The sequence below is a fragment of the Acinetobacter sp. 809848 genome, assembly GCF_000581275.1.
Lineage (GTDB): Bacteria > Pseudomonadota > Gammaproteobacteria > Pseudomonadales > Moraxellaceae > Acinetobacter > Acinetobacter pittii.
Window position 1 is genome coordinate 1 of record NZ_JEXG01000012.1, and the last position, 57,671, is coordinate 57,671.

General features: G+C 38.8%; 56 protein-coding genes and 1 pseudogene (1 of these 57 running past the window's edge). 30 read left to right on the forward strand and 27 right to left on the reverse strand.

Annotation, left to right across the window (positions count from 1 at the left end):
• The first annotated feature begins 128 nt into the window (after nt 1-128).
• A complete protein-coding gene (locus tag J536_RS12580; RefSeq protein ID WP_228130714.1) occupies nt 129-767 on the forward strand; it encodes a TetR/AcrR family transcriptional regulator in 639 nt (212 codons plus the stop codon).
• A 45-nt stretch (nt 768-812) separates the two neighbouring features.
• Here J536_RS12580 and J536_RS12585 read toward each other — a convergent pair whose 3' ends face one another.
• Nucleotides 813-1,283: a hypothetical protein gene (locus J536_RS12585; protein WP_032063064.1), complete on the reverse strand. Its 471-nt coding sequence runs from the start codon at nt 1,281-1,283 to the stop codon at nt 813-815.
• 299 nt (nt 1,284-1,582) lie between these two features.
• Here J536_RS12585 and J536_RS12590 point away from each other — a divergent pair, with 299 nt between their 5' ends.
• From J536_RS12590 to J536_RS12600, 3 genes are read left to right on the forward strand one after another with little or no spacing between them, the layout of a single operon-like run.
• On the forward strand, nt 1,583-2,254 hold the full coding sequence (locus tag J536_RS12590) for a CsgG/HfaB family protein (RefSeq protein ID WP_032056792.1): 672 nt from the start codon (nt 1,583-1,585) through the stop codon (nt 2,252-2,254).
• Nucleotides 2,255-2,271: 17 nt separating this feature from the next.
• On the forward strand, nt 2,272-2,640 hold the full coding sequence (locus J536_RS12595; protein ID WP_032063065.1) for a DUF4810 domain-containing protein: 369 nt from the start codon (nt 2,272-2,274) through the stop codon (nt 2,638-2,640).
• Nucleotides 2,637-3,317: a DUF799 domain-containing protein gene (locus tag J536_RS12600; protein ID WP_002120567.1), complete on the forward strand. Its 681-nt coding sequence runs from the start codon at nt 2,637-2,639 to the stop codon at nt 3,315-3,317. Before J536_RS12595 ends, J536_RS12600 begins: the two co-directional genes overlap by 4 nt.
• A gap of 157 nt (nt 3,318-3,474) precedes the next feature.
• Here J536_RS12600 and J536_RS12605 read toward each other — a convergent pair whose 3' ends face one another.
• The 9 genes from J536_RS12605 to J536_RS12645 form a co-directional block, all read right to left on the reverse strand.
• Nucleotides 3,475-3,834: a hypothetical protein gene (locus tag J536_RS12605; RefSeq protein WP_002120526.1), complete on the reverse strand. Its 360-nt coding sequence runs from the start codon at nt 3,832-3,834 to the stop codon at nt 3,475-3,477.
• A 365-nt stretch (nt 3,835-4,199) separates the two neighbouring features.
• Nucleotides 4,200-5,558: an amino acid permease gene (locus J536_RS12610; RefSeq protein ID WP_081404139.1), complete on the reverse strand. Its 1,359-nt coding sequence runs from the start codon at nt 5,556-5,558 to the stop codon at nt 4,200-4,202.
• A 145-nt stretch (nt 5,559-5,703) separates the two neighbouring features.
• On the reverse strand, nt 5,704-7,149 hold the full coding sequence (locus J536_RS12615) for an NAD(P)/FAD-dependent oxidoreductase (protein ID WP_032063067.1): 1,446 nt from the start codon (nt 7,147-7,149) through the stop codon (nt 5,704-5,706).
• Between the two features lie 18 nt (nt 7,150-7,167).
• Complete coding sequence (locus J536_RS12620) at nt 7,168-8,499, reverse strand: APC family permease (protein ID WP_032037926.1); 1,332 nt, start codon at nt 8,497-8,499, stop codon at nt 7,168-7,170.
• A 186-nt stretch (nt 8,500-8,685) separates the two neighbouring features.
• Nucleotides 8,686-9,393, reverse strand: coding sequence for a cache domain-containing protein (locus tag J536_RS12625; RefSeq protein WP_005075618.1), 708 nt, complete (start codon nt 9,391-9,393; stop codon nt 8,686-8,688).
• Nucleotides 9,394-9,458: 65 nt separating this feature from the next.
• Nucleotides 9,459-10,178: a FadR/GntR family transcriptional regulator gene (locus J536_RS12630; RefSeq protein ID WP_032063068.1), complete on the reverse strand. Its 720-nt coding sequence runs from the start codon at nt 10,176-10,178 to the stop codon at nt 9,459-9,461.
• Nucleotides 10,179-10,233: 55 nt separating this feature from the next.
• A complete protein-coding gene (locus J536_RS12635) occupies nt 10,234-11,004 on the reverse strand; it encodes a nuclear transport factor 2 family protein (RefSeq protein WP_032063069.1) in 771 nt (256 codons plus the stop codon).
• 28 nt (nt 11,005-11,032) lie between these two features.
• A complete protein-coding gene (locus tag J536_RS12640) occupies nt 11,033-12,463 on the reverse strand; it encodes a gamma-aminobutyraldehyde dehydrogenase (protein WP_032063070.1) in 1,431 nt (476 codons plus the stop codon).
• Nucleotides 12,464-12,792: 329 nt separating this feature from the next.
• Nucleotides 12,793-13,215, reverse strand: coding sequence for an Lrp/AsnC family transcriptional regulator (locus J536_RS12645; protein ID WP_002120489.1), 423 nt, complete (start codon nt 13,213-13,215; stop codon nt 12,793-12,795).
• A 135-nt stretch (nt 13,216-13,350) separates the two neighbouring features.
• Between J536_RS12645 and J536_RS12650 the strand changes: the two genes are divergently transcribed.
• From J536_RS12650 to astE, 5 genes are read left to right on the forward strand one after another with little or no spacing between them, the layout of a single operon-like run.
• A complete protein-coding gene (locus J536_RS12650; RefSeq protein ID WP_032063071.1) occupies nt 13,351-14,562 on the forward strand; it encodes an aspartate aminotransferase family protein in 1,212 nt (403 codons plus the stop codon).
• An 18-nt stretch (nt 14,563-14,580) separates the two neighbouring features.
• Nucleotides 14,581-15,612 (forward strand): arginine N-succinyltransferase, encoded by a 1,032-nt coding sequence (gene astA / locus J536_RS12655; RefSeq protein ID WP_032063072.1) that lies wholly within the window; start codon nt 14,581-14,583, stop codon nt 15,610-15,612.
• Nucleotides 15,612-17,081, forward strand: coding sequence for a succinylglutamate-semialdehyde dehydrogenase (astD, locus tag J536_RS12660; RefSeq protein WP_032063073.1), 1,470 nt, complete (start codon nt 15,612-15,614; stop codon nt 17,079-17,081). The genes astA and astD overlap by 1 nt, the downstream gene beginning before the upstream one ends.
• 17 nt (nt 17,082-17,098) lie before the next feature.
• Complete coding sequence (gene astB / locus J536_RS12665) at nt 17,099-18,442, forward strand: N-succinylarginine dihydrolase (protein ID WP_032063074.1); 1,344 nt, start codon at nt 17,099-17,101, stop codon at nt 18,440-18,442.
• Nucleotides 18,443-18,454: 12 nt separating this feature from the next.
• Complete coding sequence (gene astE / locus J536_RS12670; protein WP_032063075.1) at nt 18,455-19,429, forward strand: succinylglutamate desuccinylase; 975 nt, start codon at nt 18,455-18,457, stop codon at nt 19,427-19,429.
• Nucleotides 19,430-19,489: 60 nt separating this feature from the next.
• Here the strand turns inward: astE and J536_RS12675 are convergent, their stop codons facing one another.
• Nucleotides 19,490-20,251: a hypothetical protein gene (locus tag J536_RS12675; RefSeq protein WP_032063076.1), complete on the reverse strand. Its 762-nt coding sequence runs from the start codon at nt 20,249-20,251 to the stop codon at nt 19,490-19,492.
• A gap of 587 nt (nt 20,252-20,838) precedes the next feature.
• Here J536_RS12675 and J536_RS12680 point away from each other — a divergent pair.
• Nucleotides 20,839-21,147 (forward strand): hypothetical protein, encoded by a 309-nt coding sequence (locus J536_RS12680; RefSeq protein ID WP_032063077.1) that lies wholly within the window; start codon nt 20,839-20,841, stop codon nt 21,145-21,147.
• Between the two features lie 35 nt (nt 21,148-21,182).
• Nucleotides 21,183-22,538 (forward strand): S8 family peptidase, encoded by a 1,356-nt coding sequence (locus J536_RS12685; RefSeq protein ID WP_032063078.1) that lies wholly within the window; start codon nt 21,183-21,185, stop codon nt 22,536-22,538.
• A gap of 102 nt (nt 22,539-22,640) precedes the next feature.
• Here J536_RS12685 and J536_RS12690 read toward each other — a convergent pair whose 3' ends face one another.
• The 3 genes from J536_RS12690 to J536_RS12700 all read right to left on the reverse strand — a co-directional run bounded on the left by J536_RS12690 (nt 22,641) and on the right by J536_RS12700 (nt 24,604).
• Complete coding sequence (locus J536_RS12690; RefSeq protein ID WP_032063079.1) at nt 22,641-23,075, reverse strand: hypothetical protein; 435 nt, start codon at nt 23,073-23,075, stop codon at nt 22,641-22,643.
• Nucleotides 23,076-23,170: 95 nt separating this feature from the next.
• On the reverse strand, nt 23,171-23,590 hold the full coding sequence (locus tag J536_RS12695; RefSeq protein ID WP_032063080.1) for a hypothetical protein: 420 nt from the start codon (nt 23,588-23,590) through the stop codon (nt 23,171-23,173).
• 147 nt (nt 23,591-23,737) lie between these two features.
• On the reverse strand, nt 23,738-24,604 hold the full coding sequence (locus J536_RS12700) for a LysR family transcriptional regulator (RefSeq protein WP_032063081.1): 867 nt from the start codon (nt 24,602-24,604) through the stop codon (nt 23,738-23,740).
• Nucleotides 24,605-24,712: 108 nt separating this feature from the next.
• Between J536_RS12700 and J536_RS12705 the strand changes: the two genes are divergently transcribed.
• The gene (locus tag J536_RS12705) at nt 24,713-25,600 is read left to right on the forward strand and encodes a DMT family transporter (RefSeq protein ID WP_032063082.1); all 888 of its coding nucleotides are present in this window, start codon (nt 24,713-24,715) and stop codon (nt 25,598-25,600) included.
• Nucleotides 25,601-25,772: 172 nt separating this feature from the next.
• On the opposite strand, the gene J536_RS0104460 is transcribed toward J536_RS12705, so the two are convergent.
• Nucleotides 25,773-26,222, reverse strand: a complete 450-nt coding sequence (locus J536_RS0104460; protein ID WP_032004836.1) for a hypothetical protein — start codon at nt 26,220-26,222, stop codon at nt 25,773-25,775.
• 185 nt (nt 26,223-26,407) lie between these two features.
• On the opposite strand from J536_RS0104460, the pseudogene J536_RS12710 reads away from it, so the two are divergent.
• Nucleotides 26,408-26,693 (forward strand): annotated as a pseudogene (locus tag J536_RS12710) (YciI family protein).
• Between the two features lie 57 nt (nt 26,694-26,750).
• On the opposite strand, the gene J536_RS12715 reads toward J536_RS12710, so the two are convergent.
• The 4 genes from J536_RS12715 to J536_RS12730 form a co-directional block, all read right to left on the reverse strand.
• Complete coding sequence (locus J536_RS12715; protein WP_032036677.1) at nt 26,751-27,581, reverse strand: hypothetical protein; 831 nt, start codon at nt 27,579-27,581, stop codon at nt 26,751-26,753.
• Between the two features lie 223 nt (nt 27,582-27,804).
• Complete coding sequence (glyS, locus tag J536_RS12720; protein WP_032057349.1) at nt 27,805-29,874, reverse strand: glycine--tRNA ligase subunit beta; 2,070 nt, start codon at nt 29,872-29,874, stop codon at nt 27,805-27,807.
• Complete coding sequence (gene glyQ, locus J536_RS12725; protein WP_002044989.1) at nt 29,874-30,851, reverse strand: glycine--tRNA ligase subunit alpha; 978 nt, start codon at nt 30,849-30,851, stop codon at nt 29,874-29,876. Before glyQ ends, glyS begins: the two co-directional genes overlap by 1 nt.
• 700 nt (nt 30,852-31,551) lie before the next feature.
• Nucleotides 31,552-31,977: a hypothetical protein gene (locus J536_RS12730; protein ID WP_032063084.1), complete on the reverse strand. Its 426-nt coding sequence runs from the start codon at nt 31,975-31,977 to the stop codon at nt 31,552-31,554.
• A gap of 29 nt (nt 31,978-32,006) precedes the next feature.
• On the opposite strand from J536_RS12730, the gene J536_RS12735 reads away from it, so the two are divergent.
• From J536_RS12735 to J536_RS12750, 4 genes are all read left to right on the forward strand, one after another.
• Nucleotides 32,007-32,423: a lysozyme inhibitor LprI family protein gene (locus J536_RS12735; protein WP_032063085.1), complete on the forward strand. Its 417-nt coding sequence runs from the start codon at nt 32,007-32,009 to the stop codon at nt 32,421-32,423.
• Between the two features lie 109 nt (nt 32,424-32,532).
• Nucleotides 32,533-33,795 (forward strand): putative DNA modification/repair radical SAM protein, encoded by a 1,263-nt coding sequence (locus J536_RS12740; RefSeq protein ID WP_032063086.1) that lies wholly within the window; start codon nt 32,533-32,535, stop codon nt 33,793-33,795.
• Nucleotides 33,796-33,797: 2 nt separating this feature from the next.
• On the forward strand, nt 33,798-34,595 hold the full coding sequence (locus J536_RS12745) for a TIGR03915 family putative DNA repair protein (protein WP_032063087.1): 798 nt from the start codon (nt 33,798-33,800) through the stop codon (nt 34,593-34,595).
• A 132-nt stretch (nt 34,596-34,727) separates the two neighbouring features.
• A complete protein-coding gene (locus J536_RS12750; RefSeq protein ID WP_032057354.1) occupies nt 34,728-35,828 on the forward strand; it encodes an HPP family protein in 1,101 nt (366 codons plus the stop codon).
• A gap of 63 nt (nt 35,829-35,891) precedes the next feature.
• On the opposite strand, the gene J536_RS12755 is transcribed toward J536_RS12750, so the two are convergent.
• A complete protein-coding gene (locus J536_RS12755; protein ID WP_002116779.1) occupies nt 35,892-36,146 on the reverse strand; it encodes a PspC domain-containing protein in 255 nt (84 codons plus the stop codon).
• Between the two features lie 248 nt (nt 36,147-36,394).
• On the opposite strand from J536_RS12755, the gene J536_RS12760 reads away from it, so the two are divergent.
• The gene (locus tag J536_RS12760; protein WP_078224980.1) at nt 36,395-37,042 is read left to right on the forward strand and encodes a hypothetical protein; all 648 of its coding nucleotides are present in this window, start codon (nt 36,395-36,397) and stop codon (nt 37,040-37,042) included.
• Nucleotides 37,043-37,111: 69 nt separating this feature from the next.
• On the opposite strand, the gene J536_RS12765 is transcribed toward J536_RS12760, so the two are convergent.
• Nucleotides 37,112-38,935, reverse strand: coding sequence for an acyl-CoA dehydrogenase C-terminal domain-containing protein (locus J536_RS12765; RefSeq protein WP_002116803.1), 1,824 nt, complete (start codon nt 38,933-38,935; stop codon nt 37,112-37,114).
• A 257-nt stretch (nt 38,936-39,192) separates the two neighbouring features.
• Here J536_RS12765 and J536_RS12770 point away from each other — a divergent pair, with 257 nt between their 5' ends.
• On the forward strand, nt 39,193-41,535 hold the full coding sequence (locus J536_RS12770) for a hypothetical protein (RefSeq protein WP_032063088.1): 2,343 nt from the start codon (nt 39,193-39,195) through the stop codon (nt 41,533-41,535).
• A 47-nt stretch (nt 41,536-41,582) separates the two neighbouring features.
• Here J536_RS12770 and aroE read toward each other — a convergent pair whose 3' ends face one another.
• From aroE to ribA, 3 genes are all read right to left on the reverse strand, one after another.
• Complete coding sequence (gene aroE, locus J536_RS12775) at nt 41,583-42,371, reverse strand: shikimate dehydrogenase (RefSeq protein WP_005067230.1); 789 nt, start codon at nt 42,369-42,371, stop codon at nt 41,583-41,585.
• Between the two features lie 179 nt (nt 42,372-42,550).
• Entirely contained in the window at nt 42,551-43,501 is a 951-nt protein-coding gene (gene hemF, locus J536_RS12780; protein ID WP_005078368.1) for an oxygen-dependent coproporphyrinogen oxidase, read from the reverse strand.
• 128 nt (nt 43,502-43,629) lie between these two features.
• Complete coding sequence (ribA, locus tag J536_RS12785; protein WP_002116908.1) at nt 43,630-44,232, reverse strand: GTP cyclohydrolase II; 603 nt, start codon at nt 44,230-44,232, stop codon at nt 43,630-43,632.
• 303 nt (nt 44,233-44,535) lie between these two features.
• Between ribA and dxs the strand changes: the two genes are divergently transcribed.
• The 9 genes from dxs to J536_RS12830 all read left to right on the forward strand — a co-directional run bounded on the left by dxs (nt 44,536) and on the right by J536_RS12830 (nt 53,305).
• Nucleotides 44,536-46,440: a 1-deoxy-D-xylulose-5-phosphate synthase gene (dxs, locus tag J536_RS12790; RefSeq protein WP_002117085.1), complete on the forward strand. Its 1,905-nt coding sequence runs from the start codon at nt 44,536-44,538 to the stop codon at nt 46,438-46,440.
• A 121-nt stretch (nt 46,441-46,561) separates the two neighbouring features.
• Nucleotides 46,562-47,392, forward strand: coding sequence for an inositol monophosphatase family protein (locus tag J536_RS12795; RefSeq protein WP_002117045.1), 831 nt, complete (start codon nt 46,562-46,564; stop codon nt 47,390-47,392).
• Nucleotides 47,393-47,797: 405 nt separating this feature from the next.
• On the forward strand, nt 47,798-49,660 hold the full coding sequence (locus J536_RS12800) for a DEAD/DEAH box helicase (RefSeq protein WP_016143582.1): 1,863 nt from the start codon (nt 47,798-47,800) through the stop codon (nt 49,658-49,660).
• A 106-nt stretch (nt 49,661-49,766) separates the two neighbouring features.
• Nucleotides 49,767-49,976, forward strand: coding sequence for a hypothetical protein (locus J536_RS12805; RefSeq protein ID WP_025465417.1), 210 nt, complete (start codon nt 49,767-49,769; stop codon nt 49,974-49,976).
• Nucleotides 49,977-50,066: 90 nt separating this feature from the next.
• Nucleotides 50,067-50,885 (forward strand): ABC transporter ATP-binding protein, encoded by an 819-nt coding sequence (locus tag J536_RS12810; RefSeq protein ID WP_002116999.1) that lies wholly within the window; start codon nt 50,067-50,069, stop codon nt 50,883-50,885.
• Nucleotides 50,882-51,658, forward strand: coding sequence for a lipid asymmetry maintenance ABC transporter permease subunit MlaE (gene mlaE, locus J536_RS12815; protein ID WP_002117010.1), 777 nt, complete (start codon nt 50,882-50,884; stop codon nt 51,656-51,658). Before J536_RS12810 ends, mlaE begins: the two co-directional genes overlap by 4 nt.
• The gene (locus J536_RS12820; protein ID WP_005067241.1) at nt 51,658-52,338 is read left to right on the forward strand and encodes an outer membrane lipid asymmetry maintenance protein MlaD; all 681 of its coding nucleotides are present in this window, start codon (nt 51,658-51,660) and stop codon (nt 52,336-52,338) included. Before mlaE ends, J536_RS12820 begins: the two co-directional genes overlap by 1 nt.
• A gap of 26 nt (nt 52,339-52,364) precedes the next feature.
• The gene (locus J536_RS12825) at nt 52,365-53,006 is read left to right on the forward strand and encodes an MlaC/ttg2D family ABC transporter substrate-binding protein (RefSeq protein ID WP_002116826.1); all 642 of its coding nucleotides are present in this window, start codon (nt 52,365-52,367) and stop codon (nt 53,004-53,006) included.
• Between the two features lie 11 nt (nt 53,007-53,017).
• Nucleotides 53,018-53,305, forward strand: coding sequence for an STAS domain-containing protein (locus J536_RS12830; protein ID WP_005078357.1), 288 nt, complete (start codon nt 53,018-53,020; stop codon nt 53,303-53,305).
• A 72-nt stretch (nt 53,306-53,377) separates the two neighbouring features.
• Here J536_RS12830 and J536_RS12835 read toward each other — a convergent pair whose 3' ends face one another.
• The gene (locus J536_RS12835; RefSeq protein WP_002116978.1) at nt 53,378-54,391 is read right to left on the reverse strand and encodes a magnesium and cobalt transport protein CorA; all 1,014 of its coding nucleotides are present in this window, start codon (nt 54,389-54,391) and stop codon (nt 53,378-53,380) included.
• Between the two features lie 158 nt (nt 54,392-54,549).
• Between J536_RS12835 and J536_RS12840 the strand changes: the two genes are divergently transcribed.
• Nucleotides 54,550-55,131, forward strand: a complete 582-nt coding sequence (locus J536_RS12840) for a TIGR00730 family Rossman fold protein (RefSeq protein ID WP_005067248.1) — start codon at nt 54,550-54,552, stop codon at nt 55,129-55,131.
• 14 nt (nt 55,132-55,145) lie between these two features.
• Nucleotides 55,146-55,547, forward strand: a complete 402-nt coding sequence (locus tag J536_RS12845) for an NUDIX hydrolase (protein WP_005078355.1) — start codon at nt 55,146-55,148, stop codon at nt 55,545-55,547.
• Nucleotide 55,548: 1 nt separating this feature from the next.
• On the opposite strand, the gene J536_RS12850 is transcribed toward J536_RS12845, so the two are convergent.
• Together J536_RS12850 and recG are read right to left on the reverse strand one after the other, a co-directional pair.
• Nucleotides 55,549-56,178 carry a ComF family protein gene (locus J536_RS12850; protein ID WP_016806074.1) on the reverse strand — a complete coding sequence of 210 codons (630 nt, stop codon included), beginning with the start codon at nt 56,176-56,178 and terminating at the stop codon, nt 55,549-55,551.
• Nucleotides 56,171-57,671, reverse strand: the 3' portion of a protein-coding gene (recG, locus tag J536_RS12855; RefSeq protein ID WP_032063089.1) for an ATP-dependent DNA helicase RecG. 545 nt of this gene lie beyond the right edge of the window; the window shows 1,501 of its 2,046 coding nt (coding positions 546-2,046); its start codon lies beyond the right edge, outside the window — the gene reads right to left on this strand; its stop codon occupies nt 56,171-56,173. The genes J536_RS12850 and recG overlap by 8 nt, the downstream gene beginning before the upstream one ends.

Genomic DNA, 57,671 nt, shown 5'->3' on the forward strand with positions numbered 1-57,671 from the left:
CTTAGCAAAACAAAACTTGAGATGTGCCAAGCACCGTCTTACGGCTTTGCTGTGCCTTTTTTTCTCCCAGAAAGGGCACAGGCTTTTTATCTCATTTAGAAACAACAAGAATTTATAACGGTAAAACTATGCCAACTTTAGAAATATCTTCCAAAAAATTACAGGTTGTTCAAACTGCCATCCAACTCTTTACGACGTATGGATTTCACAATGCAGGCGTAGACCTGATTATTAAAAAATCTAAAATTCAAAAAGCCACGTTTTATAACTACTTCCACTCGAAAGAACGCCTTGTTGAAATGTGCTTAATCTTTCAAAAAAGCCGACTCAAAGAAGAAGTACTGGCAATTGTCTACTCACACCGCTACCCAACCGCAGCCGATAAACTCAAAGAAATTGTCCGCTTACATGTTGATGTAAATAGCCATTACCATCTTTTGTTTAAAGCCATTTTTGAATTAAAACCGCTTTATCCTCGAGCTTACCGCATGGCGATTGAATATAGAAAATGGGTACTTAAAGAGCTTTTTGATTTGATATTTAGTCTAGAAAGTCGTGGCTTAAAACCTGATGCCGATATGGTTTTAAATCTAATAGATGGTTTGATGTTTGGGTTTTTAAGTACCAATAGTTTGAGTGAGAGGGATGAGGTGTTGGAGCGGTTTTTTTTAAATAACTTGAGGAATAGTGCTTTGGAACAAGATGCTTTTGAAAAGGTAGTTCAAAAGCATCTTGCTCACTTAGTTTATATGGGGCTGATATTTTAAGCTAAACAGGAATATTGGCTCTTATTTTCAGAGTTTAATTTTGACTTATTGAGACTCATCTAAATCACGTTCGCGGCAGGATAATTCATAGTAATTACCTTTTGGTAGAGAACTAATTTTAAACCCATAGTAAGTGCTATCGGTTTCTATCGGAGCGATATTACATTGATTCTTTTTTGCAAATTTTTCAATTAATATTAAATTGGTGGTTTGCTTAAATACAGCTCCCCAACCTTCACTCACACAACAGCCCACATATTCAGACATATATTCATCTGAAATAAGCACAACGTTTTGTCCCATAAATTCATAAGGTTTTTTGAGTTTGTATATATCGTTATAGTCTGCTCTTGAAATATTAGGTTTTTTGGCTAGGAAACCTTTTTGTTTAAGAATTTGAAACTTTAAAAAATCTTCAGGACCAGTACCAAGTCCCCGATAAATCGAGCTATTGTCCTCTGCAAAACTATATGAGCTGAAAATGCTAACTAAGCTTAAAAGTAATAATTTTTTCATTTGTAATTTCAGAAGTTGTATTAGGGCATAATTGTTTCATATCTTCTTTAAAGCGTAAAGTAAGTGGCTGATTTTTATATCATAGATAGATTTTTCTATACCACGGAAAACCATGATTAATTTACTAATAATAGGTTTCATATAATTAACTATCTATAGAATAAATTTTTTGCTTCTTTAAAAATTATTTAAACGAATTAAATAAATTTTTTATTAGAGTCCTAATTTATTCGCTTATTTGATAGTCTTTTTGTATATAATATGTATTCTTTATATTTTGTAATCATTATAGAGTAAACATGAAAAAAATATTAATCATTACTATGGCGAGTTCTTTCGGTTTAATTGCTTGTTCAACTACTGAAACTTCAAGAACGATACAAAGTCCACAAGTCACTGCTGCTACTGCTACAACAAAATATACCGGAGTAAAAACTCCTATTTCTATTGGTAAGTTTGATAATCGCTCTAGTTATATGAGAGGTGTTTTCTCTGATAATGTAGACCGTCTAGGCGGGCAGGCGAAAACTATTCTTGAAACACATTTACAGCAAACTGGCTATTTTTCAGTTTTAAACCGTGATAATCTATCAGAAATTAAACAAGAAGTAGGTTATAGCAATACTGCTCAATCTATTAAAGGTGCTCGCTACGTTATTACTGGTGATGTCTCTGAATTTGGTCGTAAAGAAGTAGGCGATCAACAGTTATTTGGTATTTTAGGTCGCGGTAAACAGCAAGTTGCTTATGCAAAAGTTAATCTAAATGTCGTTGATGTAAAAACATCAGAAGTTGTGCATTCCGTACAAGGTGCGGGTGAATATGCATTAGGCGCACGTGAAGTTTTAGGTTTTGGCTCTACAGCTTCTTATGATTCGACTTTAAATGGCAAAGTACTTGATTTAGCTGTTCGTGAAGCAGTTAATAATCTTGTAACAGATATTCAAAATAACCGTTGGTCAATTCAATAATTTTGGATATGTGTTAAATGAAAAAAATTCTTTTAAGCAGTTTTCTTGCTATGGGATTGGTTGGGTGTGCCGCTGGTCCTCAACCTTTATATAATTGGGGAACTTATACTCATCAAACCTATTTGATGTATAACTCACCTGAGAAAGCGACACCAAGTACGCAAATCACGAAATTAGAAGCTGAAATTGAGAAAACTAAAGGCAAGGGCTTAGCCGTTCCGCCAGGTTTATATGCGCATTTAGGATTATTGTATTTACAAGAGAATAATTCTCAAAAAGCAATTGAGTATTTCCAGCTTGAACGACAAGTATATCCAGAATCTACAGTTTTAATGGATCGCTTATTGCAAAAAATGAATGCGAATGGTGCGAATGCAAAATCATGATGAAGAAATTTCTAATTGCTGGTTTGGTTATCTCTAGCCTTGCATTTACTGGATGTGCCGTTACTCCACAACCTAATAAAGATATTACAGCTTATAAAGCTCATATGCCAAAATCGATTTTGGTATTGCCTCCAGTCAATGATTCGCCTGATGTAAAAGCGACTTATAGTTATTGGCCTACTGTGGTGGCACCTGTGGCAGAAGCTGGTTATTACGTTTTCCCAATCTCTGTCGTAGACAATATGTTTAAAGAGAATGGGGTTACTAATGGCAGTGATGCTCAGTCTATTGCACCTCAGAAATTACAAGAGATTTTTGGTGCAGACGCAGCTTTATATATTCGAATTAAAGAATATGGTTCTAAATACCAAGTGATTCAGAGTGTCGCGACAGTAAGTGCTGATGCAAAGCTTGTTGATTTAAAAACTGGAGATGTGATTTGGACAGGTGAGAAAAAACTTGTTCAAGCAAGTAATGATGGTAATGCGGGTTTAATTGGAATGGTCGTCGGTGCTTTAGTTGAACAGATTGCTGGCAGCTTTACTGATCGGGCTTATCCATTAGCGAGTATGGTAAATACTCAACTTTTTACCCCGACGACTTATAATCCGGGTATGGGGTTGTTATATGGTCCACGTTCACCAAAATATCAACAAGATGGAGTAGTAGCTAAGTAAATTAAAGTCTTAACTAAAGTTTTACTTTATTAAAAATAGGCTGCAATCTAGTTTAATTATATGAAATGCTAGATAAAAATTTATTATTCCAGATAGTTTATAAATTTTTTGATTAGGTAGGAGAGCTAGAGTAACTAGTTCTCCTATTTAATTTAAATTACTTCTTTTGCTTAAAACGGTATTTACATTTTAAACAGCGATAATCTTGAAAAATATTCTTGTCGATTATTACGCCAGCTTTCTTACCAAAAATATTACCAACTACACCGCCAGTAATTCCTGCACTAATGGCACCAACAAAAGTCCCTACAGTTCCGCCAACAATTACACCTAAAGGACCAGCAACAGTACCAATAGCTGCTCCAACAGTAGCACCAGTTGCAGCACCACCTACAGTGCCTGCCGTTGTACCAGCAGCTGTGAGTAAAACACCGCCAGTTGTTCTAAGTAATTTGTCATGGTCACGTGCTTCAATTTCTGTAGAACCACACTTAGGACATTGCAGAGCTTTTTCCATAAAATTTCCTGTCTTTCATCATTGAGTGACACAGTTGACGGCTAAATCAGTGCAGTGGGTAAAGAACCTGTCTTGCGATGCAGTATCTTTTGCCTATTGAGTGATCGTAACGATAAACTGGTCTGCTTTGATTTTAGCTGAACATTGACACAAATATTTATAGATCATGTAAACACTTGTACTTTAATAATTATCCCACTAAATACTAATGTTTAGAATGACTAAGGCTTACATATCCATGTGTTTAGTAGAGAACAATTTAATAATGATGAATAGAATGTGAATGGTTTTTCTGAAGTTACTTAGAGTAACAAGCTGTTAAATGATAAAAGGCCTATTCTGTTTGAATAAGCCTTCTTTAAAGATTAGATTGATTTTTTCCAACTCAAAAATTTATATAATCCAAACATGAATGTAATCCAAATTGGAATTAAAATCACAGATTTTTCAAACCCTTTTGTCCACATGATATATAAAATCATGCCAATAAAAATCAAAACGATATAGTTACTTAAAGGTGAAAATAGTGCAGGGAACTTGGCAACTTTGTCTTCAAGTTTCATGGCACGTTTAAACTTTAAATGAGTAAAGCTAATAATTGCCCAGTTTAAAACCAATGCAGCCACGGCCATGTACATGAGATAGCTTAAAGCTTCTTCTGGGATAAAGTAGTTCAGTAATACACAACCAAAAATTAGAATAGAAGAAAAGATAACAGCAGATGTTGGAACCCCTTGTTTACTGACTTTTGTAAAAATTTTGGATGCGTGACCTTGTACAGCGAGGCCATATAACATACGGCTGTTTGCGTACATGCCGCTGTTATAAACAGACAGTGCGGCTGTTAAAATAATAAAGTTAAGCAAATGCGCTGCCCAGCCAATCCCAAGTTGGCTAAAAATCATCACAAATGGACTTTTATCTAAACCACCGAGGTCAAGCTGATTCCACGGAATGAGTGACATGATGATAGCAAGCGAAGCCACATAGAAAACCAAGATTCGAAAGATGACTTGGTTAATGGCTTGTGGAATGCTTTTTTCTGGATTTTCAGCTTCAGCGGCAGTCATCCCAATCAGTTCAATACCGCCAAATGCAAACATTAAAAAGGCGAGCATATAAAATAGGCCCGAGAACCCATGCGGGAAAAATCCGCCATGCTGCCATAAGTTTGCAAAGCTAGCGATAGAATCATTACCTGCGGTGAGCAACAAATATAAGCCAAACACGATCATGGCAATGACCGCCGCAACTTTAATAATGGCTAACCAAAACTCAGATTCACCATAAAATTTAACGTTGCCTAAGTTCAAACATGTGACCAAAACAAAGAAAAATAAGGCTGATATCCAAGCAGGAATGTGGGGCCACCAGTAATGTACATATTTAGCAACTGCTGTTAATTCGGTCATCGCGACCAGAATATAAACCACCCAATAGTTCCAGCCCGATAAAAAACCAGGGAATTTCCCCCAATATTTTTGTGCAAAGTAACTAAAGGAACCAACCACAGGTTCTTCTACGATCATTTCACCCATTTGGCGCATAATTAAAAATGCGACCAAACCGACAATGGCATAACCTAAAATAATAGAAGGACCAGCAGACTGGATGACTTGTGCAGAGCCTAAAAATAAACCTGTCCCGACAGCACCACCCATAGCGATCAACTGGATATGGCGATTTTTAAGTCCGCGTTTTAATTGGGAAGATGAATTGCTCAAAATATATGCGCTGAATAAAAAAGCTGGCGCTATTGTAATAGATTGGTTAGGGATAACCTAGTTTGAAAAGGATTTTACTCAGCTAAATAAAAAGGATCCGTACAAAGCTATACGGATCCCTTTTTGAAATCGGTTATTTTATAAATTAGAAAGATACCATTTTGCCCGGATTAATCATTGCACCGATGCCATACATACTTTTTGCGAGTGGAATAACCACGGGTGCTAGGGTACGACCAAAAATAATATTTTGATGATCAATTTTAGATAACATTTCGAAGTCGTTAGATTGCCCAACAAAGTCATTTGCAATGGCTTTACCAATACGTACCGTCTGAGCAACGCCGTGACCACTCCAACCATGAACAGCATAAATTGGGAATTTATGACCAAACTTACGGCTATCTACTGCACCATTTACGGTTAAATCGGTCGTGCCACTCCAGACAAAATCCATCTCTAGATTTTTAATTTGCGGGAAAACTGTATGAATTCGATGCTCTAAATAATTTAAAGTTTTCTCTGGACCCCAGCAGGTTCCTGTACCTTGGCCACCAAACAATAAGCGGTTGTTAAACACGGGACGGTAGTAATCAATTTGGAACTGAGTGTCATAGACCGGATGCCCAAATGGTAAAAGCTCTTTTGTATCAAGCTCTAGCGGGGCAGTCGTCGCAACATAAGTATAGAACGGAATTGTGGTATTGTTTTGCTCTGATAAAAGTTTAAATGAAGCATGGTGTACTGCTAAAACTACAGACTTTTTAGCTTTTACGACCGCATTTGCTGTTTGAACATAAATACCATCTGCTTTTTCTTCTATTGAAATGACTTCTGTTTGTTCATAGACAGAACCGCCATTTTGGCAAAAGCCATAAATTAAACCACGGTTTAAAGCTAAAGGATGGATTTGTCCCCCCAACTCATCAATTAAACCCCCTGTATAGTAGTCAGATTTAATATAGTCCATGAGTTCGTGTTTACCCACAATGCGGGTATGGTCTTCACCTAAGTATTTTCGTGCATCGGCGCCTTGTGTTAAACCAACTAAATGCCCTTCATGAACGGCGGCGGTAATGTGGCCGTATTTGCGGTCAAAGTTGAGTTGGTATTTTTCCGAAATGTCATCAATCAGTTGCATCGCTTCTGTAGAGGTAAAATGCCAGAGTTTTTTGGCATCTTCATAACTCAAGCGATCGGCCATTTCTTGAGCTTCCCAGCGAGCTAAACCAGGGGTGAGTTGTCCGCCATTGCGTCCAGAAGCTGCGCTACCTACACGGTTTTTTTCTAATAAAACAGTCTCTACGCCTTGTTCAGCTAAATGTAAGGCCGTAGATGAACCCAATAAACCACCGCCAATAACCACCACATCACATTCAATATCAGCTTTTAAACTGTCAAATGTATGCCAATCAGAAAGTGAGCTTTCATAATAGTTTGCAGGGTTATCTACCGAAGTGTCATTAACCGTGGATGTATCAAATTTTTTATGTTTTGGATTTAACCAGCTCCACTCTTTACCCACTTGTAGAGATTTACTTGGTTTATATTCCACGTCTTTTAAAAGTTGAGGTTTAGAAATAATTTTCATAATAAAGTTCCTTAAAAATTAATAAGCATTACTAATAGCAATACTTTGTTTTTTAATCGTTTTATAGATAAATAGGAGAACACCCAAAGCTAACCAGAAACAACCAAACATGAGTGAAGATGAATCGAGATTAAGCCAGAGGCAAATAATGCTAAAGACTGATATAAGCGGTAAAAATAGGTTTAGAAATTTATTTTTAAACCCTGAACGCTGTTTATCTTTAATATAAAACTTCATAAAAACAGAGAAATTCACGGCTGTAAAAGCGACTAGGGCACCAAAGCTAATTAGGCTGACGACTTGCGCTAAGTCTAGAAAAACCGCTGACATTGAAATAAGACCAACAAACAAAACCGAAAAAAACGGTGTACCTAATGAAATATGAATTGTCCCAAAATACTTTTTAGGGAAAATATTATCGGTACCCATTATATACAGTAAACGCGAAGCGCTGGCATGTGAAGCAAGGCCAGAGGCGACTGTGTTCATAATTTGTCCGCATAAAAATACGGATTGAAAAAAAGCACCACCAACGTAAAGTACAATTTCAGGCAACGCTTCTGAAGGATGTTGAAAACGAAGATTGTTTGGAAAATAAAGCTGAATAAACCAAGCGGCCGTGAAGAAAATCAGCCCACCAGCGAGAGTCGTTAACATGACTGCACGAGGAATATTTTTGGTAGGTTGTTTGGTTTCATTAGAAAGCGTGGTAACCGCATCAAAGCCCAAAAATGAAAAGCACAAAACTGAGGCACCCGCAACGAGAGGGAGTAAAGATTGGTGCTCATGCCAGAGTGGCGCCAATGTAAGCACATGCTCATAACCTTGAGTTGAGCCAATACCCTTAATCACTAAATAAACAAAAATGACCATGAGTATGATCGGTGCAAACACAAACAACAGGCTTAAATTGGCGAGTAACCGAATGCGGAAACAGTTTACTAAAGTGACTAGGCTTGCCGACACAATTACCCAGAACCAGTAAGGCAGACTTGGAATAAGGGCTGTGAGATAAATTGCGGCTAGCAAAACATTAATGAGAGGTAATAACAAATAGTCGAGCAGAGAGCACCAACCGACAAAAAAGCCACTTTTAGGCCCTAAACTTTCAGCTGTATAACTATATGCCGAGCCTGATTTTTCAGAATTTTTACTGAATCTTGCATAGCTCCAAGCGGTGAGTAGCATGGCGCCAAGTGCGAGTAAATAGGCCAGTGGTACATGTCCATTGGTAATGCCAGAGACAATACCGAAAGTATCAAACACTGTCATGGGAGTCATGTAGGCAATACCAATAATCGTGACTTGCCAAAGAGACAGTTTTTTTAAGGAAGACGTTTTATTTTCCATGTCATTTCAACCTCAAATTCGTTGTTTTGCTTTTCATCCGGAAAAGCGATGCTATTTTTGAGCCAAAACTTCCCCTAGACTTGAATAAACACGTCTATTTGGAGAAAGTTTGTACAAAAGTGGGGGGCCGTTTCGCCTTGGTGATGCCCTAAAGCAAGATCAAATACTTATATCTTTGATATAACTCTAGATCACGACCAATTGAAAAGATTGACACGGTCGTGCCAGAAACTGCTCGGGGCTTTGGCCTTTAAATAATGTGCCTGTTCTGATGGTGATATCATTTGAAGTAATCACTCGAGAAGAGTCGTTAATCACAATTGCTTTTTGTTTTATGTTTTTAAGTTTCGGCATAAGAATTTTTTCGAGTGCGGAAACTAAAATATCGGTAGCAATTACACCGATAAATTGATCACGAATCATGACTGGATGGGCAAGGGTGATGGTGTATGCACCATTGCAAATATAGTCGACATAGGGCCCATGGATGCACGGACTTTTGTTTTGAGCAGGTTTATGGAACCATTCAAAAGAGCGGAAATCTAAAAATCGCTGAGCATTTTGATAGTTTTCAAGTTTAGCTTGTTGTAACTGATCTTCTTTTTTATACCACCATTCGAGTGTCCAATAATCTTGCTCTTCTTGCGTTGCAGGGCTATAACTTGCAAAACCAATACCCTGACTGTAATGGCTTTCCTGTAAGGCCTTTTTAATTTCTTTTTGCAAAGCCGTGCGTTCTGAACCTGAAAGCTTAACGTCTTTTGTTTTTTCAGGTTCATGTTTTGAAAGAATTTTGCTCGCTTTAGTTGCCAGCTTTTCTGTAATGGCTGTCGTTTCCTCAACCACCGTCTTTAACAAATTTTGAAGCTCTTCTATATCTAAATGTTGGGTCATTCCTATAACTCCTAAAATTCCGTATTTCTCACTCGATATTTTATAAGTGCTCTACTTTATTGTTTTTATTCGATAGATAACTTATATCGAAGCATTTGGTCTGTTAGCATCGAAATGATTTTTCGCGCTTGAATAACAGCATCATCTTCATTGCCTTGAACAAAAGATGCTAAAAGTTGGTGGTATTGAGCGACGACCAGTTGATGAAATTGATCATCTTGGTAAAGCACAGCAATGAGCGGTGCCCATTCAGCTTGTATCGTTAACTCTTGATTTGCCAGTCGAGCTGATTGAGCAAAAGAGGTAAGTGTTAACAAACAACGTAAATCAAGTTGGGCACGTGTGTCTGGTTCAACGGCCTGTTCAAATTGATCAATAAGCTCTTTGATTTTACCCAGTTCATATTCAGTAGTTCTTTGTGCTGCCAAATATGCACCATGACTTAAAATTGCACTATGAAACTCGCCTAAATCAGCTAGATATTCATTGGAAGCTTGACGCAGAGGGTGCTTGTTTAAGAGTAAATCGGAAGGTAACTCGCAAACAAAGCTTCCGCCGTTTCGCCCGCGTCGTGTATCAATTAAACCTTTTACGCGTAAAGTATTTAAAGCTTCACGGACAGTAATGGGTGACACTCCCATTAAGCGAGCTAGATCCGCCTCGTTAGGAAGCTGTTCATTGCTTTTGAGCAATCCAGAGATAATTGCATTTTCCAAGCGTTCTACAACTTGTTCCGATCGAGTTGCCTGAGCGATAGGTGCAAAAATTATCGTATATGCTGACATGGCGAATTCTCTAAAAGCTAAGTCAGAGACTTAGCTTAATGAAACGGATAAATGATTAAAACACGCCATACTGATGGACGGCCTGTTCATCTTCAGGCACAGCTGGTATTGCATCCCAAAGTTCAACAATTTTGCCATTATCTACACGCCATAATTCAAAATAGGCATGTCGATTTCCGGCAATACTTCCTTCGGAATGTGTCAAGACAAATTGACCATCAGCAATGGAGCGATGCGTTTTGGAGTATACCAAACCTTGTCCTTCATTACGGATATTGTTCAAAAAATCAATCACTGACTTAACACCATCGCCAATGTCTGGACTATGTTGAATGAACTGATCGTTGTGAGTGTATTCTTTAAATGCTTCGTAATTGCCATCAATTAATGACTTCTTAAAGAAAGAGGTCACAATCTCACGATTTTCCTCTGGGTCATGGTGAGTGACGATTTCAGTCGGACCATCTAATTGAGTTCTACCACTCACATTTGGCGCAGCTTCTGCCACAAGACCATCCCAATGTTCCACAATTTTGCCATCTTTCACTCTGTAAATATCAAAACCAACTAAAGGGTTTTCATCAAGACCCTGAAAGCGGCCATGAATTGCAACCAAGTCACCATCTGCCAATACACGCACAGCTTCGTGTTGCATGTCAGGACAGTCTTCTACCAATTGGCGAAGGCCTGAAATACCATTTGCAACAAGTGGCGAGTGCTCTATAAAGTCTTCAGAAAAATAACGGTCCAAAGCAGTGGTGTCGTGCAAATTAAATAGCTCGTGATGGGCTTTAGTCACCAAGTCTTTCATTTCTTGCTTATTCATTTTGATCTCCTTTCAAAACTCATTGTTATTATTCGTTTGAACTCATCACATGTTTAACGCGAGTATATTCTTCAAAACCATAGCCAGATAAATCTTTACCATAACCTGATTTTTTGAAACCGCCGTGTGGCATTTCTGCGGTTAAAGGAATATGGGTGTTAATCCAAACTGTACCGAAATCAAGTTCACGAGACAGACGAGTGGCGCGGGCATGGTCTTTAGTCCAAACACTTGAAGCTAGGCCATATTCAACATCGTTGGCTTTTTCAATCGCATCATTTTCATCTGTAAATTTTTGAACAGTAATCACTGGTCCAAAAATTTCATTTTGAATGGCTTCATCGTGTTGTTTTAAGCCACTAATAACGGTTGGTTCAAAATAAAAGCCTGGACGGTCTGCTTGTTTTCCACCTGTTTCAACTTTGGCGTGAGCAGGTAAGTTGTCGATAAACGCTTTAACGTTTTTCAATTGGTTGGCATTGTTAAGTGGACCATAAAGCGCGTCTTGATCATCGGGTTCACCAAAACGGGTATTTTTTGCAGCTTCAACTAATTTGCTTAAAAATTCATCATGAACTGCTTCAGCCACAATTACACGTGTTGCCGCAGTACAGTCTTGACCTGCGTTGAAATAGCCTGTTAAAGCAATCATTTCAACTGCTTTGTCGAGGTCAGCATCTTCAAAAACCACTACAGGTGCTTTACCACCAAGCTCAAGATGTGCCTTGGCTAGATTTGCTGCGGCAGAAGCTGCAACTTGTAATCCCGCACGAACTGAACCTGTAATCGAAACGAGAGCAGGGGTTTTATGTGATACCACTTTTGAACCCACCTGAGCTTGGCCTAACACCACGTTAAATGCACCTTTAGGGAAAAATGGTGCAGCAATTTCTGCCAGTAAAAGCGTACTTTCTGGTGTTGTGTCACTTGGTTTAAGTACCACTGTATTACCAGCGGCCAAAGCTGGAGCAATTTTCCAAACAGCCATCATGAGTGGATAGTTCCAAGGTGTGACTTGACCAACTACACCGACAGGTTCGCGGCGAATAGAAGAGGTTAAACCTTCTAAATATTCACCTGAAGCAGTGCCATTGAGTAGGCGAGCAGCACCTGCAAAGAAACGAACCTGATCTGCTGATGCACCTACTTCCTCAGATGCAATTAAGTGTTTTAACTGACCCGTATTACGACTTTGTGCCTCAATCAAACGATCAGCATTTGCTTCAATAGCATCTGCCAAATTCAGTAATGCTTTTTGACGAGTTGAAGGTGTACTGCGTCCCCAAATTTTAAATGCTTCTTTTGCAGCAGCATAAGCTGCATCAACTTCTGCCTCGGTTGCATTCGGTGATTGTGCATAAACTTCACCAGTCACTGGGCTTACCAAGTCGAAATAATCATTTCCTTTGCTAGCAACATATTCGCCGTTAATGAAGTGTTGTAGTTGAGTTTTAACCATTTTTTATACCTTGTCCTTAGGTTTTAACATATAACATATAATACTATATGTATTATGTTTTAAATTTTCTGTCAAATGCTTTGATGAGAGGAGTGAGTGAAAAAAGTGAAAATTTAAATCAAATTAGATTTTAAGTTTTTGATTTTGATTATTTAAAAAGAATAAAAATTTATTGAAGATTTTTAGATAAGGTTGATTGTCTTAATAGTTCAGTAGATTTGATGAAAGACAATTGAAGAATTTTTCTAATCGAGAGCAGCTTGATGAACCAAGGTTTATACCTAGCTCACCAATTTTTTGATCTTATGATTTGAAATTAAAGTGAATGATTAGGTCTTATGACTCGCAAGCAGAATGCTGGTTTCACTGTTATAAATACCTGAAATATTTCTAATTCTTTCTAAAACCTTGTCGAAGTTTTCTAAAGTATCAGAACGTAGCTCGACCAAAATGTCCCATTTGCCATTCGTTTTATGTAGACATTCCACGGCACTTTCTAAGCGTAATTCTTTAATCACGGATTGTGCTTTGGTCCCTTCAACCATAATGCTCATCCATGCACGGATGACGTTTCGTTCAGCATTGGGTTTAAAACGAACTGTATATCCGGTAATAATGCCCGAAGACTCTAAATATTCGATTCTCTTTTTGACCGTTGCCCGTGAAACGTGAACTTTTTCGGCTAATTCGGTAACAGACATCCGTGCGTTATCTTTAAGCAAACCTAAAATAATTTGATCAATGTTATCCATATTGTAATTGTCAATTATCAAATTGGTAAAAAATAATTCATTTTTTACTGAATTACAAATTTTGTGAATCAATTTGATTTTGAATAATAGGGTCATCAATTAAGCCTAATAATTTAATTTAATGGAATAGATAAGATGAATAATTTTGCAGTTTCTCGTAATGACTTTAACGAGTGGATGGTTCCAGTTTTTGCACCAGCAAATTTCATTCCGGTACGTGGCGAAGGTTCACGTATTTGGGATCAAGAAAATAAAGAATATATCGATTTTGCGGGCGGGATTGCAGTAAATGCATTAGGTCATGCGCATCCAGTGGCAGTAAATGCTTTAACAGAACAAGCAACAAAACTTTGGCATGTAGGCAATGGTTATACAAATGAACCCGTTCTACGCCTTGCAAAACAACTCACGGAAAATACATTTGCAGATAAGGTTTTCTTCTGTAACTCAGGTGCAGAAGCGAACGAAGCAGCATTAAAACTAGCTCGTAAAGTTGGACTAGACAGCGGTGTTGCTGGCAAAAGTGGCATTGTGGCATTTAACAATGCGTTTCATGGCCGTACCTTATTTACCGTTTCAGCGGGTGGTCAACCTAAATATTCACAAGACTTTGCACCTCTTCCAAACGGTATCAACCATGTTGCCTTTAATGATTTAGAAGCTGCAAAAGCGGTGATTAATGAACAAACATGTGCTGTGATTGTTGAGCCGATCCAAGGTGAAGGCGGTGTTATTCCTGCTGACATCGAATTTTTAAAAGGTTTGCGTGCACTGTGTGATGAGTTCGGTGCCTTACTGATTTTTGATGAAGTACAAACCGGTGTTGGCCGTACAGGTGCACTGTATGCCTACATGAACTCTGGTGTTATTCCAGATGTATTAACGACTGCAAAAGCACTAGGTGGTGGTTTTCCAGTCGGTGCAATGCTAACAACTGATAAATTTGCACCGCATTTTTCAGTCGGTACACATGGTACGACTTATGGTGGTAACCCGTTAGCAAGTGCGGTTGCTGGTGCAGTCTTTGAGTTTATTAATACGCCTGAAGTACTTGAAGGTGTAAAACATCGTCATCAATATTTCCTAGACGCATTAAATAAATTAAATGCTGAATACCCGATTTTTGAAGAAATTCGTGGTCAAGGCTTACTCATTGGTTGTGTATTAAAAGCTGAGTATGCAGGCAAAGCGAAAGACATTACGACTTGGGCGGGCGAAGAAGGTTTGCTTGCTTTAATCGCGGGACCAAACGTGGTTCGTTTTACACCGTCTCTAATTATTCCTGAACAAGATATTGATGAAGGAATTGCTCGTTTAAAACGCGCATTGGCAAAGTTGGCTAAATAAAAAAAAGGAAAGCTAGCCATGATGATCGTCCGTCATGCCGAGTTTCGAGACCTTGAAGATATTTATAAATTAGCAGGTAAGTCGGGTGTAGGCCTGACTTCCTTGCCGCAAAATATGGATACACTTTCGGCTCGAATTTCACGTACTCGCAATACTTTAAATGGCAATGTCCATAAAAGTGAACAAGGTTATTTATTTGTTCTTGAAGATACAGAAGCTCAACGTGTTATTGGATTAAGTGCAATTGAAGTTGCTGTAGGGCTCATTGAACCTTGGTACAACTTTCATGTTGGTACTCAAGTACACGCTTCAAAAGCATTAAATGTCTATAAGTCATTACCTACTTTATTTTTAAGTAATGACAGAACAGGTAGTAGTGAACTCTGTACACTATTTTTAGATCCAGAGCGTCGTGAAAACCAAAACGGTAAATTCTTATCGAAAATCCGTTTTATGTTTATCGCTGCCTTTAAGCAATATTTCGAGAAAAAGTTAATTGCTGAAATGCGTGGTTTCTCAGACGAAAATGGATGTTCTCCATTTTGGGATGCGATTGGTCACCATTTCTTTAATATGGATTTTTCAACAGCAGACTATTTGAGTGGAATTGGGCAAAAAGTGTTTATTGCAGAGCTTATGCCACGTTTCCCAGTCTATGTAGATCTCTTGCCAAAAGATGCGCAAGAGGTAATTGGAAAAATGCATCCACAAACTTTGCCTGCTTATCATGTGCTTGAGTCGGAAGGCTTACGCTATCAAGGATATGTAGATATTTTTGATGCTGGTCCAACCATTGAAGCCAATATTGATGAATTGCGAGCAGTAAAAGAAAGTCAGTTACTAAACGTCAAAATTACAAGTGAAGCTGCGGTCGGTAAGACCCAATATCTCATTGCCAATGATAATTATCATGACTATAAGGCAATGCTGTTAAAGCTTGATCTTGTTGATAACACAATAAATTTAACACATGAACAAGCTGAAAAACTCGGTGTACAAAAAGGTCACGTTGTTCGTGTGTTATCACTAAATCCAATGGAAGTATCCTGATGTCAAACTCTTTATTTATAAACGGTGTCTGGTTACAAGGCAGCGGCGCAACATTTGAGAAAACAAATCCGGTTGATAACCAAACTGTATGGTCAGGTGCCGAGGCTACTGCTACTGATGTAAAGCAAGCTTGTCAGGCAGCGCGTACTGCGTTTCCAGCTTGGGCGCGTTTACCACTTGCAGAGCGTGTAGCGATCGTTGAAAAATTTGCCGCTTTGCTTGAAGAAAATAAAAAGCATTTAGCAGAAGTCATTAGCCAAGAAACCAGTAAGCCATTTTGGGAAACATTAACTGAAGTTCAATCAATGATTGGCAAAGTTGCGATTTCGATTCGTGCTTACCACCAGCGAACAGGCGAAAGCTCAACTGAAATGGCCGATGGTGTAGCATCTTTACGTCATCGTCCGCATGGTGTGCTTGCAGTTTTCGGTCCATATAACTTCCCAGGCCATCTACCAAATGGGCATATTGTTCCTGCATTGCTTGCTGGCAACACAGTTGTATTTAAACCAAGTGAATTAACGCCTTGGACTGCTGAAGAAACTGTAAAACTTTGGCAACAAGCTGGTCTGCCAAATGGTGTGATGAATTTGGTTCAAGGTGGACGCACCACGGGTGAAGCTTTGGCTGCTTCACATGAAATTGATGGTTTATTGTTTACCGGAAGTGCGAACACAGGTTATCACCTACACAAACAAATGGCGGGTGCACCTGAAAAAATTCTTGCGCTTGAAATGGGTGGCAATAATGCATTGATTATTGATGAAATTGTTGATGTCGATGCAGTAGTTAATCTTGCTATTCAATCTGCATTTGTTTCAGCAGGGCAGCGTTGTACATGTGCTCGCCGTATCTTGGTAAAAAATGGTGCTGAAGGTGATGCATTTATTCAACGTTTTGTTGAAGTTGCTAAAAACCTAAAAGTTGGCCGTTGGAACGACGAACAACAACCATTTATGGGTGGGGTAATCTCGTCAGTTGCTGCAACAAACATGATGAATGCTCAGCAAAAGTTACTTGAGCTGGGTGCAAAAAGTTTATTAGCCATGACACGTCCTCAAGAAGATAGCTCTCTACTTACTCCGGGTATTGTTGATGTCACAGGCGTGAAAGATATTCCAGATGAAGAATATTTTGGCCCGCTTACCACCATTCAACGTTATGACAACTTTGATGAAGCATTAAAAATTGCTAACGCAACTCGTTTTGGCTTGTCAGTTGGTTTGGTTTCACCAAAACGTGAACTGTTTGATGACTTACTCATTGAAGCACGTGCCGGTATTGTGAATTGGAATAAGCCATTAACTGGGGCTTCAAGTGCCGCACCGTTTGGTGGTGTAGGGGCGTCAGGTAATCACCGCGCGAGTGCTTTTTACGCTGCCGACTATTGTGCTTGGCCAATGGCTTCACTTGAAAGTGACAGCTTAACCTTACCAGAAAAATTATCTCCAGGGATTGTGTTGCCTTAAACACTAGGGAAAGAAAAATGAAAGGATATGAAGTAAATTTCGATGGCTTGGTGGGACCAACACATCATTACGCGGGCTTGTCGTTTGGTAATGAAGCATCGACAAAAAACCGTAATAATACCTCGAATCCAAAATTAGCAGCGAAACAAGGTCTGCTAAAGATGAAAGCCTTGGCTGACATGGGAATGAAACAAGGTGTACTTGCTCCGCATGAGCGTCCACATGTTCCAATGTTACGCCGTTTAGGTTTTACAGGTGATGACATTAGCGTTGTTGCTCAAGCAATGCGTCATTCACCTGAACTATTATCATCTTTAAGTTCAGCTTCTCCAATGTGGACTGCCAATGCGGCTACTGTTTCACCTTCGGCAGATAGCCAAGATGAGCGTGTGCATTTCACAGCAGCGAACTTGAACAATAAGTTTCACCGTTCAATTGAAGCTGAAACTACAAGCCAAGTTTTACAAGCAATCTTTAAAAATGAACGCCACTTTGTACACCATGAAGCTTTACCACAAGTGGCTTTGTTTGGTGACGAAGGTGCAGCCAATCACAATCGTTTAGGGGGTGATTATGCTAAGCGCGGTGTTCAGGTGTTTGTTTATGGTCAACAACATTTAAATAATGGCTTGCCAGGACCAAAACGTTATCCGGCTCGTCAAACGCGTGAGGCAAGTGAAGCAATTGCACGTTTGCACCGTTTAGATGATGCACATACTGTTTTTGTTCAGCAAAATCCGGATGTAATTGATCAGGGCGTTTTCCATAACGATGTGATCGCGGTAAGTAACCAACAGGTTTTATTCCATCATCAACATGCCTTTTTAAATCAAGATCAGGCTTTTGCTGAAATTCGTCAAAAGATGGCAAATATTGGTGAAGACTTTATCTCAATTGAAGTTCCTGAAAACTGTGTTACCGTTGACGATGCTGTAGCAACCTATTTATTTAATAGCCAAATTTTGACTCGTCCAGATGGTGGAATGACTATTGTTGTACCAGAAGAGTCTCGTCAAAATACAGCAGTGTGGGGCTATTTAAATGACATGATTCAAATGGGCACACCAATTGATGCTATTCAGGTATATGACTTACGTGAAAGTATGCGTAACGGTGGTGGTCCAGCTTGTCTACGTTTACGTGTAGCTTTAAACGAAACTGAGTTAAATGCCGTAAATCCAAAAGTACTGATGAATGATCAGTTGTTTGGCACACTCAATCAATGGGTTGATAAACATTATCGTGATCGTTTAGCACAAGAAGATTTGGCTGATCCGCATTTGTTAATGGAAAGCCGTATGGCACTTGACGAACTGACCAAAATTTTAGGTTTAGGTTCGGTTTATCCTTTCCAAAAATAATGAGGAGGTGACATGCAAGATTTTCTAGCATTAACCTTACAAGGTGAGCAGCCTACAACTCGCGAAGGAAAACAAAATAATTTTTCTTGGCGTTGGTTGGGTGAAGGACTTCTTGAATGTACGCCAAACGCACAGTACGACAAAGCTGTCGTACTGTCAGCTGGAGTGCATGGTAATGAAACAGCACCAATTGAATTGTTATCTCATCTTTGCACGGATTTATTTGCAGGGCGTTTAAACCTTGCTGTGAGGTTGCTGCTTGTATTGGGTAACCCTTATGCAATGCGTCAAGGCAAACGCTATGTGCATGACGATGTAAATCGAATGTTTTGTGGTGGATATAAAACTCTAGGTGTGACTGAAGAGTCAAAGCGTGCTGAAGTTTTAGAGCAAGTTGTCACAAACTTCTTTCAAGAAAGTGCAAGTGACGCTAAACGCTATCACTATGATTTACACACAGCAATTCGTGCTTCATTGTTACCAACGTTTGCTTTATTTCCCTATCAAACGCATGGCTATGATGCTGATTTAACAGCAAGTCTTGAAGCAGCCGATTTAGATGCTTTGGTTTATCACAATGCAGTAGGTAAAACGTTTACACATTTTACGAGTGAGAATTTTAAAGCGGCGAGCGCAACTTTAGAGTTAGGCAAAGCCTTACCATTTGGGCAAAATGACTTGAGCCAATTTGCTGCAATTGATGAAGTTATTCGTAATGTAGTTTCTGAGCAAGCCTTACCGCTACGCAATAAAACAAAAATTCGAGTCTTTAAAGTGTCTGATTCTTTAATTAAAAAAGATGAAGACTTCCAGATGAATTTATCTGCTGAAGCTCCGAATTTTTCGACTTTTACCAAAGGTGAAATCATTGCAACTCAACCTTCTGGTAATTATGTGGTTGAGCAAGATCAGGTCTGGATTTTATTTCCAAATCCAAATGTGAAGCTTGGTTTGCGTGCGGGCTTAGTTTTAACTGAAGCGAATTGAATACTTGTTTTTTGAGAAATAAAAAAGGGCAATTAATTGCCCTTTTTTATTTATAACGGATTAGTTATTACCGAAAAGACCTTTAATAAAAGATTTCTTTTCTGCTTTTTGTGTAGTCGCTTGAGCGCCTGCATTTACGTTTGCATTTGCATTAATACCAGCAACATTAACACCAACGTTTACACCTGTTTGAGCGTTAACTCCATGAGCTGGTTGAGCTGCATTTAATTTTGCTTGAGCATCAGCTTTAGTGTCAGCTACAAACTCTTTTTGCTCAGCTTGGTTTTGAGCTACACGAGTTTTTACAGCATCTACATGTGCTTGAGCATTAGCTTGTTTTTCAGCAGTAAATTCTTTTTGGTCTGCTTGTTTTTCTGCAACTTTAGCTTTTACAGCATCAACACCTGCTTTTGTATCAGCTTTCGCTTCAACTGCTAAGTTTTTAGTACCTGTTACTGCTTCGGTAGCAAAATGTTTAGTACCAGTTGCGGCTTTAGTTGCTACATTTTTAGTACCTATCGCAGCTTCAGTAGCAAAATGTTTTGTACCATTTGCAGCTTTAGAAGAAAGTTCAGTCACTTTTCCTGTTGTTTTTTTTGTTGCTTTAACTGTAGTGTCAGCCGCTACATGACCAGCATGCTTCGCTGAGCTACCTACATTATGAGCAGTATTTTTGACTGTATTGGCTACGCCACTAACAAGACCACCCGGTTGTACATTTACTTGAGCAGAAGCACCTGCATTAACGCCCGCACTTTGTGCAAAAATAGAGGCAGAAGCAAGAACACTTGCAGTAACGATAGCTGTTTTCATCATTTTCATTGCGATATCCTTCAAAGAATATACCCTTTTAGTGAGGTATTTCATAAACGCAAACGAATCATAGCCAAGGGAATATAGTCTTGTGAACTGTCTTCATCAAAATGTTACAACAGTGTTACGTTGAGTAAACAGACTAGGGATAAATTGTGAAGATTAATAAAAATTAATAATAAAGTGAAAAAGAACATTTATTTGTTAGATATTCTAATTAGACTCTCTTGTCTTTCCTTTTTTAAAAAATATCTTTTAATTTTTTTCTCTTTCGGTTTTTCTCGACTTGTCCTTTATATCTTTAAATGTGATGTGAATCTAATTATTTATTAGAGGAAACGGCATAATTATTGCTTATTATGAGAATGGAGTGCTTTTTTAGCACTTTTTTGAACCATATTCTGCCAGAAATATAAATGTACAGGGCAGAACTGTATTTTTGCTTATTCGGGAAAAAGTACTTTAGTTTTTCTCAGGTTTGTATATTTCATGAAATAGAAATTTCACATGAAATATATTTAAAGAAATAGCGCTTTATTTCGAATAATCAAAAATAAAAATAGATATCTATAAACAAAAAAACAGAGATATGACAGATGAAAATTATTGCTTCCCTTCTTGTATTGGTCGGCTTAGTCGCCGTTGTTCTCTATCTTAAGCCGACAAGTGGTGCATCTGATGTGTTCAATTCTGCTTTACATGAGTCGAATTCGCTACAACCAGACACATCGTCCTTTCTTTCTAAACTTAAGGAGCCTACTCAACCTAAAAATCTATCTCAACATTCAACTCATCCTCAATCGGTATCAGCTGATACCGTTCCTTTTTATGACACAAAAAGTGATCTTTCTATTCAACCGATTGATCCAGAAAAAGATCCAGCAAATGAGATAAAAGCGAAATAAGCAAATTGTTAGTTGAAAAACTACGGAGAAAAATAATGCAAAGTAAAACGTTATTTCTATTAGGTCTATGTACGATATTAAGTACAACTGCATCCGCTCTTCCTTTGGATTCTCAAGGGGCTAAACAGCGGTTAAATCAAGCAGCAAAACAAAAAGTATTTCAGGGCAAAATTGATTTGGATGCCTTGGTCAATAATGATTCGAATGATTTAATTGTCGAATACAATATTCCTTCGGTGAGTGTGCCTGCTGGTTTAGAACGGCGGAGTTATATTGCAACAAATAAAAAGAATATACAGGCAAGGTTTAACCGTGCTGGTGGTGTCCAAGTACTTCGGGACTACAATAATTTGCCTTTAGCTTTCTATCGAATTAGTAACCGCGAAGCTTTGGTGACTTTATTAAATGATCCAAATGTTAAAGCGGTTTATCCGAACCGTATTAACCAGACTACGACCAATGAAAGTTTACCTTTAATTAATCAACCACAAGCCAATACCAATGGTTTTACGGGTGAAGGCTCTAGTGTGGCAGTAATTGATACAGGTGTGAATTATCTTAATTCTGATTTTGGCTGTACGGCAGTAAATACACCATCAAGCACATGTCGAGTGGTTTATTCATTTGATAGTGCACCAGATGATGGCGCTTTAGATGATGATGGGCATGGGAGTAATGTTTCAGGCATCGTATCTAAGGTTGCTACCAAAACCAAAATTATAGGTATTGATGTCTTTAGAAAAGTGAGATCCCAAGGTAAGTGGGTAAGCACAGCTTATGATAGTGATATCCTCGCAGGGATTAATTGGGCTGTAAATAACGCACAAACCTATAATATTAAAGCGGTGAATTTGAGCCTTGGCGTACCAGGTGTTAAATATACCTCTGAGTGTAGTGATAGCAGTTATGGAACTGCATTTGCCAATGCACGAGCTGCTGGTGTGGTGCCTGTAGTCGCTTCAGGCAATGATGCATTTTCAGATGGAATTTCATCTCCTGCCTGTGTTGCTGGTGCAGTAAGAGTGGGTGCTGTTTATGATAGTAATATTGGTGGTGTGTCATGGGGGAACCCAGTGAAATGTTCGGACCCAACCACAGCGGCAGATAAGGTAGCGTGCTTTAGTAATGGTGGTAGTCTTGTGACCTTATTAGCACCGGGAGCAATGATCACGGCGGGTGGTTATACCATGGGTGGTACATCTCAAGCGACACCACATGTGGCAGGTGCAATTGCTTTGTTACGAGCGAATAGCGTGAGTCCAACAGAAAGTATTGATCAAACCATCAGCCGTTTAAAAACGACAGGTAAACCAATTACTGATTCAAGAACGGGCTTGGTTTTCCCACGTATTGATTTACTGGCAGCAACAAATGGTTTAACCATTAATTAATAGCTTATTTATAATTTTTTAAATTAGGTCCAAGAAATTTTTAAATAGCTATAACCCGTTGCAAAGGGTAACTTCTGCAACGGGCTTTTTATGTAAAAAGTATTAATTACACTTTGCTAGATTCGCTGGATTAAAGTTGTTTTGGAGTTTCTTGAAATTATTCTGAATTTCTGGATCTTGAATATTAAATGTAGTTGAGCTTTTGGTTGTGGAGTTGGTTGCCTGATTTAATATGCCTGATTCATCAGGATACTGCATAGTCGATGAGGTCGCTGAAATCAGACCATTATTATTAAAAGTCCAGTGCTCAGTTACATGTCCACCCCCTAAATAGCCAGTAAATTCAATCATACAAGCCTGTTTATCTTGTTTAATGAGTTTGGCTACATTACCTGTGGTAGAGGGATAAGCCTCGATATTCGTATCTTGTTCTAAAACTTGTGCCTGAGAATAAGATGAAGAAGGAGGTGTAGAGGTCGCACACGCAGTTAATGCTAAGCAGCATAGTGTTGAAAAGAGGAGTTTTTGACTATTCATAAGGCAGATTCCTAGCTTTCTTATACTTAATGACATTATTTCTAGATGAATATCTGGGTTTATAAGCGCGCGAAGTTATCGCGCTATCCAAAAAATTAGTTAGCTGTTGTGCTCGATTTACTTAATTCACCTTGCTCGATCGGGATATTTTCACCATTTCGACTACTGGTAATATTTTGTTTGGCTTGCTCTATTTTCTGTTCAGTAAATACTTTGGCGGTATCTGCTTTTTGTTGAACAACTTCTGCTTTTTCAGCAGTAAATTCTTTGGTGTTTTGCCATTTCTCACTAATTTTATTCGATGTTTTTTCAGAAGCACCTTGAATAGAGTTTCCTAAATTTTGTATGCCTTTGCCTGTTTTATACAACAGTACGCGCCCTAAGCTAGGATTGTCACCATAAGGTTGTGTTTTGGGTGTTGTTTCAACAACTTGTTGTGGCTGTGTTGTTTCTGCAAATAAGGTTGATGAAGCCAATATAGAACTTGTAACGCATAACACTTGTAAGGTTTTCATATGGATCAATCTCCCCAACCAGAATCAAAAGATGAAGTAGTGATCTTACTGTTAAAAATAAAGCTTGTACTGCAATGAGATAAAACCCATACGATTTGATTACGATAAATCATCATTTAATGGCGCTAAACCAATCATTGCAATAATTCATAAACTAAATTCAGTCTTAATCAATTCTATAAACATGTCTCTAGCTTTATGGTTACTCACATTTTTGTGCCAGAAAAAGTGATTTTGCATAAAGGCAAGATATTCAAATTTATAACTTTGGATATTGGCCAAATTTTTATATTGCTCATAAATACTTTTAGGCACTAACGCCACCCCTGAGCCTGCACTGACACAGCCAATAATCGTGGCATAGCTAGTAATGCTGGTAATAGGAAGAGAGATATTCTTAAGTTTAAGCCATTCTTCAAGGGCTGCACGGTAAGGACAGCCTTCAGTCCACATAAAAATTTCTTTACCAATCAGGTCTTCTTGGTTGTGGATCTCTCCCAAAGAATGAGATGCGATTAAGACCATATCTTCTTGGTAAATACCGAGCTTATTGAGCATCGGAAACTCAATATTACCCGCGACAATTGCACCATCAAGTTTATGCTGAGAAATATCGACTAATAACTGTTTCCATGTGCCTGTAATAATTTGAATGGAAACCTCTGGAAAACGTTGATGATATTTCGCAAGTAAATTGGGGAGGCGAGTTGTGGCAGAAGATTCAATCGCTCCAATTCTGAGTGGGCCAGAGGGCGGTGCATCTGGGTGAATGCTTCGTTTTGCCTCATCGCATAGCGCTAAAATTTTATGACAATAATCGAGAAAGATTTCTCCTGATGGGGTGAGTTTTAAAGCCTTACCTTCACGATAAAACAAAGGTGCTCCAAGCTCTTCTTCGAGTTGTTTAATCCGTGTCGTAATGTTGGAGGGTACACAATGCAGTTGCATTGATGCCTTAGCCATTGTTCCGCATTCAACCACAGTTTGGAACATTTTTAACTGAGCGATATCCATGTTTTATCATTCACTTTTAATGAATATTAAACTCAATATAAGTTAATTTTATTCAACTATCCATGCGCATATGATGAAAGAGTTCCATTTCATTAGTGCAGATTTAACATGGCAATTTCTCTTGCTGCCGAAACCCAGCCTCCAGCTTTTAAGCTCTATTTATGTATTGCTATGACCGTCTTTTGTTGGGGTTATTCACCTATTGGTGTGCATAGTGCTTTGCATTCATATACCCCACAGCACATTGCCTTACTTCGCTTTTTGATTGCATCGTTTTTTTTACTGCTTTTGGTCATAAAAAAAGGCATTCAGCCTTTAAATTGGAAAGATGCTCCTGCGCTTGCTGTATTAGGTTTTTTCTCTGTAACGCTACATCACTTACTTATAAATACAGGGCAGCAATATGTAACTGCAGTCGCATCTAGTATTTTGAGTCAATCCATTCCGCTATTTACCTTTATTATTTCAGCTTTGCTTTTTAAAGAAAAAATCAGTTTTAAACAGTGGTTGTGTATTTTGCTGGGACTTTGCGGCGCCGTGTTGGTGGTTAGTGGAGATCATGGTTTTGGTGTACCGAGCCCTTATAGTTTATTGATTGTGTTAGCAGCAATTGCGTGGGGTCTGTACTTTAATTTATATAAGAAATTTGCTTTAAATTATGATGCTTTGAGCATGATGTGCTACATCATCTGGTTCGGAACCATTCCTTTACTATTTTATAGTGCTCATTTACCCCATGAAATTTTACATGCTACTTGGCAAGCCAATATGTCGGTTGTCTTGCTAGGTATTTTCCCAAGTGCGATGGCTTATGTGCTTTGGGGTTATGTACTTAAAAATATGTCGTTAACGATTGCATCGAATTTTTTATATTGTTCGCCCATTGTCGCAATGAGTTTGGCAGTTGTTTTCTTAAATGAAAAACCGTCAATGATGGTGCTGCTTGGTGGAGTGATTATTGTAGGGAGTTTGGTGTGGATGAATTGGAAAAAATAATTCTTTTACCAAGCTGAGTAAATAATAATGTGGTAGTTATTGAGTGCTGATTTAAAAATGAAAATATTAATTTTATTAAAAAATTCATTTAAATCAGCATACTGAAATAGTTTTTAGAATTTACTTTTATTGATTTTACTTTAAAAAAGTTTGGTTATAGCCAAAAATTAAATTATTCGACTCTTTCGACTTTTTCAATATGACTAGAAGAATCATATGTAATCTCAATTACTATTTTCTCTTTGTTAAGTGCTGAGTCTGAGATTGATACCGTTTCGTCCACAGAATCCAGCGATAATTCACTCGGCATTACATTATGTAATGTCGACACGATTGTATTCGCTATTAAGCCATTATATAAAGCCATTCCATATGCTTTTGGTTTATTGTTAATTTTATAATAAGTGATCGTATCTATCCTTTTCTCACCAATGAGTCTACTTACTACGGGTGGATGGAATTTATTTAGAAATTCATTTCGAGACATTCCAACTAAATTAATCTTTTCTATAGCAGGCGGATTGGTAGTGTCTGGTAAATTGATCCGATGAGGGTTTATAGAACAGGCCATTTGTCCAATGGATAAGATAGAAATAACAAGTAATAAAATATTCTTCTTCATTTATATAATCTTAATTAATAAAAGCTGCTAATTTATAACGATATTTTTTGAAAATATCAAATTATTATAAAAAGTTTTAATGTAGATGAATTGGGGGAATAGGCGTACTATCGAATAATCTATAGATCATTAAACTATCTATAGACTAATGCTATGTCATACGCTACTTGCTTTAAGAGAATAAGATGATTGTTGTTACCTTGACCTATAAAAAAACCATTAGCCGAAGTTGATGCTGTATTGAAAGAACATATTGCATTTTTAGATCATTACTATGAGCAAAAGAAATTTCTGGCATCGGGGCGCCGAGAAAATAGAGTAGGTGGGGTAATTTTAGTTCTAAGCTCTTTGATTCAAGAAGCTGAGGAGATTATGAAAAATGATCCATTCTATATTCATGATGTGGCCGATTATGATTTCATGTGGTTTGAGCCATCGAAAAGTTTAGAAGAAATTAAAGAATTTGTTTGATTACATTAGAGAACTACTTAAATTTAAGTAGTTCTCTAACCTTTTGGTTAATATTTATTATTGCTCAACAATATAAATACTATTTTCGAATACATCTCCTTTACTCGTTTTAACTACACCAACACATAAATTGTCAGGAGTTTGGATAAAAGAAACTAAGGATGTATCTGCATTAGTTTTACAGTTTTTTTGCTTGTTCTCATCAAATGCTTTTAAGTTTAATTGATGTTGCAAATCTAAAGTGAATACTTGGCTAAGAGCGCTAAATGCTTGATCTGCTTTTTTCATAAATAATAAATTATTTTGAGCTTCCCATTCAGCTAAAGAAATACGTTCTTTGCTTACATAGTGATATAAGCGTTTTGTATCTGCATTATTGTCTGCCGCATTTTTAAATTGGGTCTTTAAACCAAAATTTACTTTTACAATTGGCTTTTCACGGAAAGAAAGGCGTGAATAAGGCACAATTTTAATTTCAGATGCCTGATTTAAACTTAGAAGTTTTAGAGTAGGATCTGCTTTATTTTTGGCGAGAGAATCGTTAATTTTTTGATTTATTAACTGGTCAAATTTAATAGGTTGATTGAGAGAGCTTTTTTCAATGGCTGAACTATTTGCATTTTTATCAATTGCCATTGCAACACCTACTCCGATAAGGCCAAACATTCCAGAAACTGGACTGGCTGAAGCACTACTTGCATCACCAACTAATATTTGGCTTTCCTTTACAAAGTAATCACCTGCCCCTGATTCAGTCATTGAAGAAAGTTGTTCTGAAGAAACAGAAAGAGAGGTTTGTTTACCCGCTGCTGGATATTGAATCGATTTGGTCGTTGCACATCCAGTGAATAGTAATGTTGATATGAGTAATAAATTTAAGTTTTTCATTGCAATGATACTTTGTTAAGTTTGGTAATTATTTGTTTTAGTTTATTGAATTGTGGATAAAAAGTGAAGGAAGTAAATAATTCTTATTTATTAATTGAACGTAAAATAATCATTTATAATTATATTGAATGAAATTCTTCAATAAAAAACCATGTTTCCAACTAGAGTGAAAACATGGTTTTTATTAAAGCTTAATTATACAAAAATTAATTTTTATATAATTTTAACCCTGCAACACACTCACATCAGCTACAGCAGTAAACAAGTTACGTAACTGAGCCAATAAACGTAAACGGTTTGCTTTTAGGTCAGCATCATCTGCCATTACCATTACGCCATCAAAGAATGCATCAATCGGCGCGCGAAGTGCTGCAAGCTTAGAAAGGGCAGCAGTGTAGTCTTTTGCTGCAAGTAATGGCTCAACCACAGGTGTCACTGCTTGAAGCTCAGCAAATAATGCTTTTTCAGCGTCTTCAACTAAGTTCGCTTCAACTACAGAACCTTCAGGTGTTGCTTCTTTGGCAAGAATATTAGCAACACGTTTGTTCGCAGCAGCAAGTGCAGCAGCTTCAGGTAGTGTACGGAAGTGGTTAACAGCATTTACACGCTTGTCAAAATCAAGTGGAGATTTTGGTGCAAGAGCTTGAACGGCTTGAAGTACGTCAACAGCAACACCTTGGTCTTCGTACTTAGCACGGTAACGACCTTCCAAGAATGCAACAGCATCAGCACGAGTTTTATCGTGGTCTTTAACGATATCGCCATAACCTTGAAGTGCAAGATTCACTAATTCTTCAATCGTTACATCTAATTCATTTTCAATGATTAAACGTAAGATACCAATTGCTGAACGACGAAGAGCAAACGGGTCTTTAGAACCTGTAGGCGCTTGTCCAATACCGAAAATACCAACCAGCGTATCTAAACGGTCAGCAAGAGCAATGGTTGTACCTGTTTTGGTTTTTGGTAAAACATCGCCAGCAAATTTTGGTAAATATTGCTCACCTAAAGCTTCAGAAACTTCAGTGTTTTCACCTTCAATACGCGCGTAGTAAGTACCTGCAATACCTTGAAGTTCTGGGAATTCACCAACAAGCTCAGAGGTTAAGTCGCATTTAGCAAGTAATGCAGCTTTTTCAGCATCGGCTGGGTTTGCACCAGTGATTGAAGATAATGCAACAGCAAGTTTTGCAATACGTGTTGATTTGTCCCAAAGCGTACCGAGTTGTGCTTGGAATACCATGTTTGCTAATTTTTCTTTACGAGATGCAAGCGGTTGCTTTTGATCTTGTAAGAAGAAGAACTCAGCATCAGACAAACGAGGGCGAACAACTTTTTCGTTACCTTCAATAATTTGAGTCGGATCTTTAGACTCAATGTTTGAAACAGTAATGAAATAAGGCTGTAATTTACCTTCGCTATTGATCAAGCAGAAATATTTCTGGTTGTCTTGCATCGTCGTAATGAGTGCTTCTTGAGGAACAGCAAGGAAGCGCTCTTCAAAGTTTGCACGAAGAGCAACTGGCCATTCAACGAGGCTTGTTACTTCATCAAGTAAGTCAGCTGGAACAATTGCAGTTGCGTTCACTTCATCAGCTAGCTTTTTCACTTGTTCTTGAATAGTTGCTTTACGCTTTTCAAAGTTCGCAACAACGTAAGCTTTTTCTAAAGCAGCTAAGTAATCATTTGCATGAGCTAAAGTCACAGCTTCAGGTGCATGGAAACGGTGACCATAAGTCACATTGCCAGCTTTATGATCTTGAATAGTCGCGTCAACAATTTGGTCATCTTTGAGTAAAAGAACCCATTTAACCGGACGTACAAATTCGGTACGGCTTGCAGCAGAACGCATACGTTTAGCAATTGGTAAATTGTCTAATGCAGTTTGTAAAATCTGTGGAAGTAAAGCATCAAGGCTTTGACCTTTTACATCTTTTAAATAGCAAACTTTTTCAACTTTACCTGCTTGGAATGTAGAAAGCTGGTCTACAGTAATACCTTGACCACGCATAAAGCCTTCAAGTGCTTTAGTTGGTTTGCCTTCCGCATCGTAAGCTGCTTGAACTGCAGGACCATCAAAACGTTTTTGTGTATCAGCTTGAGCAGCATCGATATCAACAATTTTAAGCGCTAAACGACGTGGGGCTGCATAAGCTTCAATTGATACGAAGTTTAAGCCCGCATCTTTTAAACCTTTTACCGTTTCTGCCTGTAATGCATCACGTAAAGTTTTTAAGCTTTTTGGTGGAAGCTCTTCACAGCCAAGTTCGAATAAAACAGTATGTTTGCTCATTAGTTTTTCTCCGCCTTTGCTGCTTCACTTTCAGCTTGTGCTTTTAGCTGTGCCAATACTTCATCACGCAAGTGTGGTTCTGCCATTGGGAAGCCAAGCTCTGCACGTGCTTGTACATAACTTTGTGCAATAGCACGCGCTAAAGTACGTACACGTAAAATGTAACGTTGACGCTCAGTCACAGAAATTGCGCCACGTGCATCAAGTAAGTTAAAGGTATGAGACGCTTTAACCACTTGCTCATAAGCAGGAAGAGAAAGTTTTGCTTCAATTAAACGGTTTGCTTCTGATTCGTAAAAATCAAACAGTTCAAATAGTTTTTCAACTGGAGCGTATTCAAAGTTATAAGTCGATTGCTCAACTTCATTTTGATGGAAGACGTCGCCGTAAGTTACCGTGCCGAATTGGCCTTTAGTCCAAACAAGGTCATAAACCGAGTCAACACCTTGTAGGTACATCGCAAGACGTTCTAAACCGTAAGTGATTTCACCTGTTACTGGGTAACATTCAACACCACCGACTTGTTGGAAGTAAGTGAACTGAGTTACTTCCATACCGTTAAGCCAAACTTCCCAACCTAAGCCCCAAGCACCTAGCGTTGGAGACTCCCAGTTGTCTTCTACGAAACGAATGTCGTGAGTAAGCGTATCAATCCCGATTGCTTTTAAAGAATCGAGATAAAGCTGTTGGATATTGTCTGGATTTGGCTTAAGTACCACTTGGAACTGATAGTAGTGTTGCAAACGGTTCGGGTTTTCACCATAGCGGCCATCTTTTGGACGACGTGAAGGTTGAACGTATGCAGCATTCCAAGTTTCAGGCCCTAAAGCGCGTAAGAATGTTGCGGTGTGGAATGTTCCAGCGCCCATTTCCATGTCGTACGGTTGTAGTACGACGCAGCCTTGTTCGGCCCAATAGTTTTGTAGGGCAAGAATTAAGCCCTGAAATGTATCAATGTGCGAGATGGCGCGACTCATGTAGCATCCACGAATTTATGAGAAAAATTGCCACTAAGTATAAGGATTTTGTGGGGGAGTGGCAAAGGCTAGTTTGGGAATTTCAGATTTGATGGTTTAGCTGCTTTTTTTAAAGTTTTGAGTAGTAAAATCCAATAAGTGATAGCGAAAGTTAGAGAAAATAAACTGACCATACATATGATTTCTATTGGAAGGATTTGCCATGGGTCCATAAATAAAATTGCTAAAATATTTGGAATTAAAAAAGTAAGAAAAATTGCGCTAACAAGAATAGAAACGAAATTAAGGAAATTGAATTTCAATAAAAATAGTTGTAAAAAATAAGCAGGTATAAAAACCAATATGTAATAAATGGCTGCAATAAAGAGTAGTCCGACAGGAGTGTTTAGTAAGATCTCAAAAGAAAAATCTTTATGGATGATTAAAGAGCTTAAAAATATGAATAAAGTAACTATGTATAAATAGATGGGTGTCATGATTAGACAATGCCAAATTTGATCTTTATCTGGATCTAAATTTTGAGTGAAGATTTTAAAACTATTAAAGATAGATATTTTCATTTAAATCAATGTAACTTTGAATCTTGTAATTATGTATATAGTATAAGCAAGGGTAATACATTTGAAAAATATAATCTAATAAAAATGATTAATTACTATCACTATCCTTACAAAAAATGCCAGATAAAAGTACTACGGGATTAGCCTATTTGTTTTTGGCTTAGCCACTTCAAGCCTAGCCAGTAGCAAAAGCTGGTAAATAAAATCATAAGATAAAAACTATAGATCTTATAAATATGCCACCAAGGAGAAGGGAATGAACCGACAAAAATTAAGCGTGTAATAGGGCTAATCAAAATCCAGATGACAGTTGCGCAGATAAAAATACTCATCAGATTTAAACGATTTTTACGCGCGAGAAAATATGAAGTGATATATGCGAAAGGAATAACCAGAAGACCATAAAAAAGTAAATAAAATAAGAAATGGGCTAGAAAAATAACTGCAACCGAATAAAGACTAAATTCCGCATTGAAGATGATTATTCCTAAGGCAGATATACTCAATAAAGGGATGGGAGCTAGCGCAAGTGCGCGAATGATCATTTTTTTGCTATATTGAAGCATATTAAAAATTATAGAATCGAGAATTAGTTATGCTGAAATTTTGCTGCAAACTCATTGTTTTATCCAGCCTTTTTTGTAGTCCATGGCTTTATGCGCAGACGGAAACTGATGAGCAAGATGAATACAACCAATGTGTAGACCAGACCATTAAAGAAATGAAGCTTGAGAGTATTAACAACATGGTCGTGCATAGCTGTTCTGAACAAGCTAAAAAGATTTATGAAGAAAAAATAGTTGCTCTGATTGATCAAATTCGCACACAAAGCGAAGAATACAAACAGCCAGAACGTTACCAAGATATCCTAAAATCTCAGCGACTTTGGAAAGCTTATGTAGATCAGGAGTGTAATAATACAGGCTCATACATTGGTTCACCGATGTATTCATATTGCCCAATGCAAGAGTATGCCGAGCGTGTAAAGCAACTAGAAGAATACGTTAATTAAGACGGATTATTTTAAACGTCACCTCATGACGCCGAGCGTACTTCACTGGATTAAATTTAAGAATGCAAAATGATATTTTTTAAACGATGCCATAAATGAGTCGTTTGATATGTCTGATCGCATTCGGGAAAAACTACAGATTCTTGCTGATGCTGCTAAATATGATGTGTCTTGTTCATCAAGTGGCAGTGACCGTAAAAATAAAGATAAAGGTTTGGGAGATGCCAGCCATTCGGGTATTTGCCATAGCTATACTGAAGATGGCCGCTGTGTATCTCTCTTAAAAATTCTATTTAGTAATGTTTGTATTTTTGACTGCGCCTATTGCGTTTCACGTCGTTCTAATGACGTCCAGCGTGCAGCATTTACGGTGCAAGAGGTCGTAGACTTAACCATTAATTTTTACCGCCGTAATTATATTGAAGGCTTATTTTTAAGCTCGGGTATTTTTAAATCGGCAGATCACACGATGGAGCGTATGCTTCAAGTCGTAAAGAAGTTGCGTCTTGAAGAAAACTTTAATGGTTATATTCATCTTAAAACTATTCCGGGAGCATCGCCTGAACTGATTCATGAAGCAGGTTTATATGCTGACCGGATGAGTATTAATTTAGAGATGCCGACCGAAATTGGGCTAAAAACTTTTGCACCAGAAAAATCACATCAGGAAGTGCAAAAAGATTTAGGTTTGGTCCGTGACAGGCTCATTCAGCTTAAAGATGAGCGACAAGTCATTAAGCATGTGCCGAAATATGTGCCAGCAGGGCAGACCACACAAATGGTAGTGGGGGCCCATCAAGAGTCAGACCAAGATGTCTTGTTTATGGCAGACAAGCACTATAAAGAATTTAAACTCAAACGTGTCTATTTTTCGGGTTATATCCCAATTAATACTGAAAATAATTACTTGCCCGCCGTTGGTTCAGCACCTCCGTTGCTTCGTGAAAACCGACTCTATCAAAGCGATTGGCTGATGCGTTTTTACGGTTTTCAGGTCAATGAAATCGTCAATGAAAAACACCCAAACTTAGACCTTGATGTAGACCCGAAATTAAGCTGGGCTTTAAGGCATCCTGAACAGTTTCCAGTAGATTTAAATCGTGCCGATTACCAAATGATTTTGCGTGTACCGGGTATTGGCGTGAAATCGGCTAAGAAAATTGTGCAGGCTCGCCGTTTTGGAAAAATTCATATCGATTTACTTAAAAAACTAGGCGTGGCTTACCAACGTGCAAAATTCTTTATTCGCTGTGAAGACAGTCCAAAATTCCAGAAAGAATTATCCTCAAGTTTTGTTCGGCAGGAGATTTTAACGCAGGGATCTTCGAAATATGTGCAGCAACTCTCGCCACAATTAAGCCTTGGGTTTTAGCCATGTTTAATGATGAAGTAGCTTACTATTTTGATGGTTCAATGGTTGGGCTGCTGAGCTGTGTTTTTCGTGCATTTCAATTTAAAGAATTACAGGTCAGGCTTTGCTTGAATGATACGGCTCAACATGGCTTATTTGCCGATAAAATTGAGGTTGCAAATAACGAGCAGCATGCTGAGCGTGTGTGGTCTGCGCTACAAAAAAAGCTTTCATCTTCTTCGTTAAAACAATTTTATTTTGCCTCTTTATCTGAATCTTTAGATGCCTATCAGCATTTATTTAATTACTGTATTTATGTGTTTACTAGCCATGTTTCTATAGAAAAAGATTATTCAAATCCAAGTGTTTTAGCGATTGCACAGTGGACGAAAAAGGTCGGGCGAGAGAAGCATCGGATGGAAGCTTTTATTCGGTTTAAGAAAACCAAAGATGAGCTTTTTTTAAGTTTAGTACGTCCTGATTTTAATGTTTTACCGCTTATTCAGCCACATTTTAAACGGCGCTATCAAGATCAGCGTTGGCTTATTTATGACGAGCAACGCAAGTTCGGGCTTTATTATGATTTATGTGAAATACATGAAGTTTCACTCGAAGCCTCTGAGGTTGACCGCAATTTAAAAAATGGGATGAGTCAAAGCTTTCAGCTTGAGCTTGATGAGCAGGAAGTTTTATATGATCAGCTTTGGAAGGATTATTTTAACAGCGTAAATATTACTGAACGCCAGAATATAAAACTTCATGTGCAATATTTGCCGAAGCGGTATTGGCGCTATTTAAATGAAAAATTTATGGAATATTAAAGTTTTAAAATCATAAAAAATAGTTCAGCCAGTTTTCTTACTGTTGAAAGGTATAATTTAAATGCACTTTATGTGGCTTTGGGCGTATACTTTTGCCCGTTATAAATGACGGCATATCCCCTAAGGTGTACTGTGAGTGTTATACAGCGAGAATGGTTACAGATTTTAAAGCCAAATTTTAAGGTTTTACCCTTAAAAGAACGGTTACTTTGCGGTATTGGAGCGTTGTGTGGTTTAGCAATTTCCTCCTTAATTAGCTGGTATGTTCTCGGTGGAATTAATGCATGGTACATCGCCCCAATGGGTGCCTCATCTGTTCTTCTTTTTGCTGTGCCGACTAGTCCCTTAGCTCAACCATGGAATGTAATTGTTGGTAATACCTTAGCCGGCATAATTGGCGTTGCCTGTGCACAGTGGATTCCTGATTTAACCACGGCTTTTAGTGTGGCTGTGGGTTTTGCTATATTTTTAATGATGACCACCGACTCTTTGCACCCACCGAGTGGTGCAGTCGCAATTACGGCTGTGTTGGGCGGTGCTGCAATTCATAAATTAGGCTTTTATTTTATTTTTTATCCAGTTTTACTCAACTCGTTACTTCTACTTGGGGTTGCTGTTTTCTTTAATCGATTGATTGGGCGACATTATCCAGTGACTGCTCATTTAAATGAGCGAAGTAAGGACCCAACGCCAACTCAAAAAGTATCAATTCAGCCGAAAGATATTGAGTATGCATTAGGCCATCACACTGAACTTTTAGATATTAGCCAATACGACTTAGAAAAAATCATTTTAGAAGCTCAGGAGCATGCCAATGAGCGTATGGTAAATCAATATATCTGTCAGGATATTATGAGCCGTGATGTGATTAAACTACATGAAGATGATGATATTCATCAGGCACTCGATAAGTTTAAACAAGTGAACTTAATGAGCCTACCTGTAGTAAATGCAGAAAACCATTTGGTCGGAACTTTAGCGTTATATGAAGTCGTAGAGTGGTTTAAAGGTGCAGCCGACCCGAGGAATTCTTGGCAGCATTATGTAAAACAAATTATGAGCCGTCGAGTGGTTACCGTACTGCCAACTCAACCTATTCAAGATTTAGTGCCATACTTTGTTGAAAAGTCTTTTAATTACATTCCTGTTGTTGAAGATCGTAAGCTTATAGGAATGATTAGCCGTGCAGATATGATTGCTGCATTACAGCAACAGTTAAATCGAAAGTTATAATTTTTAGAATAAAAAAAGCTACGGTTGATTAGGGGATGCAACCGTAGCGACCAAAGTTATGAATTAACGTACTTGTTCTTCATTTACTGTTCGGACGGATTGTCGATAGCCTTCAATATGTTCTGGCTGTTTTTTCGGAATCACTAACCATAAAACCAGATAAACTAAAATTCCTGGAAAGGCAGCACTCATAATTGAGATCAAAACAAAAATGACACGTAGTAAAGTTACGTTCCAACCAAAACGTTCAGCAATACCACCCATTACACCGGCGATCATGCTGTGTCGGTTCGAGCGATATAAACCAGAACTGGCCATCTAATTCTCCTTAAAGATAAAAGTTACAAGAAGCTATTGCTCTTGCTTAATAAAAATATGGAGATGAAATAACGGGTTTAAAGTCCTTTAAAAAGTAAAATAGTTAAAATATGTAAAGGATTGAAAGGAACGAAACCAACATCTACTAAAATGCACCTTTTCAGGGCTTAAGAGTTTAAAGCGGCAATCAGCTAATACTTGATTTGAAGTGTAAATAGAGCTGTTGCTGTTATCTGTGAATAATGTATATGTCTTTGAAGTGGTCTCGTTTTTCAGTTAAGCATGTGGTTGTAGTGGCTGCGATGTGCATGACACTGAGTGCTTGCGATATAAACCATACCAATTCAAAAGATCACTCGACTACAAGTTCTAGTTCTAATCATGAAGAAAACTTAATAAAAAGTAGTACATCTATAAAAACATTGGATTATGTCGCTGGACGAACTTTCTTACCTGAAGATACCTCAGATCAAACCCAAAAATTAAACGCAGCCTCATTGCAATATGTAGGGCGATATCATACTCGTATTTCATGCGAGGATGCTTTTGCTGATTGTGAATCAGGCGAAGCAGAGTACATTTTAAATTTATTACCAAATGGGTCGGCTTATTGGAATGTTGTTCATTTTGGTCGTGTGGGAAGTAAAGACGGGGCTAAAAGTGCCGCTGTAAATCAATTATGTCCTACTCTAAATTGGAAAGTGGATGAAAAAGAGCGTGAGTTAACGATTCAATGTCCATTATCTAAAGTTAATTTTTATTTTAATATTGATTCAAATAAAAGATTGGTCACAAATTTAGAAAAATTACTTTATAGCGACTATGGAAAAAATCGTGAATTTTTAGAGCAAAACTATTTTGTTCCAAATCGGGCTTATGTTTTAACTAAAGAATAGATATCCGATAAATATAAAAAAGAGCGCAATATTAAATTGCGCTCTTTTTATTTTATGACTTAAAAATCATTAGTAGTCGAAGCTAAAGTGTTCAACTGGTAATGATGTTAATGTGCGAGATGTAGTCACCATTGATTCTGCATGACCTTGAGCGCGTGGCAATAAACGGTCAAAGTAGAAATCAGCAACTTTGATTTTTGCTTTATAGAACTCAGCAGTTTCTTGGCCGTTACCTGCTTCTAATTTTTCAGAAGCAACCACAGCTTGTTGAGCCCAGAAATAAGCCATCATCACGTAGCCTGAGAACATCAAGAAATCTACAGAAGCAGAAGATACGATGTCGCGGTCTTTACGTGCAGCAAGCATGATACGAACTGTTAAAGTGTTCCATTGAGCACAAAGCTTAGTTAAGTCCCATGCAAAACGACGTAAATATTTATTACGTGCATGTGCAGCACAGAATTTTAAGATTTCAGCAGTGTATTCACGAACTACTTTACCTTTTGAACTTAACAACACTTTACGACCAATCAAGTCGAGTGCTTGAACACCAGTTGTTCCTTCATACAAGGTCGCAATACGTGCATCACGTGCGATTTGCTCCATACCCCATTCTTTAATGTAGCCATGGCCACCGTAAACTTGCATACCATGGTTAGCAGCTTCTAAACCAAGTTCAGTTAAGAAACCTTTTAAAATTGGTGTATAGAAACCAAGTTTATCATCGTAGTCTTCAAAAGCAGCTTGGTCGCCACGTGCTAAAGCGTCTGTCATTTTGTCAGCGATTTGAGCAGCGTAATAAATCATAGAGCGACCGCCTTCAGCGATTGCTTTTTGAGTTAATAACATACGGCGTACGTCTGCATGGTGAATGATTGCATCAGCAACTTTATCTGGATCTTTTTTACCAGAAAGCGCACGCATTGACATACGATCTTTGGCATATGGTAATGCGCCTTGGAAAGATAACTCAGCGTGTGCAATACCTTGAACAGCAGTACCAATACGTGCTGTATTCATGAAGGTAAACATTGCATGTAGGCCTTTGTTCACTTCACCGATTAAATAACCAGTTGCATTATCAAAGTTGAGTACCGCAGTTGCAGATGCGCGGATCCCCATTTTGTGTTCGATTGAACCACAAGCGACTGTATTACGCTCACCAACACCGCCATCAGCTGTAGGCATGAATTTTGGTACGATGAATAATGAGATACCGCGCGTACCAGCAGGTGCATCCGGAAGGCGCGCAAGTACGATGTGAATGATGTTTTCAGTTAAATCATGTTCACCAGCAGAAATGAAGATTTTTGTACCGGTGATTTTGTAACTACCGTCTGCTTGAGGTTCAGCTTTAGTTTTTACCTGCCCTAAGTCTGTACCACATTGAGGTTCGGTTAAGCACATTGTGCCGCTCCAAGTGCCTTCAACAAGCTTAGGCATATATGTTTGTTTTTGCTCATCAGTACCGAATTGCAAAATAGTGTTCATACAACCAGAACTTAAACCTGGGTACATGGTAAATGACCAGTTTGCAGTACCCATCATCTCTGATTTAATCAGGTTTAAAGACATTGGTAGGCCTTGACCACCAAATTCTTCTGGGTAAGAAAGACCTTGCCAACCGCCCATTACGAATTGGTCATAAGCTTCTTTAAAGCCTTTAGGCGTAGTTACTTCGCCGTTGTCAAAATGGCAACCTTCTTCATCACCAGATTGGTTAAGTGGCGACAATACGTTTTCACAATAATCTGCCGCACCTTCAAGAATCATATCAACAGTATCTGGATCAGCATTTTCACCATTTGATAAAGTTTTATAGTGAGCAGGGTAATCTAGTACTTCATTCATTAAGAAGCGGATATCGTGTAGCGGAGCTTTATATGCTGGCATGGCTTTAATCCTAATTTTGAATCATTGTGGGATTATCTGTATCGATGATTTGATTATTCACTCGCATGATAAAAATACAATGTTAATCGCACCCGAAAGAAATGTCAGAAAAGCGAATTTTGTCGAAAATAAATACACCTGAAATTATAATTTCTGCTACATTCAGGACTTATACTTTTATGTGAAAAAACAACTAATTTTCTTATTTTTAGCAAGTTTTGTTAAAAAGATAAAGCGATAAGGTTTTAAAAAAGGTTATGCATTTAAAATATCTCAGTTTATGTTTATTTAGTTTGGGTTTGACCGCTTGTGCGCAGCATAACCTACGTCCATCGGTACCATCTACTCAGTTAGATCAAAAAGTCATTCAGGGTATGAATGCAATATATGAATACCCAAGCTATGACTATCGTGGGCATTTTAAAGTTAGTGTTGATCCAAATCAGTCAAAAAAAATAAATAATGTAGAAAAAACAGTGCAGTTAGATGCTGCAGTGCAAAAAAAAGTAGATCAATATTTACGTGAACAAAAAATTAATTTGAATAAAAAACAGAAGCAGGCGCTGTATGCCGCAATTGCAAATGAGCAAGCGGATTCAGGCATTTCTGGTGAATCACGCTCAGAAAAAGTAAACGCCGTATTAATTAATTTATTAAATGATCTTCAATTTAGTTACGATGGTTCGGTTCATTATCGTCAAAAAATGGGGTCTTTAAACCTTACAGCAAGGTATGAAAAACCGACACTTTTGGTACAGGCAAAATTGCCAATGGTACTTGATCTGAAAGATTATAAATTTTACGTTAATTATTTTGGATTAATGCCTTATCTGGTCAATAAAGATAATCAAAATAATTTAGCGTATGTCGATTTTTCAAAGTATAAAAATCTGTTTACGAATGTCGATATGAAGAAATTCGTTGAATATGCGAAAGCTTCTGGCGCTGTATCTTATCGTTTGGCTGAACCACAAAATTTACAGCGTTTATCAGTTAGTGACGCTGAGCGTAAAGCGGGAATTGTAGAAAAAATTCGTTTAAAAGATACGGTTGAAGCATTATTGCTACAATCGGAGCTCTATAGTCAGGTCAATGCTAAATATTTGCAAAAAAATGTTTTCGGTTTTGATGAAGAAAAGATTGCCGAATCTATAGCAACTGAATTAGCTGCTTCAGAAGCGAAGGGTAAAGAAAATAATGCTGGTGGGCAAAAAGTTTCTTCAGAAGATGCAGCAGCAGTTAGCCAACAACTTTACTCACTGATTAATGCTCATTTCGGCAATGCTTTAGATTCAGAATATGGTGATGAAGACCAATCAAGTGCAGTTCAAGCTGGGGCAGCCGAAGAGTATGCTTCTGATACGGCCCAAGCCGAAGATGTTGCTGTAGCAGATGCTGAAGAAGTCACACAAGATGAAGAAGTGGCTTCACTTACAGAAGATCAGTGTGTCGAATTACAGTCTCAAAAAAGTTCCGTTGCCTTAGGTGATATTAATTACTGTCAAATTTACGGTATTGATGTGCTTGATCAGAGCGCTGGAAATACCGAAAAAACTCAGATTAAAGCTCGTCAAGCTGCGTTGAAACAAACTTTTGCTGCTTATGATCAAAACCAGTTTGTTGATGATGAGGCATTCAAAGCTCTATGGATCAAGCATAAAGCAGAAATTGAACAAGCTTTACCAAAACAAAGAAATCCGGTTGCGATTGATGTCGGACTGGATGAAAAGGGCCGTTTAGTCAACGCGGATTATGATATTGCGTATACACCAGCTGAATTTAACCATCGCTTTAATATTAAAGCAGACATGCAAATTCTCAATTATGGTAAAGCGACCCCAATTAATCAGCAGCAGCTTAAACAGGCTAAATCAGTTGCAGAGGCAAGCAAAGGTTCTTTATTTGAAAACTTCGTAAAAGGATTTAGTGAAAAACTTGGACAGGGTGATGTTTCTGAGCATCCAGTTGGTGCACATAGCGATGTACAAGATTTAGATTCTAGTCTGGCGCTGTTGGCTAACCAAACTTATGATGCAACACATACTTATGATAAAACGTATAAGGCTGTTTTTATTGCAAAATTGACTGCTGAAAAACCGTCATATATTCATTATTATTCAGTTCAACAGTTGCAAGAAATTGCCGAGGTTTATGCTTATTGGTTCTCTGAAGAGGAAACTTATAACCCTCAAGGCAAAGCTTTAGAACGTATTGAGGCGTTACAGAAAAAACATCATCTTGAGCAAGAAGATCAGTTTGATAATGACTTAGGCCGAGCTGTGGACCATATTGTGATCACAACAATACAAGGTGAAGCTGGGCGTGAAGCATGGCAAAAACTACAGAAACAATATAAGCAACCTGAACAGCTTTTCTCAAAACAGTATCAATTAGAGTTTGAAAAACAAAATGGTACTTCTGATGAAGAAAAACATTTGTTGTCAGAAACAGCTGATATTTTAGGTAAAGTTTATGTCGCTGCTCGTAAACAGCAACTTACGGAAAAAACAATTCAGAATTTAAAACCTGAACATAATGAATTTATTGATTATGAGATTTTCCGAGATGTTTATAAGCAGATGGTTACAGCTAAAAAATAATAGATGAAATAAAAAAGAACCTACTTCGTGTAGGTTCTTTTTTTGACTTATAGAAAATCTTTTAATTCTGGCTTTACGCCATTCCAGATATAGAAGGCTTCAATGGCTTGGCCAACTAGCATGCCAAAACCTTCTGCATAAGGCACATTGCGTTGTTTCGCTTGATCAAGAAAGCTAGATGGCTTGCCATAGGCCATCTCATAGGCATATTTGAACTCTAGACTTTCAGGTAGTTGTAATGCATCACCAGACAGGCTTGCAGAAGTTGCATTAATTACAATATCAAATTTCCCTTCTAACTCATTTAAAGAAATTGCTTGTAATTGAGCTTGAGGAACTGCCGCTTTTAGGTCATCTACAAGTTGTTCAGCACGAGCAAGAGTTCGGTTTGCAATCACAATCTTTTTAGCACCAGCCTGAACAAGCGGGTAAATAACACCACGAGTTGCACCACCAGCCCCTAAAATTAAAATAGCTGTATTTTCTAAGTTCCAATCTAAAGCTTGAATTGCGGCAACTAAGCCTTGGCCATCTGTATTGTCACCATGCAATTTGCCATCTTCCATCCAAAGTGTATTTACAGCTTTGGCAATTTGAGCACGTTCAGTCAGCACATCACACAAAGCAAATGCCTGTTCTTTAAACGGCACGGTAACGTTCATGCCACTCCCGCCATTTTCAAAGAAACTACGCATACTCGGCTCAAAACCATCAAGAGGGGCAAGACGTTTTTGGTAGTCTAGGCCAATACCTGTTTTTTGAGCGAAAGCATGATGCAATTCAGGAGAGCGTGATTGTTCGATGGGGTTGCCAATTACTGCAAACTGTTTGGTCATTCTTATATCCAAAATTTTAAAATGGCATGAGGCAGATAAGGTCTGTACTGAATTTTCAGCAGGCCTCACTATAAGCCAAATTTTAATAAGAAAAAATATTTGAATGAGATTCAAAAAATTGAAAATAAAAAAGGAGATTCTTTAGGGTGGAAGCCAAAGAATCTCCAAAAAGCAAAAAATTAAGCAACTTTTTCTTTTAGGTTTAACCAATCACGTGGTTTTAAGTAATAGTCGGTTAAACGTTTCTCTGGTGAGTCTTCATCCCATTCTGGACGATATGACCAAGCTGCAAGATTAGGCAGGCTGACTAAAATAGACTCAATACGTCCACCTGTTTGTAAGCCAAACAATGTTCCGCGGTCATAGACTAAATTATATTCGACATAGCGACCACGACGGTAAAGCTGGAACTCTCGTTGAGCTTCGGTATAAGGCTGTTCACGATGTTTTTCGAAAATTGGCAAAATGGCATTTAAATAACCATTACCTACAGCTTGAATATATTTAAAGCAGGTTTCGAAATCCCAGCAATTTAAATCATCAAAGAATAAACCACCGACACCACGCTGTTCATCTCGATGTTTTAGATAGAAGTAATCATCACACCATTTTTTATGTTCAGCATAGACATTGTCACCAAAAGGCTGGCATAGGTCATGTGCGGCTTGATGCCAATTGATAACATCCTGTTCATCTGGATAGAACGGTGTTAAGTCAAAACCGCCACCAAACCACCAAATCGGATCTTGTCCTTCAGGCTCTGCAACAAATAAACGTACATTTGCATGGGAGGTTGGAATATTCGGGTTTTTAGGGTGAATCACTAATGACACACCAAGCGCTTGTGCTTTAGCACCAGCAATTTGAGGATGTCTTTCTGTAGCAGAAGCGGGCAGTTTACTAATGTTGATGTGAGAAAACATCACACCACCTTTTTCAATCACGGTGCCATTTTGTAAAACTCGTGAACGACCGCCACCACCTTCTGGACGTTCCCAATCATCAATAATGAATTCACCCGTACCACCGCCAGCTTTTTCTTGTTGTTCTAAACCAGCACAAATACGAGCTTGTAAATCGAGGAGAAATTCGCGGACACGTTGAATATCTGTTGAAGTCGGATGCTGCATAGTGACCCTCAAAGATGATTGAGATAGGAGATAGATACATCAAAACACAAAACCATAAAAAAAGTAAGGGATTTTTAAGAAATGTCTTAAAAATCCCTCCCAATTATTTTTAAATTTATAATTTTGTTTTAGAAATCATCTTTTTGATAAAGGTGATCCATGCGTTCACGTTTAGTTTTTAAATATTGTTCATTAAAAGGATTACGTCCAACCGTTAACGGAACACGACCAACCACATTTATACCTTGATCCTTGAGTGCCTGAATTTTCAAAGGATTGTTAGTAATTAACTTAACTTCTTTTACTTTTAAATGATCAAGCATAATGCTACACATGTCATAACGGCGTGCATCAGCAGGTAAATTTAAAAGTAAATTTGCATCTACAGTGTCGTGACCTTGATCTTGTAAGGCATACGCACGAATTTTATTTGTAAGCCCAATACCACGTCCTTCTTGACGTAAATATAAAATAACGCCTTGACCTGCTTCGTTAATGAGCTTTTGAGTTGCCTGTAATTGAGGGCCGCAGTCACATTTTAATGACGCAAAAGCATCACCTGTTAAGCATTCTGAATGAACACGTACTAAAACAGGGCCTGTGGGTGGATTTTCTAACCCTTTAGAAAGTGCCACATGTTCTTCACCTGATACTGGATCTTGAAACACAGAAATATTGAATTCACCAAAAGCGGTCGGGAGTTTTGATGTTGCAATGAACTCTATAGGCACAGATTAACTCATCTTTTAACCGAAAACGGTTTAAAGTATAGCGTAATGCTGGGAGATTGGTCGAATTGTCATAATCATTTTGAGCACTAAGGTTTTCTTTTTTGTATAAAGAAGACGATAATAGTTGATAAATAGTCAGATTATTCAGGATAATCTGCCAACCATACCCATACTGTATGAGAGACTGCTTTGCATGACCTCGTTCGCAAATGTGGCTGATTGAAGGTGACTTCATTCGATTGTATGATCGACCCATTTTGACCCAGCTTAGGATTTGCCAGGCTTATAAAGGCTTTGCCACATATGTTGTATACCGAAATTCCAACTCAACGCCCTGTTACGCCATTGTTAGATGCAATTGATCATCCTCAACAATTACGTCAGCTCGAGCATAGCCAATTGGTTCAAGTGGCTGATGAGTTGCGTCAATATATTTTATATGCAGCAGGCCAGAGTGGTGGCCATTTCGGTGCTAACCTCGGCGTGGTTGAGCTGACGGTTGCGCTGCATTATTGCTTTAATACTCCAAATGACCGATTAGTTTGGGATGTAGGACATCAGGCGTATCCACACAAAGTCTTGACTGGTCGCCGTGAGCAAATGACAACAATCCGTGCTAAGAACGGTTTAGCAGCATTTCCAGCTAGAGAAGAATCAGTTTTTGATACTTTTGGTGTAGGGCATTCATCAACTGCAATTTCAGCAGGTTTAGGAATGTCTTTAGCACGTCGCTATCAAAATGACCCATGTGAAGTCGTTTGTATTGTGGGTGATGGCGCAATGACAGCAGGTATGGCATTTGAAGCCATGAACGATGCTGTGGCACACGATGCCGATTTAATTGTTGTACTTAATGACAATGACATGTCGATTTCTTGCAGTACAGGTGGTTTTGCTAAGCATTTAGCTGCAATTTGGGAAAAAGGCCATTTAGTTAATGTCGATGAACATGGCGAGGCGTATGTACAGCCACATCCGAAATGGACGTACAACTCTCGTTTACATCAATCGGCAACAGATGCGGCCGATAATTTATTTAAAGCGATTGGTTTTGATTACTTCGGTCCTTTCGACGGACATGATGTAAATCAACTCGTTCAAGTATTTAATGCTTTGAAAAAACGTAAAGGTCCACGCTTAGTCCACGTCTATACTAAAAAAGGTAAAGGTTTTACTCCGGCAGAAGCTGACCCAATTACCTATCATGCAATTGGCAAAATTAATGCGACTTCAGCAGGTAAAACACCGCCAAAATATTCTGATGTATTTGGTCAATGGTTGTGTGACGAAGCTGCACAGGATGAACGTTTATTAGCGATTACCCCGGCCATGTGTGAAGGCTCGGGCATGGTTAAGTTTGCTAAAGAATTTCCAAAACGTTTCTTCGATGTTGCAATTGCCGAACAGCATGCAGTAACACTTGCAGCGGGAATGGCGTGTGAAGGTTTAAAACCTGTTGTTGCGATTTATTCAACATTTTTGCAACGTGGTTATGATCAACTTATTCATGATGTCGCATTACAAAATCTTGATGTAACTTTCGGGATTGATCGTGCTGGTTTGGTGGGTGAAGATGGACCAACTCACGCAGGTGCATATGACTATGCATATATGCGTACAGTTCCGAACATGGTCATCATGGCACCAAAAGATGAAAATGAATGCCGTCAAATGCTACATACCGCTTATGCTTATAATGGACCAGCAGCAGTACGTTATCCTCGCGGTGCTGGGGTAGGCGTTGAAATTCAGCAAGAGCTAACTGCTATTGAGTTAGGTAAGGCAGAAGTAGTTGCTGAAATTAAATCTGCTTGTGATGAGCAGATTACGATTTTAGCGTTTGGTAGTCGCGTTATGGTTGCCATAGAAGCTGCTGAGCAGTTTGCACAAAAACATGATGTTGGTGTGCGTGTTGTAAATATGCGTTTTGTGAAACCACTTGATGAAAAAATTATTCGTGATTTGGCTGAACATACACAATTATTTGTAACTGTTGAAGAACACGCAATTATGGGTGGTGCAGGCAGTGCAGTAAATGAGTTCATGGCACAAGAACAAATTGTTAAACCTATCATTAATTTAGGTCTGCCAGATTTGTTCTTGCAGCAAGCGTCACATGGTCAAATGCTGCAAGACTGTGGGCTAGATGCTAAAGGTATTTTGAGCTCAATTGAACGAGCTTGGCTTAAGCTAAATCAAGTGGTTTAAGCCTTTAATAAAATTTTTGAAACATTTTTTCCCATAAAGCGCATTCATTTGCTAAAATGTATGCGCTTTTATGCATTATTCTTTGTCAAAATCTTCAAATTTGTATTGTAGTGGGTGTTCAATGGAACCTATGGTGGTTATGGCTGCGCGTGCGGCTCAAACAGTTGGTCAAGAGCTTTTAAAAGCGCATCAAAATCGTCATAAACTCGATTTGCAAGTTGAAGAGAAAGGCATTGATGGCCCAGTAACACGTGTAGATCGTTATTTGGAACAATTGACGATTGATACATTACGTAAAAGTTATAAAAACCATAGCTTCTTAGGTGAAGAGTTCGGTTTGCAAGAAGGCAAAGGCCACGATGCAGACTGGTGCTGGGTAATCGACCCGCTTGATGGCACGCAAAACTTTATTAATGGTTTCCCTCATTTCTGTATTTCTATTGCAGTTCAGCATAAAGGCGTTACTCAACACGGCGTAATCTACGACCCAGTACGTGACGAATTATTCTCTGCAAGTCGCGGTCGCGGTGCAGTTATGAACCAACGCCGTATCCGTGTAAATGTAAAAGATACTTTAGAAAATACATTCTTGGCAGTAGGCCATCCTTACCGTGCTAAACGTGCTGGTGAGATCGTATCTTATGCAGAACAACACTTTGCTTCGTTATTAGCTGTGACTCAAGCAGGCGCACAAATTCGTCGTGGTGGTTCAGCTGCTCTAGATTTAGCATATGTTGCTGCTGGTCGTTTTGATGGTTTCTTTGAACTTGGTTTAAAACCATGGGATATCGCTGCTGGTGAGCTTATTATTAAAGAAGCGGGCGGTGTAGTGGTTGACGCACGTGGTGGTAATGAGTCTCTTGAAAACGGTCAAGTGCTTGCAAGTTCACTCAAAATGCTAAAACCTTTAATGCAAACTGTAGTTCCAGCTTGGGGTCAAGCTGCAAAATAATTTAATTATTTATAAATAAAACCCTCTATTATCAGAGGGTTTTATTTTTTAAGTAATTGGTAAATTTTAGTTAGTTCAATAAATATGAAGAAAGTTGATTAAAACACATGACTTTTAATTTCTTTCTGCTATAATCCGCCCACGCACTTAAATTTCCGTTCATTACCTGAACATTCTGTTCTATTCATTGTAAGCGCACGCTGTCCATAGAGAGGACCATTTCTTGCGCCCCGATCGCTCAGCGATTCTTCAGGTTCGGCCGTAATCAAGCGTGCGTTTAGTCCACATCGTCGTTACTCGGATTGCTGCTGAAAAAACGTTTCAGCTAACTTTGCTTTGCCGCTTTGTGCCGATGTCTATTTTGTATTTATTAAAAATGGAGCACCCACTAGGGTGAAACTCTCTATGAGCAAAACTTTTGCCGAATTTTCTTTGCATGAAACCTTACAACAAGCGCTTGAAGGTTTAGGTTTTACTACCCCGACTCCTGTGCAAGAACAATCTATTCCTGCAGCTTTAGAAGGAAAAGACCTTCTAGTATCTAGCCAGACTGGTTCTGGTAAAACTGCGGCATTTTTATTACCGACATTACATAATTTAGCTGGTCAAGAAACTTTTGTTCCGTTCAAAGAACGTATGAAAGCTGTGACCCAACCTAACATTTTAGTTTTATGCCCAACACGTGAATTGGCTCAACAAGTTAGCCAAGATGCGATTGCTTTCGTACGTCACATGAAAGGTGTTCGTATTGCTGCAATCATGGGTGGTATGCCTTTTGGTAAGCAAATCCAACAGCTTAAAGGCGCGCAAGTTATTGTTGCGACTCCAGGTCGTTTATTAGATTTAGTAAACCGTCGTCAATTAAAGTTAGATAAAGTTGAAGCTTTAATCGTTGACGAAGCTGACCGCATGTTAGATCTCGGCTTCTCTGAAGATTTAGAAGCGATCAGCGATTTAGCTGGTAACCGTCGTCAAACATTAATGTTCTCTGCAACTTTCGCTGACCGTATTATTCGTCTTGCTGAACGCATGATGAATGAACCTGAGCGTATTGCAATTGAAACAGGTCACAGTACAAACACTGACATCACCCAAACTTTACACTGGACTGATGGTTTCGAACACAAGAAGAAACTTCTGACTCACTGGTTGGCTGATGAAACTCTTGATCAAGCGGTTGTATTCGCGAGCACTCAAGAAGATACAGATATGTTGGCTGAAGAACTTGCAGAAGCAGGTCACTCTGTAGTTGCACTTCACGGTGCAATGCCACAAACAGTTCGTAACCGTCGTTTACGTAGTATTCGTGAAGGTCGTGCAAAAATCTTGGTAGCGACAGACGTTGCTGCACGTGGTCTTGATGTACCGACAATTTCTCACGTAATTAACTTCGGTTTACCAATGAAACACGAAGACTATGTACACCGTATTGGTCGTACAGGTCGTGCTGGTCGTACAGGTCAAGCAATTACTTTAGCGACTTATCGTGAACGCGGTAAAATCCGTGCGCTTGAAGACTATTTAGATGCACGTTTAAGTGTTTCTGAAATTGAAGGCTTAGAGCCATCTCCACCTCCTGCTCGTTCAGGTCGTGATGGCGGTGGTCGTGGTCGTGGCGGCAACGGTGGTCGTGATGGTCGTCGTGGTGGCGGTTTTGGCGGTGGTCGTCGTTTTGAAGGCGAAAGCAACTTCAAACGCCGTGAAGGTGGTCGTGATGACCGTCCACGTCGTAGCTTTGATGACAAACCACGTGGTGAACGTCCATTCGGTGGTGAAGATCGTCCACGTCGCGAGTTCAATTCAGATCGCCCACGTCGTGAAGGTGGTTTTGAAGATCGTCCACGTCGTGAGTTCAACTCAGATCGTCCGCGTCGTGAAGGTGGGTTCAACGATAAACCGCGTTTTGACTCAAATGATGACAACCGTGGTAACCGCGTAGATTACAAACCACGTCGTGAAAATGGTTTTGGTGATCGTCCAAAACGTAGTTTCGGTGGCGAAGATCGTCCACGTCGTAGTTTTGATGACAAACCTCGTGGCGAGCGTCCATCATTTGGTGGCGAAGATCGTCCACGTCGTGAGTTCAACTCAGATCGTCCACGTCGCGAAGGTGGTTTTAACGATAAACCGCGTCGTAGCTTTGATGATAAACCACGTGGTGAGCGTCCAGCGTTTGGTGGCGAAGATCGTCCAAAACGTAGCTTCGGTGGTGAAGATCGTCCACGTCGTAGCTTTGATGACAAACCGCGTCGTAAATTCGACCGTTAATCAATAGTTTGTTTAAAGAAAGGCCGGTAGAAATACTGGCCTTTCTTATTTTTCAGTTTTGTTATAAAATAACAAAGTGTGAATTAGTTCAATTTTTTATTAAATAATGAGTAGAAGTAAACGAAAAGAAACAATAATGGCACAGTTGAAGAACTTATTAGTTCAGCACGGCTTGCCTTATCTTTTTATTGCACTTGTTTTGTGTAATGGGGTTTATTTTGCCTATGCTTTTATAACTGGAAGTTCTATTGAGCAGTTTCAAATTTCTGAATTAACCTCTTTTTACGAACATACCTCTTCTATTTCTACCAACTAAGTTAGCTTTGCTTTTGTCAAAATAACAACAAGTTTGCCAATTTTCAGTGTTATAGTATGCGTGCATAAAAGTGCAGGAACGATTGCCATTATGAATAATAAAACTCCTCTCTCGACTCAACCACTTATTGAAGTGAAAAATTTGAGTTTTAATCGAGGGGAACGCGTCATTTATGACAATATTAGTTTAAATATACGTCGTGGCCAGATTACGGCTATTATGGGACCTTCTGGTACAGGTAAAACAACATTATTACGTCTGATCGGTGGACAGTTAGTTCCTGATCAGGGCGAAGTTTTGCTCGACGGTAAAGATATTGCAAAAATGTCTCGTCAGGAACTTTTTTCAGCCCGTGCACGTATGGGAATGTTATTTCAGAGTGGTGCTTTATTTACGGATATGTCGGTCTATGAAAATGTGGCGTTTCCGATTCGAGCACATACCAAGCTTCCTGAAAATCTAATTGCTGAACTGGTTGCATTAAAACTGGAATCAGTAGGCTTGCGTGGTTCTGAACAATTAATGCCTACAGAACTCTCAGGTGGTATGAACCGTCGTGTTGCCTTAGCACGTGCGATCGCACTTGACCCTGATTTAATCATGTACGATGAACCGTTTGCAGGGCAAGACCCAATTGTAAAAGGCGTGTTGACACGTTTAATTCGTTCATTGCGAGAAGCTTTAGATTTAACCACTATTATTGTTTCGCATGATGTTCCCGAAACCCTTTCTATTGCTGACTACATTTATGTTGTAGCAGAAGGAAAAATTCAGGGGGAAGGAACACCAGAAGAATTACAGGCATATGCTTCTCCATTTGTGCGCCAATTCTTAACAGGTTCGGCAGAAGGACCAGTTGAATACCAATTTAGTCATCAAGCCTATTTAGATAACGAGGTTCGTCCATGAATACGATTGCCTGGTTAGGTAGACTCGTTATTGAGCGGATTCGAGGGATTGGTGTTGCGGCACTAATGCTCTTACAAATTGTTTTTTCTTTTCCTTCATCTGGTGGGTTTGGACGATTTATTTACCAAATGCATCGGGTAGGGGTGATGTCTTTGTTAATTATTACTGTATCGGGCCTATTTATTGGTTTGGTATTGGGTTTACAAGGATATTCAATTTTAGTGAACGTCGGCAGTGAATCAATGCTAGGCACCATGGTGTCTTTAACATTGCTGCGTGAATTGGCACCTGTGGTTGCTGCGTTATTATTTGCTGGTCGAGCAGGTTCTGCATTAACAGCAGAAATTGGTTCAATGAAGCAAAGTGAACAACTTGCCAGCATGGAAATGATCGGGGTTGACCCATTAAAACAAATCGTATCACCCCGTCTTTGGGCGGGAGTGGTCAGTTTACCGATGCTAACTGTCATTTTTGCTGCGATTGGTATTGTGGGCGGTAAAATGGTAGGTGTCGATTTTCTTGGCGTCGATGAAGGCTCATTCTGGAGCGGTATGCAAAACAACGTGCAATTTGGGCATGATGTCGTAAATGGCATTATCAAAAGTATTGTGTTTGCTTTGTTATGTACATGGATTGCGGTATATCAAGGATATGCATGTGATCCAACTCCAGAAGGAATCGCAACTGCAATGACGAGAACGGTTGTATATTCTTCATTATGTGTTTTAGGTTTTGATTTCGTGTTGACTGCGGTCATGTTCGGAGGGATTTAATGAAATCACGTAGTAGTGAGCTGGCCGTAGGTATCTTTGTTATTATCTTCGGTATTGCCTTGTTCTTTTTAGCCATGAAAGTTAGTGGCCTTGTTGGTACTAATTTAAATGATAGTTATACCATGAAGGCTCAGTTTGATAACGTCAATGGTTTAAAGCCTCGTGCTAAAGTAACGATGAGCGGTGTCACAATTGGTCGTGTTGATTCAATTACCCTTGATCCAGTTACGCGTTTGGCTACGGTAACCTTTGGTTTAGATGGAAAATTGACAAGCTTTAATGCTGAGCAGCTAAAAGAAGTTCAAAAAAATGCTTTAGATGAACTACGTTATAGTTCTGATTATACGCAGGCTTCTCCAGAGCAACAAAAAGCAATGGAACAGCAACTGATCAGTAACATGTCCTCCATCACCAGTATTGATGAAGATGCTTATATAATGGTTGCAACCAATGGTTTGTTGGGTGAGAAATATTTGAAAGTCGTTCCAGGTGGTGGTTTAAACTATCTTAAACGTGGCGATACAATTTCAAATACCCAAGGAACCATGGATTTAGAAGATTTAATTAGTAAATTTATTACTGGTGGTGGCGCAGGTAAAGTTGCCGCTGGTTCATCCTCAGCAGAAGAAAAAGCTCCTGCAAGTACCGACAGCAGTGCACAGCCGTCATTTGTTGAGTAAAAGTTTATTTGAAGGAGTGGTTCCAGGTGAATACGTTGTTTAAACAAACCCTGACAGCAAGTCTTTTGTCTACTATGATTGCAGGTACAGCTTTTGCTGCACCTTCAGAAGCACCACCTGATTTTATCAAACGTGTTGCTGATGGCTTGATCGCTCGTTTAAAAGCAGATCATGCTAAGTTGCAGAACAATCCTGCTTTAGTAAAATCAATTGTACGTCAGAACTTAGACCCATATGTTGATTCACAAGCGTTCACTCGTATTGTGATGGGTACTTATGCGACGAATCAGTATAGTACAGCTGCACAGCGTGCTCAGTTTGAAACAAACTTCCGTAATACATTAATTGAAAATTACGGTAGCGCATTTGCTAAATATACAAATCAAAGCTATACCATGCGTCCTTACAAGGCAACTGCGGGTAAAAACCCTGTAGTGACATTGGACTTTAATCACAATGGTGAAAAAATTCCTGTTTCTTTCCAGTTGGCTGACAAAGGTACTCAATGGAAAATCCGTAATATCAATGTTTCTGGTATTGATCTAGGATTACAGTTCCGTAATCAGTTTGCTGCAACAGTGAAACGCAATGGCGGTGATTTAAATAAAGCAATTGCTACGTTCCAACCTGATGCAGACGCAGCTGTTAATCAAAACAAAAAGAAATAAGTAGGTGACGTGTGGTTCAGTATCTCAACCAACAATTGGTTGTTTCGGGAAAAATTGATTTTGAAAATGCGGAACAACAGTATCAAGCAGGTTTGGCCATCATAAAGAAGCAGCAAAGCTTCCCACTTGTGGTGGATTTAACTGAGCTTGAGCATGGTAGTACTTTGGCATTGGCTGTTTTAGTTCAATGGTTACGAGAGACTCCAAAAAATACTGGTTTGCATTTTAAAAATGTCCCTGAAAAAATGCTGAAGATCATTCAAGCCTGTCATTTGCAGGATGATCTGCAAATGATCTGATGTTTTTGATGTAAAAAAGCACCTATATTTAGGTGCTTTTTTATGCTCGAAATTAGCATTTTATTACAAAGCTTAGATCCATTTTTTCCAGCGGAAATAAATGATCGGCCCAATAAAGAAACCCATAATAATCAGCAAAACAACGAAGAAACTGGTCGTACCATGTGCAAAAGGTAATACGTCTGTGTTCATACCGTAAATACTGGCAATAAGCATCGGAGGAGCTAACATACTTGGTAAGATCGAGAATCGACGAATCGTATCATTCTGTTCTGTGTTAATGAATCCAGACGTCGTATCAAGTAAGAATCGTACTTTTTGGAATAAGAACGCATCATGTTCTACCAGTGAGCGTACATCTTCACTGAGCTCTCGAATGTCTGCATCATAAATATGACTGCCTAATGCACGTGGACGCGATAAGAAAGTAAGTACACGTCTTAAATCAATGAGACAAAGCTGCGCTTTCCCTAGCATGTCTTCTTGTTGAGCTAGGCGTGTAATCATGTCATCGAGATCTAGAATTTTTTCACGTTGGTGGTTATTAAGAACCTCGGTGGAATATTTTTCTAAATCTTTGTGGATATCTTCTAAGATATCCGCAAGCTCATCGAGTTTTGCTTCAAGAAGGCCTAATAAAATCCACGTTGGATCTTTATAGTCCATGTCATAGTCATTTCGGCGAGCACGGGCACGAAAGGCACGAAACGCAACTAGTTTTTCTCCACGCATCGTAAAGAGGCGGTCTTTATGTAAAATGAAAGCTACGGTTTGCACCATGGCAAGCATATGTGATGACTCTTCAGCGTCTCCATCCACCTGATAATTTTTATTTTTCGTTAAAAAATAAGTACTGATGTGCAAAATACCGTCATCATCACGGTAAAATCGTGCAGAAGATGAAATGTCTTCAAGCGACTTTAGTGTTGGTAAATTTTGGTCATAGGCATCTAATACCCATTGTTGCTCTTCTTGCGAGGGTGCAATAAGATCAAGCCAGACTAATTCGGGATGTAGATCAAATCCACCATTGATGGTGGCATCTTCCAGACTTCCGCGTTCTGTGGCATAAAAGGCTTCAAGCATGTGTCTTTTTTCCTCACGCAGTCTGATGGAAATGGATGGGTGTATTTTAGACAAGGATTTGCCGAAAAACACTTGCCAATACGCTATTTTGCAAAAAAAAACTCTATCGATAGTTTAGTTTGTCAGCATGACAGTTCAATAAAACGGTTTTTTACACTATGAAATCAATTTGTATTTTCTGTGGTTCATCTCTTGGTTCAAACCCAATTTTCCAAAAAATTGCCCAAGCTACAGGCGAGGCTATTGCAAAACAAGGGAAGACCTTGGTTTATGGTGGTGGTCGCTCAGGCCTAATGGGTGTGGTGGCCGATAGCGCCTTACAAGCAGGTGGTCAAGTCATTGGCGTGATCCCTCGTGCTTTAGTTGATCGTGAGTTAGCTCATCCGGGCTTAACCAGATTATATGTGGTTGAGAATATGCATGAGCGTAAAACCAAGATGGCGGATCTTTCAGATGGCTTCATTGCTTTGCCGGGTGGCGCTGGTACATTGGAAGAAATCTTTGAACAATGGACGTGGGCGCAATTAGGGATTCATCAAAAGCCATGTGCTTTCTTAAATGTAGCGGGCTTTTATGAAGATTTACTTAAAATGATTCAAGGAACGGTGGATAATGGATTCAGCCAAGCACGGTTCGTTGATAAATTGATCGCATCAGACAAAATTGAAGATATTCTTCAACAATTTGAGCAATATCAGGCTCCTGCTCCAAAATGGACAAACGCAGATGTCCAACCATAAACGAGGTTAAATAGGTGAAAACAATTACGGTCGCTGCCGCAGTGATCTTAAATGAGCAAAATCAGTTGTTGCTTGTGAGAAAGCGTAATACACACGCTTTTATGCAAGTAGGTGGCAAGCTGGAACCTAATGAGGCACCAGAGATCACCATGCAACGCGAAATTTTAGAAGAAGTCGGAAGCTCTTGTGTGATTGAGCAATTTATTGGTCATTTCGAAACAGTAGCTGCCAATGAGCCAGATCATATTTTGGTGAGTCATTTATACCTTGTTCAGCTCGACCAAGCACCTAAAATTGCAGCCGAAATTGCAGAAATGAAGTGGATAGATTTAAATGATTCGGAAACTCAACTTGCACCATTGACCCGAGAAATTGTCATTCCTTGGTGTGAAGAGTATTTATCTACGGTGCAATAGCCTAACTCTTCGGCGTCGCTGCTAGGCACACGGTATGAATGGATGTGCAGCCTAATTGTTTAAGTGCCTGACTGAGCGCATGAACAGAGCTTCCCGTGGTTATCACGTCATCAATAATGAGAACGCGGCGATAACGTCGTTTCTCTTGATGATGAGGTAAAAATTGTTGTTCTATATTTTCAAAGCGTTCTAGCCGAGTAAGCCCTTTTTGAGAGTGCTCGTTTAAACGTTGAATCGGTTGCCAAACAGGTATTTTTAAGTGTCTGCTTAAGATATTGGCAAGTAGTAATGATTGATTGAAACCACGCTCGATTAAACGTTGATTGGAAATGGGCATAGGTACGATCGCTTGTACCTTGGGAAATTTTAATTGTTTTAAAATTTCACCTAATAAGATCTGATAATGTAACTTTTGTTCATATTTAAACTGCTGAATAATCCGGTTAACCGGATAAGCATAATTACAAGCCACAAGAACAGAGTGATTATTACGTTGAATCGTTTGTTTAAGCCAAGGTAGCTGTTCCCAACAGTCTTTACAGAGCGAGTATTTTTCTCGCATGCCTAACTCGCACAATGAGCAAGGTGAAAATAACTGAATAAGATGTTGGAAGTTTAAAAAATTAAACATAGGCGTAGCGAGGCGCCTCAGGAAGCCAACGCTTTAATAGAGCATCTGCCTGTTCTGGATAATCTTTTAAAACTTGCTGTGCCACATAGTGGGCTTGACTCAGTAGGTGATCATCTCGCTCTAAACGAGCCACTCTAAATCCCATATCCCCAGTTTGTTTAGTCCCTAATAATTCACCCGGTCCACGTAGTTCCAGATCTTTTTCTGCAATCACAAAGCCATCATTACTTTCTCTTAAAATAGAAAGTCTCTCTTGTCCATTTTGAGAGAGAGGTGTTTTATATAAAAGTACGCAAAAACTAGCTTGAGCACCTCGACCTACGCGACCTCGTAATTGGTGTAGCTGAGAAAGCCCTAAACGCTCGGCATTTTCAATCACCATAATGGAAGAGTTAGGAACGTCTACTCCAACTTCAATCACTGTTGTTGCGATAAGAAGTTGTAATTCATTATTTTTAAATGCTTGCATTACGGCTTGCTTTTCATCAGCTTTCATTTTGCCGTGTACCAAACCAATATTGAGTTCAGGAAAGCGTTCTTTCATCTCTTGGTAAGTTGCTTCTGCTGCTTGAGCATCTAAAGTCTCAGACTGCTCAACCAATGTGCATACCCAATAGGCCTGTTTCCCATCTCTGCAATTTGAAGCAATACGTTGAAGTACTTCCTCTCGACGATCAAGTGGAATCGTAACGGTTTGAATAGGTGTACGGCCCGGTGGTAACTCATCAATTATGGATGTGTCTAAATCGCCATACGCACTCATTGCCAGTGTTCTCGGAATCGGAGTAGCTGTCATCACGAGTTGATGTGGGGTGAATTGCTCAGCACCTTTATTACGTAAAGCTAAACGTTGGTCTACACCAAAACGATGTTGTTCATCAATAATCACTAGCCCTAATTTAGCGAAGCCAACATTATCTTGAAATAAGGCATGTGTACCGACAATAAGTTCCGCGTGGCCTTCTTTAATCTGTTGTTCTGCTTGGGCACGGGCTTTACCTTTTTGTTTACCAGATAACCATGCCACGGTTACACCTAATGGTTCAAACCAACGTTTAAAGTTTAAATAATGCTGTTCTGCAAGAATTTCAGTCGGAGCCATTAATGCAACCTGCCAATCTGCTTCTAAAGCATGACAAGCGGCTACAGCGGCAACCAAGGTCTTTCCAGCACCAACGTCACCTTGTACTAGGCGTAGCATAGGTTGGTGTTGTTTTAAGTCATTTAAAATTTCTTTAGATACACGTTTTTGTGCATTGGTCATTTGAAATGGTAAAGCTTCTAATAGTTTTTTAGCTAATACTTTACTGCTTGAAAATGCAGGTGACGCAATTTGACGAATATAAGCACGGCGATTAAGTAAACTAATTTGGTGTGCAACCAACTCTTCAAAAATAAGTCGTTGCTGTGCGGGGTGCGAGCCTTGAGCCAATTGCAGCATGTTGGCATCCACGGGAGGCTCATGAATGTAATACAAAGCCTCTTTAAGCGCA

What these genes read in the sequence shown, in the direction of transcription:
- J536_RS12840 (WP_005067248.1), top strand. Translation starts at nt 54,550, where the DNA reads ATGAAATCAATTTGTATTTTCTGTGGTTCATCTCTTGGTTCAAACCCA.
- J536_RS12620 (WP_032037926.1), bottom strand. Translation starts at nt 8,499, where the DNA reads ATGGAAAATAAAACGTCTTCCTTAAAAAAACTGTCTCTTTGGCAAGTC.
- J536_RS12705 (WP_032063082.1), top strand. Translation starts at nt 24,713, where the DNA reads ATGGCAATTTCTCTTGCTGCCGAAACCCAGCCTCCAGCTTTTAAGCTC.
- J536_RS12850 (WP_016806074.1), bottom strand. Translation starts at nt 56,178, where the DNA reads ATGTTTAATTTTTTAAACTTCCAACATCTTATTCAGTTATTTTCACCT.
- glyQ (WP_002044989.1), bottom strand. Translation starts at nt 30,851, where the DNA reads ATGAGTCGCGCCATCTCGCACATTGATACATTTCAGGGCTTAATTCTT.
- J536_RS12730 (WP_032063084.1), bottom strand. Translation starts at nt 31,977, where the DNA reads ATGCTTCAATATAGCAAAAAAATGATCATTCGCGCACTTGCGCTAGCT.
- J536_RS12765 (WP_002116803.1), bottom strand. Translation starts at nt 38,935, where the DNA reads ATGCCAGCATATAAAGCTCCGCTACACGATATCCGCTTCTTAATGAAT.
- J536_RS12805 (WP_025465417.1), top strand. Translation starts at nt 49,767, where the DNA reads ATGAGTAGAAGTAAACGAAAAGAAACAATAATGGCACAGTTGAAGAAC.
- J536_RS12600 (WP_002120567.1), top strand. Translation starts at nt 2,637, where the DNA reads ATGATGAAGAAATTTCTAATTGCTGGTTTGGTTATCTCTAGCCTTGCA.
- J536_RS12615 (WP_032063067.1), bottom strand. Translation starts at nt 7,149, where the DNA reads ATGAAAATTATTTCTAAACCTCAACTTTTAAAAGACGTGGAATATAAA.
- astA (WP_032063072.1), top strand. Translation starts at nt 14,581, where the DNA reads ATGATGATCGTCCGTCATGCCGAGTTTCGAGACCTTGAAGATATTTAT.
- J536_RS12635 (WP_032063069.1), bottom strand. Translation starts at nt 11,004, where the DNA reads ATGAATAAGCAAGAAATGAAAGACTTGGTGACTAAAGCCCATCACGAG.
- J536_RS12580 (WP_228130714.1), top strand. Translation starts at nt 129, where the DNA reads ATGCCAACTTTAGAAATATCTTCCAAAAAATTACAGGTTGTTCAAACT.
- J536_RS12685 (WP_032063078.1), top strand. Translation starts at nt 21,183, where the DNA reads ATGCAAAGTAAAACGTTATTTCTATTAGGTCTATGTACGATATTAAGT.
- J536_RS12755 (WP_002116779.1), bottom strand. Translation starts at nt 36,146, where the DNA reads ATGGCCAGTTCTGGTTTATATCGCTCGAACCGACACAGCATGATCGCC.
- astB (WP_032063074.1), top strand. Translation starts at nt 17,099, where the DNA reads ATGAAAGGATATGAAGTAAATTTCGATGGCTTGGTGGGACCAACACAT.
- J536_RS12650 (WP_032063071.1), top strand. Translation starts at nt 13,351, where the DNA reads ATGAATAATTTTGCAGTTTCTCGTAATGACTTTAACGAGTGGATGGTT.
- J536_RS12595 (WP_032063065.1), top strand. Translation starts at nt 2,272, where the DNA reads ATGAAAAAAATTCTTTTAAGCAGTTTTCTTGCTATGGGATTGGTTGGG.
- J536_RS12700 (WP_032063081.1), bottom strand. Translation starts at nt 24,604, where the DNA reads ATGGATATCGCTCAGTTAAAAATGTTCCAAACTGTGGTTGAATGCGGA.
- J536_RS12675 (WP_032063076.1), bottom strand. Translation starts at nt 20,251, where the DNA reads ATGAAAATGATGAAAACAGCTATCGTTACTGCAAGTGTTCTTGCTTCT.
- J536_RS12810 (WP_002116999.1), top strand. Translation starts at nt 50,067, where the DNA reads ATGAATAATAAAACTCCTCTCTCGACTCAACCACTTATTGAAGTGAAA.
- J536_RS0104460 (WP_032004836.1), bottom strand. Translation starts at nt 26,222, where the DNA reads ATGAAGAAGAATATTTTATTACTTGTTATTTCTATCTTATCCATTGGA.
- J536_RS12690 (WP_032063079.1), bottom strand. Translation starts at nt 23,075, where the DNA reads ATGAATAGTCAAAAACTCCTCTTTTCAACACTATGCTGCTTAGCATTA.
- glyS (WP_032057349.1), bottom strand. Translation starts at nt 29,874, where the DNA reads ATGAGCAAACATACTGTTTTATTCGAACTTGGCTGTGAAGAGCTTCCA.
- J536_RS12715 (WP_032036677.1), bottom strand. Translation starts at nt 27,581, where the DNA reads ATGAAAAACTTAAATTTATTACTCATATCAACATTACTATTCACTGGA.
- J536_RS12640 (WP_032063070.1), bottom strand. Translation starts at nt 12,463, where the DNA reads ATGGTTAAAACTCAACTACAACACTTCATTAACGGCGAATATGTTGCT.
- J536_RS12645 (WP_002120489.1), bottom strand. Translation starts at nt 13,215, where the DNA reads ATGGATAACATTGATCAAATTATTTTAGGTTTGCTTAAAGATAACGCA.
- J536_RS12770 (WP_032063088.1), top strand. Translation starts at nt 39,193, where the DNA reads ATGCATTTAAAATATCTCAGTTTATGTTTATTTAGTTTGGGTTTGACC.
- mlaE (WP_002117010.1), top strand. Translation starts at nt 50,882, where the DNA reads ATGAATACGATTGCCTGGTTAGGTAGACTCGTTATTGAGCGGATTCGA.
- J536_RS12820 (WP_005067241.1), top strand. Translation starts at nt 51,658, where the DNA reads ATGAAATCACGTAGTAGTGAGCTGGCCGTAGGTATCTTTGTTATTATC.
- J536_RS12795 (WP_002117045.1), top strand. Translation starts at nt 46,562, where the DNA reads ATGGAACCTATGGTGGTTATGGCTGCGCGTGCGGCTCAAACAGTTGGT.
- J536_RS12835 (WP_002116978.1), bottom strand. Translation starts at nt 54,391, where the DNA reads ATGCTTGAAGCCTTTTATGCCACAGAACGCGGAAGTCTGGAAGATGCC.
- J536_RS12585 (WP_032063064.1), bottom strand. Translation starts at nt 1,283, where the DNA reads ATGAAAAAATTATTACTTTTAAGCTTAGTTAGCATTTTCAGCTCATAT.
- J536_RS12630 (WP_032063068.1), bottom strand. Translation starts at nt 10,178, where the DNA reads ATGTCAGCATATACGATAATTTTTGCACCTATCGCTCAGGCAACTCGA.
- dxs (WP_002117085.1), top strand. Translation starts at nt 44,536, where the DNA reads ATGTTGTATACCGAAATTCCAACTCAACGCCCTGTTACGCCATTGTTA.
- J536_RS12695 (WP_032063080.1), bottom strand. Translation starts at nt 23,590, where the DNA reads ATGAAAACCTTACAAGTGTTATGCGTTACAAGTTCTATATTGGCTTCA.
- astD (WP_032063073.1), top strand. Translation starts at nt 15,612, where the DNA reads ATGTCAAACTCTTTATTTATAAACGGTGTCTGGTTACAAGGCAGCGGC.
- hemF (WP_005078368.1), bottom strand. Translation starts at nt 43,501, where the DNA reads ATGCAGCATCCGACTTCAACAGATATTCAACGTGTCCGCGAATTTCTC.
- J536_RS12740 (WP_032063086.1), top strand. Translation starts at nt 32,533, where the DNA reads ATGTCTGATCGCATTCGGGAAAAACTACAGATTCTTGCTGATGCTGCT.
- J536_RS12800 (WP_016143582.1), top strand. Translation starts at nt 47,798, where the DNA reads ATGAGCAAAACTTTTGCCGAATTTTCTTTGCATGAAACCTTACAACAA.
- J536_RS12745 (WP_032063087.1), top strand. Translation starts at nt 33,798, where the DNA reads ATGTTTAATGATGAAGTAGCTTACTATTTTGATGGTTCAATGGTTGGG.
- J536_RS12625 (WP_005075618.1), bottom strand. Translation starts at nt 9,393, where the DNA reads ATGACCCAACATTTAGATATAGAAGAGCTTCAAAATTTGTTAAAGACG.
- J536_RS12760 (WP_078224980.1), top strand. Translation starts at nt 36,395, where the DNA reads ATGTCTTTGAAGTGGTCTCGTTTTTCAGTTAAGCATGTGGTTGTAGTG.
- aroE (WP_005067230.1), bottom strand. Translation starts at nt 42,371, where the DNA reads ATGACCAAACAGTTTGCAGTAATTGGCAACCCCATCGAACAATCACGC.
- astE (WP_032063075.1), top strand. Translation starts at nt 18,455, where the DNA reads ATGCAAGATTTTCTAGCATTAACCTTACAAGGTGAGCAGCCTACAACT.
- J536_RS12735 (WP_032063085.1), top strand. Translation starts at nt 32,007, where the DNA reads ATGCTGAAATTTTGCTGCAAACTCATTGTTTTATCCAGCCTTTTTTGT.
- J536_RS12680 (WP_032063077.1), top strand. Translation starts at nt 20,839, where the DNA reads ATGAAAATTATTGCTTCCCTTCTTGTATTGGTCGGCTTAGTCGCCGTT.
- J536_RS12590 (WP_032056792.1), top strand. Translation starts at nt 1,583, where the DNA reads ATGAAAAAAATATTAATCATTACTATGGCGAGTTCTTTCGGTTTAATT.
- J536_RS12605 (WP_002120526.1), bottom strand. Translation starts at nt 3,834, where the DNA reads ATGGAAAAAGCTCTGCAATGTCCTAAGTGTGGTTCTACAGAAATTGAA.